Raw genomic sequence first — 55,679 nt, 5'->3', positions numbered from 1 at the left:
TGCCGGGCAGGTCGGTGGCCGTGCCGAGCGGGGAGTCGGCGAGCAGGTCGTTGAGGGGGTCCGCGGCGTCGGCGGGGCCGACGAGGGTGCGGGCGGAGAGCAGGCCTAGCCGGGGGTGCGCCTCGAAGTGCCGGGCGGCGGCGCTCAGGGAGCCCGGCGCCCACCAGGAGTCGTCGTCGCTGAACGCCACGTAGGGAGTGTCCAGGGCGCGGACCCCGTGGGTGCGGGCGAGGGCGCCCCGGTTGACCGGCAGGGCGAGGACGCGGACCTGGGGGAAGTCGCGGGCCAGCATGGCGCGGGTGCCGTCGGTGGAGGCGTTGTCGACGACGAGGACATCGGGCCGCTCGGGCAGGGCGAGCAGGTTGCGCAGGGTGACGGCGAGGCTCGCGGCGCGGTCGCGGGTGGCGATGACGATGCCGACGGGGGCGGGTTTCGTGGGCTCGGGGCGGGCCCGTTCGCGGGTGGCCGTGGGGCCGTGGTGCGCGGGGTGACTCATGGTCCCTCTTCCGGGGCGTCCGGGGTGTCCGGGTCGTCGAGTGCGTCGAGTGCGTCGAGTGCGCGCAGTACGGCGTCGGGGGTGATCCGCAGCAGCGCGGGGTCGGTGCGGCGGCCGTGCGGGTCGCCGTCCGGACCCGGGTGCCACAGGGCGCGGTGGCGGGGGTGGGGCGGCGGGCCCCAACGGCTGGGCGGGACCGGGCCGAAGAGGGTCACGGAGGGCGTGGCGTGGGCGACGGCGAGGTGGGCGATGCCGGTGTCGCCGCTGACGACGGCGCGGGCGTCGGCGACCAGGGCGGAGAGCCGGTCGTGGGGCAGGCCGCCGCCGAACACGTCCGTGTCGGGCAGGTCGGCGCGCTTGGCCAGCCGGGCCACCAGGTCCGCCTCGTCCGCTCCCCCGGTGACCACGACCCGGCGTCCCCGTGCGCGCAGCGCCTCGGCGACGGCCGCGTACCGCTCCACGGGCCAGCAGCGGGAGGGGGCACCGGCGCCGGGGTGCAGGACGACGGCGCCGGGGGCGGGGGACGGTGCGTCGGGGCGCGGCAGCCGCAGGTCGGTGGGGTCGGCGTCGATGCCGTAGGCACGCAGCAGCCGGCACCACCGCTCGCGTTCGTGTTCCTCGGCGTACCAGGGCGGGCCGTCCACCTCGGGGGTCTCGGGGTGCGCGAACGCCAGCAGCCTGCGCGGGCGCAGCCTGGTCAGCAGGCGGTGGCTGGGCGGCCCGTTGCCGTGCAGGTCGACGGCGACGTCGGGGGGCGGGCCGGTCCAGTCAAGGGTGCGGGGTACGGCACGGCCGGGTGCGGCGGCGGGCAGCACCCGGTCCACGGCGCCGGTCGCGGCGGCCACGGGGGCCAGTTCGGCGGGGGTCGCCAGCACCAGTTCGTGCCCGGGGTACGCCCGCCGCAGCGCCCGCAGGGCGGGCACCCCGGCCAGCAGGTCGCCGAGCCCGAGGGCCCGCAGCACGAGCACGCGGGGCCGCCCGCCCTCGTCCCCGTCCCGCGCCGGGTGCACCATCTCGGCGGTCGGCGGATGCACCGGGTCCCCGGTGACGGGCCCACCGGTCGACCCGGGCGACGGGAGACCGCCTTCCCCGGCGTTCCGCTCTCCCTGCCTCATCGCACCCCCTCGGCACGAACCGCTCGACCGAGCGGCACCAGACCGTGAAGCGTGCCCCGGGCTCCGGCGACCTGGCGGTCCGGCGCCACCCCCGGCGACAGGCGCGCACGCCCGGACGCGGTCGGCGAGTTCACCGGCGAGGCGCCCACGCAAGGGCAGGTGCGGGGCCGTTCGCGGGGCGTGGAGGCCATCGGGCCCCCTCGAAGCGAGCCGCTCCGCCGAGCGGCGACAGACCGGGAAGCACCCCGCAACCCGGCGACCTGGCGGTCCGGCGCCACCCCCGGCGACAGGCACTCACGCCCGGGCACGATCGGCGAGTTCACCGGCGAGGCGCCCACGCGAGGGCAGGTGCGGGGCCGTTCGCGGGGCGTGGAGGCCATCGGGCCCCCTCGAAGCGAGCCGCTCCGCCGAGCGGCGACAGACCGGGAAGCACCCCGCAACCCGGCGACCTGACGGGCCATCGCCGCCCCCGACGACAGGCGCGCACGCCCGGACGCGGTCGACGAGTTCACCGGCGAGGCGCCCACGCGAGGGCAGGTGCGGGACCGTGCGCGGGGCGCCGGGGTCATCGGGCCCCCTCGGCGGCGCGGGCCAGCAGGGCGGTGGAGGAGCGGCCGTCGAGGTAGGGCAGCAGGACCGCCTGGCCGCCCCACTCCTGGAGGAGCGCGGCCTCGGGGAGGTCGGCGCCCGCGTAGTCGCCGCCCTTGACCCAGACGTCGGGGCGCAGGTCGCCGAGGAGGCGTTCGGGGGTGTCCTCGTCGAAGACGGCGACGGCGTCGACGCAGGCGAGCGCCCGCAGGACCCGGACGCGGTCGGCAAGCGGGTTGACGGGGCGCCCGCCGCCCTTGCGGCGCCGGACGGAGGCGTCGGAGTTGACGCAGACGACCAGGCAGTCGCCGAGCCGCCGGGCGGCCTGGAGGAGGCCGACGTGTCCGGCGTGCAGGAGGTCGAAGCAGCCCCCGGCGGCGACGACCGTGCCGTGCTCGGCGCGGATCCGGGCGGTCAGGGCGCCGGGGTCGTCGGTGTCGGGCGGCGAGGCGGGGGCCGGTCCCGAGTCGGCCGGGGGCACGGCGGCCGCGCCGCCCGCGGCGACGAACGCGCTGGCGGCGCTCACCGCGCCCTCGACGGCCTCCCCCACCAGCGCCCCGTCGGCGAGCAGCCCGGCCGCGGTGGCCGCGAACCGGTCCCCCGCGCCGCAGGCGTCGCCGTGGTGGGCGGCGGGCGCGGGCACCAGGAGGGGGTGTTCGCCGTAGGACAGGAGGGCGCCGCGCGGGCCGAGGGTCACCGCCACCGCGGCCGCCCGCCAGTCCCGTACGAGTGCGGCGGCGTCGAGCGCGGCGGCGCGCAGGCCGCCGCCCGGGTGGTCCCGGTCCGGCGCGAAGCCGTGGGCCTCCTTCTCGGCGGGCGTCACCAGGCGGGTGCCGGGGACCGGCGCTCCCCCGCGCGGGTGCGGGTCCCAGACCAGCGGCGGGCGGGCGGCGAGCACGTCGCGCAGGGCGTCCGCCGCGCCCCGGCCGTAGTCGGAGACCAGGACGGCGCGGGCGGACCGCAGCGCGTCGCGGGCCTCGTCCGTGGCCGCGCGGACCCGGCCGCCGCCCCGGTCGAGGCGGACGACGGGACGGTCCTGGGCGAGGACGCGGGTCTTCTCCGGGACCGTGCCGGTCAGCGGCAGCGGGATCAGGGTCAGCCAGGGAGCGAGCAGTTCCCGCAGGGCGAGACCGGCCGGGTCGTCGCCCATGCCCGCGATCAGGGTGACCTCGCGGCCGTCGCGGGCGGCGAGGTACGCGGCGAGGGCGGCGCCGCCCGGGCGGACGCGTTCGGCGCACTCCGAGACGACCGGGACCGGCGCGTCCGGCGCGAGCCGGTCGGCGGAGCCGGTGAGGTCGCGGTCGAGCAGCGCGTCGCCGACCACGACCAGCGGTGTCCTGTCAGCCATCGCGGCCATGTGTCTCCTCACCTCCGCTTCCGCTGCGCCGCGCGCCCGGCGCGTCCCGTGCTCCGTACGCCCCGCGCGCCGCGCTCCAGGGCCGCGTCGAAGGCCGCGCAGATCATGTGGACGGCGACCAGGTGGATCTCCTGGACGGTGGCCGTCGAGGGCGCCTCGACGCACAGGGACTCGTCGCTGCCCGCCATGAGCGGGTTGGGGGCGCAGCCGGTGAGCGCCCACACCCGTACCCCGGCCGCGCGGGCGGCGTCGGCCGCGGAGAGCAGGTTGGCGCTGGCGCCGGACGTGGACAGCAGCATCAGCACGTCGCCGTCGCGGCCGTGGGCGCGGACCTGGCGGGCGAACACCTCGTCGACGCCGTAGTCGTTGGCGATGGCGGTGGTGGAGGAGGTGTCGGCGTGCAGGGCGATCGCGGAGAACGGCGGGCGGTCGTCGCGGTAGCGGCCGACGAGTTCGGCGGTCAGGTGCTGGGCCTGGGCGGCGCTGCCGCCGTTGCCCGCGGCGAGCAGCCGGCCGCCGCCGCCGAGCACGGCCGCCAGCCGTTCGCCCCAGCGCTGGGTGATGTGCGCGGAGGCGCGGAACGCCCCGAGCGCCACCTCGAGTTCGTCGCAGTGCCCGACGACGGGCGGGTGCACGGTCATGACGCCACCCCCGTCGACACCGCGTGCTCGGAGCGGGTCAGGCGGTACACCTGTTCCGCACCGTCGGCGACGCGCGCCCAGGTGTAGTGCCGCAGGACGCGTTCGCGGCCGTTGCGGCCGTACTGGCGGCACAGCCGTTCGTCGGCGAGGAGTTCACGGGCGGCGTCCGCGACGGCCGCGGGGTCCTGCGGGGCGACCAGGCGGCCGGTGACGCCGTCGGCGACGGAGTCGCGGTGGCCGCCGACGTCGGTGGCGAGGACGGGGACGCCGCACGCCATGGCCTCCAGCGGCACGATGCCGAACGGCTCGTACACCGGGGTGCACAGCACCAGGTCGGAGCTGCGCAGCAGGGCGGGCATGTCGTCCGGGTCGACCGCGCCGAGCAGCCGGACCCGGTCGGCGACGCCGGCGCGGCGGGCGATGCCGGTCAGGCGCCGGGCCTCGGGTTCGGCCTCCACGGCACCGGCCGGCGGGCCCCCGGCGATGAGGAGTTCGGTGTCGGGGATGTCGGCCAGGGCGCGGATGGCCAGGTCGTAGCCCTTGCGGGGGACGAGTCGCCCGCAGGCCAGGAGCCGGTGCCGCAGCCGTCGCTCGGGGGTGCGGCCGGTGTCGGCGGCGGGGTGGAAGTGCTCGGCGTCCACACCGCAGGGGACGACGGAGACCTGCCGGGGCGGGACACCCATGTCGCCGAGTTCCACGACCTCGTCGGTGCAGGTGGCCAGGACCCGTTCGCAGCTCCGGCCGAGCTGCCGTTCGATGCCGATGCGCTCGTAGGGGCTGGTGTCCCGCATGCCCTGGTGGCGCCGCTTGACGGTGCCGAGGGCGTGGAAGGTCTGGACGAGCGGGATGCCGTGCGGGCCCGCGCCGATCTGCGCGGCCATGCCGGACATCCAGAAGTGGGCGTGCACCACGTCGGGCCGTTCCCGGGCCCAGGCGCGGGCCAGGTGGGCGCCGAAGGCGGGCATGTGCGGGAACAGTTCGTCCTTGGGGACGGACACGGGTGGTCCGGCCGGTACGTGTTCGACGACCGCGCCGCCGGGCAGGGGCACCCGGTCGGGCAGGCCGGTGGCGTCCCGGCGGGTGTAGACCGTGACGTCGTGGCTGCGACCCGCCAACTCCTCGGCCAGACGGGCCACGTAGACGTTCTGTCCACCGGCGTCGACGCCACCGAGCGCGGCGAGGGGGCTCGCGTGCTCGGACACCATGGCGATCCTCATCGGGTCACCTCCTTGAGCAGCCGCTCCCAGTCGTCCAGGAAGCGGGGCAGCCCGTAGTGGGCCAGGGCCGCCGCACGGGCCGCCTCGCCGACCGCCCGCGCGTGCGGCGGGTCGGCGAGGAAGTCGCGTACGGCGTCGGTCAGTACGTCGATGCGGTTGGAGACCACTCCGGCGCCGGGCGACACGGCCTCGGTGACCTCGGTGGTGGCGAGGGCGACCACGGGCATGCCCAGGTGCATGGCCTCCAGCAGGGACAGGCCCAGCGAGGTCCAGCGGACGGGGTGGACGTAGACGCGGCGGCGGGCCAGCTCGGTGTGCAGCTCGCTCTGGGGGACGTCCTGGGTGCGGCAGCGGCCGGGCTCGATGCCGAGGTGCTCGGCGAGGTTCGCGGTGCGCATGCCGAACACGTCGAGCGGGGCCGCGCGGGAGAACTCGGGGAGCAGGTCGGTTCCGGTCGTACGCCCGCGCCGGATCGGCTCGTTGACGACGACGGCGGCGCGTTCCAGCTCGCCGGTCCAGCGGTGGCCGGGGTCGACGATGCCGTGCTCGACGACGGTGGTGGGCGTCGGGCCCGCGTCCCACATCAGCCGGTTGAAGTGGGTGACGTGGACGAGGGTGACGCCGGGGATGTCCGCGGCCGGGTGGCGGGTGCGGGGCACGTCGCCGTCGGGGGCGTTGTGCTCCAGGTAGACCAGCGGCGGGCGGCGGCCCAGCCAGCGGTCGACCAGGTCGAGTTCGTGCGGGCGCTGGAGGATCACGAGGTCGATGTCCTCGTCCCGCAGCCGCTCCGGCGCCACTTCCACGACGGAGTCGGGCCAGTCCCAGGTGCGGGCGCGGCCGAGGCCGTCGGCTCCGCGGTCGGGGGTGACGGGGACGAGGTAGGTGTGCGGGCCCTGCACGAAGGCCGTGGTCCACGACCCGTGCACGTGCCAGATGAGGATCCTCATGTCTCCCCCAGCAGTTTCTCGACGGCGGCGGCCACGTCGGTGGCGGTGACGGTATTCAGGCAGGGGTGGCCGGGGACGGGGCAGTCCCGGGCCCTGCTGTCGGCGCAGGGCGCGTCCTGGTCGCCCAGCAGGACGTAGGGGACGCCGTACGGGCGCCAGCGCTCGGCGGGTACGACGGGGGCGAACAGGGAGACGACGGGGGTGCCGACGGCGGCGGCGAGGTGGGCGGGCGCGGTGTTGCCGGTGACGACGACGGCGGCGCCCGCGAGGACACCGGCCAGTTCGGGGGCGTCGGTGCGGCCGCCGAGGTCGGTGCCGTGCCGGCCTGCGACGTGTGCGGTGAGGTCGCGTTCGCCGGGGCCGCCGGTGACCAGCACGCGGTGTCCGGCGGCCGCGAGTTCGCGGACGGCCTCGGCGGCGCGCTCGGGGCTCCAGGCGCGGGCGGGGACGCTGGCGCCGGGGTGCAGGACGACGTACGGGCCGGGGCCGGTGAGGGCGTCGGCGGGTGGCGGTGTGCGCACGCGCAGCCGTCCGTCGTCGGGGCGCGGGAATCCGGCCGCCTCGGCGAGGTCGAGCGCGGCCTCGGCCTCGTGGGCGTGCGGGGCGCGGTGGTGGCGCAGGTCGAGGAGCGATCCGGGGTAGTCCACGCTGTCGGCGGCGATGTACCCGACCCCGGCCATGCGCAGCACCAGGGCGGTGGGCAGCGGGGACTGGTGGAAGGAGGTGAGGACCAGCGCGGTGTCGGCGTCGATCCGCGCCACGAGCGCGTCGATGTCGTCCCGTCTCACCGCGGGCGGCTCGAACCCGCCCCACGGCGCCTCCCACACCAGCACCTCGTCGACGCCGGGCAGCAGCCGGGCGGCGGGCGCGCCGCGCGACCCGCACAGCAGGGTGACGTGGTCGGCCCGCGCGGCGACGGCCCGCACGGCGGGCCCGGCGAGCAGCACGTCGCCGAAACTGTCGAGCCGGGTGACGAGCGCCTTCACGACGACCTCCCCCGGCCGTCGCCGACACCCCGCGCACGCGCCGCCCCGGCATCGGACGCGGTACGCGCCCGGGCCACCGCGGCGGCGTCCTCGCCTCGGCGGGGGCCACCGACCGTGCCCGGGGCCGCTGCCCGTCCCCCTGCGGGAGCGACGCCCGTCCCCCCACCGCTCGCGTCCGCCCCGGTCCCGCTGCCGCCGTCGTCGGCGGCACGGTCACCGCCTGCGGTGTCCGGGGAAGCCGGGGACCGCTGCTCGGGGTCCCGGCCGGAGGCGGGGAGGGCGAAGACGCCTCGCCCGGGAGCCGTGGCGACCGGGGTCCCGGCAGGACCGGACCGGTCGTCGTCGGCGGTGGAGGTAAAGGCGGAGGAGGCGGCGGTGGTGCGCGGGCCGGGCTCCGGGCCCGGGCCGTACGCCGCCTCGATGGGCCGCTCGTTGGCGAGGACCCGCCCCGTGGGCGGACCGTCGAGGATCGCCCGTACGGCGGTGAGGAGGTCGGGGGCGACGTGGGCCGCGGCGGCCGTCTCCGCCGGGCGGGTGCGGTCGTTGGGGACGAGGATGCCGTGGGCTCCGGCGCGTTCGGCGGCTTCCATGTCGGCGCCGATGTCGCCGACGACGACGCAGTCGGCGGGGCCGGTGCACACGCGTCCGGCGGCCCACAGGATCATGCCGGGCTGCGGCTTGCGGCAGTGGCAGCCGTCGTCGGGGCCGTGCGGGCAGACCGCCCAGACGTCGAAGGGGCCGATCAGGTCGTCGATGCGGCGGTTCACGCGCCGGACGTCGCCGTCGCTGATCAGGCCGCGGGCCACGCCGGACTGGTTGGTGACGACGCCGACGCGGATGCCGTGTTCGCGCAGCAGCGCCACCGCCTCGCGGGCGCCGTCGACGGGGCGGACCCGGTCGGGATCGCCGTTGTAGGGGACGTCGTGGACGAGGGTGCCGTCGCGGTCGAAGAGGACGGCCTTCACGGCGTTGCCGGGGGTGCTCATGCGGCCACCTCCCGCCAGGCGGGTGCGGCGCGGTGGCGCCACAGTCCGCTGAGCCGGTGCCAGGTCGCGGCGGGCGGGATGAGCACGCTGGTGACCAGCATGGTCGTGACCTCGTGCCGGGTGCGCGGTCCGGGCGCGATGCGGGCCCAGGCGAACTCGGCGGTGCCCGCGGCCCAGCCGGCCCCGGCGACGGCGGCGGCCCGGGGACGTCCGGCCGCCGCGAGGGCGAGGGCGGCGGCACCGGCCGCGGTGATCGCCGCGTGGCGCCGGATCCGGCCCCGGGGCGCGACGGCCTTGGCCCACCAGTCGGGCCCGTGCAGCCGCCGCATCAGGGCGTCGTCGGCGTTGCCGCGCTGCTGCTTCAGGGAGACCCAGCGCGCGGCGTCCCGTACGGGGTGGCGGGTGGTGCGGCGGCCCCGCCGGATGCGCCAGCCCGCGTCCAGGACGCGCAGTGCGAGGTCGGCGTCCTCGCGGAAGGCGCGGGTGAAGCGTTCGTCGAAGCCGCCGACCTGTTTGAGCACGTCGGTGCGGTAGGCCATGTCGGCGGTGATCCAGCGGGCCTGGGCGAGTCCGGCGGTGCCGCGTTCCCAGTCGGTGGGGCGGCGCTCCCCCGGCAGCGGCACGGCGATCACGCCCTGGACGGCGCCGGTGTCGGGGGCCGCCTCGGCGAGGTCCTGGATCAGCTGGTCGCACCAGTGCGGGCCGACCTGGACGTCGTCGTCGAGGAAGGCCGTCCAGGGGGAAGTGACCGCGCGGGCGCCGGTGTTGCGGGCGGCGGCGGGTCCGCGGCCCCCGCTGCGCAGCACCACCGTGCGTTCGCGCAGGTCGCCGAGGACGGTCAGGGCGTGTTCCAGCGCGCCGGGGTCGGTGTCGGGGTCGGGCCGGTCGTCGACCAGGACGATCTCGTCGGGGTCGGGACCGTGCGCGGCGACCAGCGCGGCCAGGCAGTCGGCCAGCGTGTCGCGCACCAGGGTGGGGACGACGACGGCGTAGCCGGTGCGCGGGGCGCCGGTTCCGGGGGCGGCGCTCATGCGAACGCCCGTCCCCGGCGCACCGCGAAGGGGCCGATGGCCAGCAGGTCGACGGGTGCCGAGCCGAAGCACTCCAGCGCGTCGCGCGGGTCGTCGACCATGGGCCGCCCGGCGGTGTTGAGGCTGGTGTTGACGACGACCGGCAGCCCGGTGCGCCGTTCGAAGGCGGCCAGCATCCGCGCGACGAGCGGCTCGCGGCGTTCCTCGACGGTCTGGATGCGGGCGGTGCCGTCGACGTGGACGACGGCCGGGATGCGGTCCCGCCACGCGGGGTCGACGTCGTGCACGAAGAGCATGTACGGGCTGGGGACCGGCCCGGTGAAGATGTCGGCGGCCCGGTCGGCGAGCACCATGGGCGCGACGGGGCGGAACTCCTCGCGGCCCTTGACGTGGTTGAGGCGTTCGAGGTTCTCCGCGCGGCCGGGGTGGGCCATCAGGGAGCGGTGTCCGAGGGCGCGCGGCCCGAACTCGCTGCGGCCCTGGACCCAGGCGACGACGCCGTCCCGGGCGAGTTCCCCGGCGACGGTCTCGGCGATGTCGTCGGGCTCCTCGTAGGGGATCGCGGCGGTCTCCAGCCAGGCACGGATCTCGTCGTCGCTCCAGCCGCGGCCGAGGTCGGCGCCGGGCATCGGTTCGGGTGCGGCGCCCTCCTGGGCGGCGGCCACGTGCAGGGCGCCGCCGAGGGCGGTGCCCGCGTCACCGGCGGCGGGCTGCACCCACACGTGCCGGTACGGGCCGCGCGCGGCGATCTTCGAGTTGGCGACGCAGTTCAGCGCGACGCCGCCCGCCATGGTGAGGGCCTCGCCCCCCGCCTCGCCGTGCAGCCAGTGGACGAGTTCGAGGAGCAGTTCCTCCAGTACGGCCTGGGTGCTCGCGGCCAGGTCCGCGTGGTCCTTCGTCCAGTCCTCGCCCTTGGCGCGCGGCGGGGCCAGGGCCGCCCAGTCGACGCCGTGGGCGCAGAAGCCGCCGTCGCCGGTGGCGTGGATGCGCTCGCGGAGCCGGTCGAGGTGGCGGGGGGTGCCGTAGGAGGCGAGGGCCATCACCTTGTACTCGTCGCTGCTGCGCAGGAAGCCGAGGTGCTCGGTGAGTTCCTCGTAGACGAGGCCGAGCGAGTGCGGCAGTGCCTGGGTGGCGAGGACGTCGAGCTTGCCGTCGCGGTAGCGGCCGGCCAGGTGGGAGGCGGACTCGCCGCGGCCGTCGAGGACGAGGACGTCGTTGTCGGGGTGCGGCGAGGCCGGTCCCGCGGAGGCGGCGTGCGCCACGTGGTGCGGGACGAAGACGACCCGGTCCGGGTCGAGCCCGGGCAGCGCGTCGGCGAGGAACTCGGGGGCCCGGCGGGCGTATTCGAGCCGCAGCGGGTCCCAGGGGTCGTCCAGGCCCAGGTCGCGGGCGGGCCGGGCGAGCTTGGGGTCGAAGGAGTAGGCGACGGCGTCCAGGTCGCCGGGCCGTATCCCGGCGTGCTCCAGGCACCACCGCGCGGACAGTTCCGGGACCTCCCACGCGGAGAACGGCACCGGGCGCTTGCCGTGCTTGCGTCGGCTGAACCGCTCTTCCTCGGCGGCCGCAACGGTCCGGCCGTCGACGACGAGCGCGGCGGCCGGGTCGTGGAACAGGGCGTTGATACCAAGGATGCGCATGGGGCGGACTCCTCTCTCGGCGACGCGGGTGCCGCGGGGCGGTTGCCTCAAACACTTGGAGACAGGTCACTTGCGGAGATGAGCCGAAATATCACCGTAAGTGGCCGTCTTGGGCCCGCGTCAGGCGGCGACGGCGTGCGCGAACCAGCCGATGGTCCGTTCCAGGCCCTCGTTCCAGCTCACGTCCGGCCGCCAGCCCAGCCGCTCCCGGGCCAGGGTGGTGTCCGGCTTGCGTCGGCCGGGGTCGTCGACGGGGCGTTCGACGAAGCGGATGCGGGAGCCGGAGCCGGTGAGGTCGACGATGCGGCGGGCCAGTTCCAGCATGGTGATCTCGTCGTCGCCGCCGATGTTCATCGGCCCGGTCTCCCCGGACGCGGCGAGGGCCAGGACGCCCGCCACGGTGTCGTCGACGTAGCACAGGGAGCGGGTCTGGCCGCCGTCTCCGGCGACGGTGAGCGGCATGCCGTCCAGCGCCTGCGCGATGAAGGTGGGGACGGCCCGGCCGTCGCCGGTGCGCATGCGGGGGCCGTAGGTGTTGAAGATCCGGACGATGGCGGTGTCGGTGCCGTGCACCTGGCGGTGGGCGGTGACCAGGGCCTCGGCGAAGCGCTTGGACTCGTCGTAGACGCTGCGCGGGCCGATCGGGTTGACGTTGCCCCAGTACGTCTCGCGCTGCGGGTGCTCCAGCGGGTCGCCGTAGACCTCGGAGGTGGAGGCGAGCAGGAAGCGGGCGCCGTCGGCGTGCGCCCGCTCCAGGGCGTTGCGGGTGCCGGTGCTGCCGACGTCGAGGGTCTGCAGGGGCAGCCGGAGGTAGTCGGCGGGCGAGGCCGGGCAGGCGAAGTGCAGGACCAGGTCGAAGCGGCCGGGCAGGTCGCGCAGGGCCGCCGGGTCGGTGGCGTCGCCGCGGACGAACCGGAACCCGCGCCGTCGTTCCAGGTCGGCCACGTTGGCGCGGGAGCCGGTGGCCAGGTTGTCGAGGCAGACGACGTCGGTACCGGCGTCGAGCAGGCGGCCGCACAGGTGGGATCCCACGAATCCGGCTCCGCCGGTCACCAGGGCCCGGCGCCAGGCGCGTCCGCTTCGGGGGCCGGTGGCCCCGGGGCTCTCGCTCACGGGCTTCTCCTCACTCTCACCGTCACGTGTGTGTGTCGGTGTGAGTAGCCCGGCCACCCCTCACCTATCTCGAACGGCCATTCGAGGGGGCACTATGAACCGCGTATATACTCGCAGCGTATAGTCCTCGCATGCCTTCGCTGACCAGGAAGATGACAAAAACGGGGACCAGGTTGCGCGTGCTCGCGACCTTCGCGGCCGCGGCCTCGCTCACCCTCGCGCTGAGCGGCTGCACGAAGCTGGAGACGCACTCCCCCAGCTCCGTCCGCAACGCCGCCGACGCGCAGGCGGCCGACGACAGGACGGCCGACGGCAAGGCCGACGCGTCCGGCGCCCAGGCCCGCGCGGGCGGGCTCGGCACCGTGGACTGCGCGCACGCCAAGTGCATCGCGCTGACCTTCGACGCCGGACCGAGCGAGAACTCCGCCCGGCTGCTCGACATCCTCAAGGAGAAGCAGGTCCCGGCGACCTTCTTCCTGCTCGGCAAGCGGCACATCGACACGTATCCCGAGCTTGTCAGGCGCATGGCCGCCGAGGGCCACGAGGTGGCCAGCCACACCTGGACCCACAAGATCCTCACGGACGCCGAACCGGACGAGATACGCGACGAGCTGGAGCGCCCGAACAAGGAGATAGAGCGCCTCATCGGCAAGCGCCCCACCCTGATGCGGCCACCGCAGGGCCGCACGGACGACACGGTCCACGACATCAGCCGCGAGCTGGGTCTCGCGGAGGTGCTGTGGACCGTGACCGCCAAGGACTACAAGACGAACGACTCCGACCTGATCACCGAGCGGGTCCTGGACCAGTCGTCCCGGGACGGCATCATCCTGCTGCACGACATCTACGACGGCACCGTGCCCGCCGTGCCCGGGATCATCGACGCGCTCAAGAAGCGGGGCTACGTCTTCGTGACGGTCCCCCAGCTCATGGCCCCGGGGAAGGCCGAACCGGGCAAGGTCTACCGCTAGTACCGGCCATACCGATGGGCGCGTTGCCTGCGATCGTCCGGCGGACGCGTTGCCTACGATCGTCCGGTGGCCGTCTTCTCGCTCGAACGCACCGTTCCGCTCGCCCCGGCCGAGGCCTGGCGGCGGCTCACCCGGTGGGAGCGGCACGGCGACACCGTGCCGCTGACCCGGGTCACCGCCGGACCGCCCGGCCCCACCCGTCCGGGCACGCTGGTCGTGGCCCGCACGGGGGCCGGACCGCTCGCCTTCGACGACCCGATGGAGGTGACGCTCTGGCAGCCTCCGCGCGAGGACTCCCCCGGCCGGTGCCGGCTGGTCAAGCGCGGCCGATTGGTCCGGGGCTGGGCGGAGATCGAGGTCGCGGCGGGGCCCGGCGGCCGGGCACGCGTCGGGTGGCGCGAGGAACTGGACGTCCGGCTCGTGCCGCCCCTCCTCGACGGCCTCCTCGGCCGCGCGGGGCGCCACGTCTTCGGCCGCACGGTCGACCACCTGCTCCGGCAGCCGTGAACCGGGGGTTGCGGGCGGGGGACGGGTCGCGGACGAGATCGCGCCGCGGGCCTCGCGGACGCCGTTTCCCGCGTACCGTGCCGGCATGTCTCTCAGAGCGCGCACCTTCACCCAACTGTCCCTCGCGGGTGCTTTGTTGACCCTGGCCGTGGCGGCACCGCCCGCCTCCGCCGCCGACCGGGGCCACGCGGTCCCGTTGCGCATCGCCACCTACAACATCCACGCCGGGACGGGCTCGGACGGCGTCTTCGACCTCGACCGGCAGGCCGCCGCGCTGCGCGCCCTCGACGCGGACGTGATCGGCCTCCAGGAGGTCGACGTGCACTGGGGAGCCCGCAGCCAGGGGCTCGACGTGGCCGGGGAGCTGGCCCGGCGGCTCGGCATGCGGGTGTCCTTCGCGCCGATCTACAGCCTCGATCCCGTGACCGCGGGGGAACCCCGGCGCGAGTACGGCGTGGCGGTGCTCTCCCGCTTCCCGGTCCGTTCCGCGACGAACCACGAGATCACGCGCCTGTCCACGCAGGACGAGAACCCGGTACCCGCCCCCGCGCCCGGCTTCGGCGAGGTGACGCTCAAGGTGCGCGGGGTGCCGGTGCAGGTCTTCGTGACCCACCTCGACTACCGGGCGGACCCTGCCGTGCGCCGGGCCCAGGTCGCCGACACCCGCCGGATCATGGCCCGGGAGCGGGCCAAGCTGCCGGGCGCCCGCCAGTTCCTGCTGGGCGACTTCAACGCCGAGCCCTCGGCACCCGAGCTGGCCCCGCTGTGGAAGGACCTGCGCGACGCGGGCGCGGGCACCCCCGGCACGTATCCGGCCGAGGCCCCGGTGAAGCGTATCGACTACGTGGCCGTGGACAAGGCCGTACGCGTACGGACCGCCACGGTCCCGACCGAGCCCACGGCCTCCGACCACCGCCCGGTGGTCGCGGAGGTGTCCCTGCCCAGGAGGACTCCGGACCGGGGGTGAGGCCGACTCTTCGCAGTCAGATGACCTCTCTCTCCTCGGTGACCATCACGGCCACTGAGCCCATGTCGATGAAGCGCGCTTCGTCGGGGTTGACCAGCGTCCGGTAGTTGTCGGAGGCGAAGAAGGCGTCGTGGTCCGCCCAGTCCTCGAACCAGATCTCCGTCAGGCCGTCATAGGCCCGGGGCGGGTAGTTCTCGGCGGGGACCGGGTGCGACACGGCGTATCTGCGCACGTAGCGCTCCGCCTCCGGGATGGAGGTGAACAGGGGCGCGTGCCGATTGCGATGGTGGTCGACGAAACGCTCGTACGACATGCCCTCGACGCGATTGATCATGAAGATGAGCTTCAACATGGCGTTAACCTAAACGCTCACATCGATGTCAGGGGCAAGTGAAGCAGGAGCATGGGAGGGGTTCGGGATGCGGATCGGTGAACTGTCCGCCCGGACGGGAGCCAGCCGCCGGTCGCTGCGCTACTACGAGGAGCAGGGCCTGCTCGTCAGCTCCCGCTCGCCCAGCGGGCAGCGTCACTACGAGGACGAGCACGTCGAGCGGGTGCGCCTGGTGCAGGCGTTCCTGGCGGCAGGGGTGTCCAGCGGCACCCTCGTCGAGATGGTGCCCTGCATGGCCGAGCCGAGTCAGGACAGGGCGCGGCAGGCACTGGAGATCATGCACCGCGAGCGAGCCCGGCTGTCCGAGGACATCGACGGCCTCGTCGCCGCCAGAGACGCGCTGGACCACCTCATCAAGGACAACCACGCGTACCTGACCCGGTCGGCGGACGGCGAGGGGTGAACCGGGCGGCGTGCGGACCGGAGGAAGACGCCTGCGACTGTCCTCGGCGAGTATCCGCGGCGTCGGCTCGTGGTGCCCGAGACGCGGGGCACGCCTTCCCCGGCGCCCGGCCCTCCGGGTCGCTACGCCACCGAACCGATGTGCCTCGCCGGGGCCTTCGGGTCGTCGTGGTGGATGGGGGTGTGGGCGCCGGTCAGGGAGGTGCCCGTGCCGCCGTGGCGGGTCGCGACGATCTCGGCGGCGATGGACAGGGCCGTCTCCTCGGGGGTGCGGGCGCCGAGGTCGAGGCCGATCGGTGACCTGAGGCGGGCCAGCTCCGGGTCGCTCAGCCCGACCTCGCGCAGGCGGGCCTCGCGGTCCAGGTGGGTGCGGCGGGAGCCCATCGCGCCGACGTACGCCACCGGGAGGCGCAACGCCAGCCGAAGCAGCGGCACGTCGAACTTGGCGTCGTGGGTCAGGACGCACAGCACCGTACGGGCGTCCACGGCGGTGCGTGCCAGGTACTCGTGGGGCCACTCGGTGACGATCTCGTCCGCGTCCGGGAAGCGGGCCGGGGTGGCGAAGACGGGGCGGGCGTCGCACACGGTCACGTGGTAACCGAGGAACTTGCCGACCCGCACCAGCGCCGAGGCGAAGTCGATCGCACCGAAGACGATCATGCGGGGGGCCGGGACGGAGCACTCGATCAGCAGCGTCACCGGTGCTCCGCAGCGCGAGCCCTGCTCGCCGATCTCCAGTGTGCCGGTGCGCCCGGCGTCCAGGAAGGCGCCCGCCTCGGCGGCCGCCGTGCGGTCCAGCGCGGGGTGGCCGCCGAAGCCGCCGGTGCGGGAACCGTCCGGGCCGACGACGAGCGCGCGGCCCCTCAGTTCCGCCGGGCCGCCGACGATCCGGGCCAGGGCCGCCGTCCGCCCGTGCGCGGCGGCGGCGAGGGCGGCGGCCAGGGCAGGACGGACGGGGTCGCCCGTCCGTACCGGGGTGACGAGGACGTCGATGACTCCGCCGCAGGTCAGCCCCACGGCGAAGGCGTCCTCGTCGCTGTACCCGAAGCGCTCCACGACGGTCTCGCCGTCCTGGAGCGCCTGCCGGCACAGTTCGTAAACGGCGCCCTCCACGCAGCCGCCGGAGACCGAGCCGACCACCGTGCCGTCGGCGTCCACCGCGAGGGCGGCGCCGGGCGGCCGGGGCGCGCTGCCGCCGACGGCCACCACGGTGGCCACGGCGAAGTCGCGGCCCTGCTCGGCCCACCGGTGCAGCTCTTCGGCGATGTCCAGCATCTTCCGGTCCTCCTCGGCCGACGGGTACGTGAAGGGTTCCCGTCGTGGCGCCTAGTGCACGCCCATCCAGCTCTCGATCGGGTTGAGGGCGAAGTAGACGACGAAGATCACCGTCAGGGCCCACATGAACGCGCCGATCTCCCGCGCCCTGCCCTGCGCGACCTTGATGGCGACGTAGGAGATGACACCGGCGGCGACACCGGCCGTGATGGAGTACGTGAACGGCATCAGGACGACGGTCAGGAAGACCGGGATCGCGGTGGCCCGGTCGGCCCAGTCCACGTGCCGGGCGTTCATCATCATCATCGCGCCGATGACCACCAGGGCCGCCGAGGCGACCTCCTGCGGCACGATCGCGGTGATCGGGGTGAAGAAGAGGCAGGCCGCGAAGAACAGGCCGGTGACGACCGAGGCCAGCCCGGTACGGGCCCCCTCGCCGACGCCGGTCGCGGACTCGACGAAGACGGTCTGGCCGGAGCCGCCCGCCACCCCGCCGATCGCGCCGCCGGCGCCGTCGACGAAGAGCGCCTTGGACAGGCCCGGCATGCGGCCCTTGTCGTCGGCGAGCTTGGCCTCGGTGCCGACGCCGATGATGGTGGCCATCGCGTCGAAGAACCCGGCGAGCACGAGCGTGAAGACGATCATGCCGACCGTCATCGCGCCGACCTCGCCCCAGCCGCCGAACTCCAGGTCGCCGAAGAGCGAGAAGTCCGGCATGGAGACCGCGCTGCCGTGCAGCTCGGGTGCGCCGTTGGCCCACTGCTTGGGGTCGATGACCCCGGTGGCGTTGAGGACCGCCGCGACGATCGTGCCGGTGACGATGCCGATCAGGATGGCCCCGGGCATGTTGCGGGCCTGGAGCATGAAGATCAGCAGCAGGGTGCCCGCGAAGAGCAGGACCGGCCAGCCGGCGAGTTCACCGGCGGGGCCGAGGGAGAGCGGGGTCGCCTTGCCCGGGTGGACGAAGCCGCCCTTGACCAGGCCGATGATGGCGATGAACAGGCCGATGCCCATGGTGATGCCGTGCTTGAGGGCGAGCGGGATCGCGTTCATGATCATTTCGCGGAGCCCGGTGACCACCAGCAGCATGATCACCACGCCGTACATCACACACATGCCCATGGCCTGCGGCCAGGTCATCTGCGGGACGACCTGCCCGGCGATCACGCCGGACACCGAGAGCCCGGCGGCCAGGGCGAGCGGCACCTTGCCGACGAAGCCCATCAGGAGCGTGGTGACCGCCGCGGCCAGCGCTGTCGCGGTGATCAGGGCCTTCTGGCCCAGGGTGTCCCCGGCGGCGTCCTTGCCGGAGAGGATCACGGGGTTGAGCAGGACGATGTACGCCATCGCCATGAAGGTGGTGGTACCGCCGCGCACCTCACGCGCGACCGTGGATCCCCGGTGGGATATGTGAAAGTACCGGTCGAGCCAAGACCGTCCGCCGGGGACGCGGGAACCCGCGCCCGCGTCTTCGGCGGTGGTCTTGGGCTCCACTGACTGCTGGGTCATGGGGCCGTCTCCCAAGGTTCATAGGTGCACCCGGCCGGCCGCTGGGGCGGCCGCGGGATTTGGGATATGCACGACCCGGGGGACGGCCCGAGACGAACGCATGTGTGGTACTTCGAGCGGTGGTGCTTCAAGTCCCGCGAGCGGAGCGGGGCTTGGTCGGTGCTCCGGGCGGCGCGGAGGGTGTGACGTTCCGTGCACCGCCCGGAGGGTCCTGGTCCGCCGCCGTGCCGGTGAGGTGTTCCGGCCGTACCGGCGTGCGGTCGAGCGCCAGCCCGGTCGCGTCCCGTACGGCCGCGAGGACCGCCGGGGTCGACGACAGGGTGGGTGCCTCGCCGACGCCGCGCAGCCCGTAGGGCGCGTGGTCGTCGGCGAGTTCGAGCACGTCGACCGGTAGGGCCGGCGTGTCGAGAATCGTGGGGAGCAGATAGTCCGTGAAGGACGGGTTGCGGACCTTGGCGGTCACGGGATCGACGACGATCTCCTCCATCACCGCGATGCCCAGGCCCTGGACGGTGCCGCCCTGGATCTGGCCGATCACGGAGAGGGGGTTCAGCGCCTTGCCGACGTCCTGGGCGCAGGCCAGCTCGATCACCTTGACCAGGCCCAGTTCGGTGTCGACCTCGACGACGGCGCGGTGCGCGGCGAAGGAGTACTGGACGTGGCCGTTGCCCTGGCCGGTGCGCGGGTCGAAGGGTTCGGTCGGCCGGTGCCGCCACTCCTCCTCGACCTCGACCACCTGGTCCTCCAGGACGTCCACGAGGTCGGCGAGGACCTCGCCGCCGTCGGTGACGACCTTGCCGCCCTCCAGGAGGAGTTCGGCGGTGGCCCAGGCGGGGTGGGACGCGCCGAGCCCGCGGCGGCCGATGTCCAGGACCTTCTCCCGCACCAGCTCGCAGGCGTGCTTGACGGCGCCGCCCGTGACGTACGTCTGCCGGGAGGCCGAGGTGGACCCGGCCGAGCCCACCCGGGTGTCGGCGGGCCGGATGGTGACCTGGGTGACGCCCAGCTCGGTGCGGGCGATCTGCGCGTGGACGGTGACGCCGCCCTGGCCGACCTCCGCCATCGCCGTGTGCACGGTGACGACGGGCCGGCCGCCGGCGACCTCCAAGCGGACCCGGGCGGTGGAGTAGTCGTCGAAGCCCTCGGAGAAGCCGACGTTCTTGATGCCGACCGCGTAGCCGACGCCCCGTACGACGCCCTCGCCGTGCGTGGTGTTGGACAGGCCGCCCGGCAGTTGCCGTACGTCGGCGCCCTCGCTGGACTCCCACTGGCGCTCGGGAGGCATCGGCATCGTCTTGACTCGGCGCAGGAGTTCGGCGACCGGCGCCGGGGAGTCGACGGGCTGGCCGGTGGGCATGACCGTGCCCTGCTCCATGGCGTTGATCCGGCGGAACTCCACCGGGTCCAGGCCGAGTTCCCGGGCCACCTTGTCCATCTGCGCCTCGTAGGCGAAGCACGCCTGGACCGCGCCGAAGCCGCGCATGGCGCCGCACGGCGGGTTGTTGGAGTAGAGGGCGAGGGCCTCGATGTCCACGTCGTCGCACACGTACGGCCCGACCGACAGCGAGGCGGCGTTGCCGACGACCGCCGGGGAGGCGGAGGCGTAGGCACCTCCGTCCAGGACGATGCGGCACTTCACGTGGGTGAGCCGGCCGTCGCGGGTGGCGCCGTGTTCGTAGTGGAGCCTGGCCGGGTGGCGGTGGACGTGACCGAAGAAGGACTCGAAGCGGTTGTAGACGATCTTGACGGGTTTGCCGGTGCGCAGCGCGAGGAGGCAGGCGTGGATCTGCATCGACAGGTCCTCGCGTCCGCCGAAGGCGCCGCCGACGCCGGACAGCGTCATCCGCACCTTGTCCTCGGGCAGGCCGAGCACGGGGGCGATCTGGCGCAGGTCGGAGTGGAGCCACTGGGTGGCGATGTAGAGGTCGACGCCGCCGTCCTCGCCGGGCACCGCGAGTCCCGACTCGGGGCCGAGGAAGGCCTGGTCCTGCATGCCGAAGTGGTAGTCGCCCGTGACGATCACGTCGGCGCGCCCGGCGGCCCGTTCGGCGTCGCCGCGCACGATCGGCTGGCGGTGCACGATGTTGGGGTGCGGGACGTGGCGGCTGTGGGGGTCGCTTCGGTTCTCGTGGACGAGGACGGCGCCGGGGGCGGTCGCGGAGGCCTCGTCGGTGACGAGGGGCAGCTCCTTGTACTCCACCTTGATCTTGGCGGCGGCGCGGCGCGCGGTCTCCGGGTGGTCGGCGGCGACGATCGCGACCGGCTCGCCGTGGTGGCGGACCTTGCCGTGGGCGAGGACCGGGGTGTCGCGGATCTCCAGTCCGTAGTGGCGCACGTCGGTGGGCAGGTCGTCGTACGTCATGACGGCGTACACGCCCGCCGTGGCCAGCGCCTCGCTCGTGTCGACGGAGACGATCTCGGCGTGCGCGACGGTGGAGCGCAGGATCTGGCCCCAGAGCATGTCCTCGTGCCACATGTCGGACGCGTACGCGAACTCGCCGGTGACCTTGAGGACGCCGTCCGGGCGGAGCGTCGACTCGCCGATGCCGCCCTTGGTCCGGGAGCCCTGGGTGAGGCCGGTGGGTGCGCCGACGGCCGTCATGTCCCGGCCTCCTCGGACCGGCGGGCCGCGGCCAGGCGGACCGCGTCCATGATCTTCTCGTAGCCGGTGCAGCGGCACAGGTTGCCCGACAGCGCCTCGCGGATGTCCTCGTCGGTCGGGTTCGGCCGGCGTTCCAGCATCTCGTCGGCGGCGACCAGCAGTCCGGGTGTGCAGAAGCCGCACTGGACGGCGCCCGCGTCGAGGAACGCCTGCTGGACCGGGGCCAGTTCGATGTTCTCGCCGGTCTGCGAGTCCGTACCCCCGGCCTGCCACCGCCGGGCCGCGTCCAGCGAGGCGCTCTCACCGGTGCGGGCATCGGTGGCGGCGGGGATGGCGCCCTCGGCGCGGCGCCGGGCGAACTCCGCCAGGCCCTCGACCGTGACGACCTCGCGGCCCTCGGCCTGACCGGCCGCGACCAGGCAGGCGCACACCGGCACGCCGTCCAGGCGGACCGTGCAGGAGCCGCACTCACCCTGCTCGCAGGCGTTCTTGGAGCCCGGCAGGCCCATCCGCTCGCGCAACACGTACAGCAGGGACTCGCCCTCCCACACGTCGTCGGCCTCCTGCGGACGTCCGTTGACGGTGAAGTTGACGCGCATCACACGGCTCCTTCCGCGGTGCGGCGCTCGCCGCGGTACGACTCCCAGGTCCAGGTGAGCGTCCGGCGGGCCATGACGCCGACCGCGTGGCGGCGGTAGCTCGCCGTGCCCCGGACGTCGTCGATGGGGTCGCAGGCGGCGGAGCACAGGTCCGCGAACCGCTTGACGGCCGACGGGGCGACGATCTTCCCGTTCTCCCAGAAGCCGCCGTCCTCCAGCGCCGCGTTCAGGAACTCCTCGGCGGCCGTCGCCCGGACCGGGGTGGGCGCGGCCGAGCCGATGCCGGTGCGGACGGTACGGGTGGCGGGGTGCAGGGCGAGGCCGAAGGCGCACACGGCGATGACCATGGCGTTGCGGGTGCCGACCTTGGAGAACTGCTGCGGTCCGTCGGCCTTGTCGACGTGCACGGCGCGGATCAGTTCGTCGGGCTCCAGCGCGTTGCGCTTCACGCCGGTGTAGAAGGCGTCGATCGGGATGCGGCGCGCGCCGCGCAGCGACTCGACCTCGACCTCGGCGCCGGCGGCGAGCAGCGCCGGGTGGGCGTCCCCGGCCGGGGAGGCGGTGCCGAGGTTCCCGCCCACGCCGCCGCGGTTACGGATCTGCGGGGAGGCGACCGTGTGCGAGGCGAGGGCGAGACCCGGCAGCTCGGTGCTCAGGTTCTCCATGATCCGGGTGTAGGACACGGAGGCACCGAGCCGTACGGAATCCTCTCCGACCTCCCACTCGCTCAGGTCGGCGACGCGGTTCAGGTCCATGAGGTACTCGGGCCTGCGGTGATCGAAGTTGATCTCGACCATCACGTCGGTACCGCCCGCGATGGGCACAGCGCTGGGGTGCTCGGCCTTCGCGGCGAGCGCCTCCTCCCAGCTGGCGGGGCGAAGGAAGTCCATGACCGGCTCTCTTCCTCGTCTGCGTGCGGTGGTCTGTGCGTGCGGTGGTCTCAGCGGCGGTGGTCTCTGCGAGCGGGATCTGCGCGCGGTCGTAGGGATCGCGCCAATTCCGTGGGCCGGGGCCCGGCTCGTTCATGTGTTGTTCACGTGGAATGGCCTCAGTACACCGTCGTGTGCTCCACCAGGGTCAGTCGCAGAAACCATGAAGGAGTTGGCTGGCCAGGGCAGGCATCTTGTAGATTCGTATGAACGGAGGTGCTCGATTGCCTCCCTGTTCTCCTCTGGAATCGGGCGACACAGCCGCGTGACCTGGAACACTTCGAGACAAAGAACGGCGGCGACGAGAATGCGGCTGCGCGCACTGCTGGACACCGACGCGCTGGGCCTCAAGCTGCTCGGCGGCGAGGACGAGCTGGACCGATCGGTCCGCGGCGTGATGACCACCGACCTGCGGGACCCCAGCCGCTATCTCTCGGGCGGCGAGCTGGTGCTCACCGGCCTGGCCTGGCGCCGGGACGCCGCCGACTCCGAACCTTTCGTCCGCCTCCTCGTGCAGGCCCAGGTGGCCGCGCTGGCCGCCGGTGAGGCGGAGCTGGGGAGCGTGCCGGAGGACCTGGTGGTGGCGTGCGCGCGGCACCGGCTGCCGCTGTTCGCGGTGCACGAGTCGGTGGCCTTCGCGACGATCACCGAGCACGTCGTGCGCCAGGTGTCCGGCGAGCGGGCGGGGGACCTCGCGGCCGTGGTGGACCGGCACCGCCGGATGATGACCTCGGGCCCGGCGGGCGGCGGCCCCGACGTCGTCCTCGACCTGCTCGGTTCCGACCTCGACCTGCGGGCCTGGGTGCTCTCCCCCACCGGTCGGCAGGTCGCCGGGCCCAAGGACGCGGAGCCCGCGCTCCTGGCCGAGGTCTGCGCCAAGCTGGCGGCCGAGCACCTCGCGGCCACCCGCACGGGGCGCCGCGCACCGCACCGGGTGGCCGTGGGCTCCACGACGTACAGCCTCTTCCCGGTGCGCGGCCGGGGACAGCCCCCGGTGACGCCACCCGGGGCGCGTGCTGCGCAGGGCGCGGGCGCGGGGCGGGACGTGCGCGAGACGGTGCTGTCCGACTGGCTCCTCGTGGTGGAGGCGGACGCCGGGGAGTGGGCGGAGGAGCGGCTCGACCTGCTGTACGGCGTCACCCAGCTGATCGCCGTCGAGCGGGACCGGCGGGACGCGGCGCGCACGGTACGGCGGCGGCTGGCCCAGGAGGTCCTGGAACTGGTGCAGACGGGCGCCGCCCCGGCCGAGATCGCGGCCCGGCTCCGGGTGGCGGCGCCGGTGCTGCTGCCGGGCCTCGGCGCGGCACCGCACTGGCAGGTCGTGGTGGCCCGGGTGGAGTGGGAGGACGGCGACGAGCAGACCGGCCGGGTCGCGCAGACCCTGCTGGAGGAGATCCTCGTAGACCCGCACGCCACCGGGCCCGAGCAGTCGGACCGCATCGCCGTGGCACACACCGGCGGGGAGGCGGTCGCCCTCGTACCGCTGCCGGCGGTCGCCACCGAGCACGACGGTTCCGAGGCCGGGGTGCTCGCCGAAGCGCTGCTGGAGTCCGTACGGGAGCCTTTGTCGGCGGGGCTGGACGGCGACGGGCGGGTCACGCTCGGCGTCAGCGCGGCCGTGCACTCGGCGGAGGGGCTGCGCGGGGCGCTGGAGGAGGCCCGGCACGCGCGCCGGGTCGCCGCGGCGCGCCCCGGGCGGGTCTGCGCGGCCGGTCACCAGGAGCTGGCCTCGCACGTACTGCTGCTCCCCTTCGTCCCCGACGACGTGCGGCGCGCCTTCACCGCGCGGCTGCTCGATCCGCTGCGGGACTACGACCGCCGCCACCGCGCCGAGCTGATCCCGACGCTGGAGGCGTTCCTCGACAGCGATGGCTCCTGGACGCGCTGCGCCAACCGGCTGCACCTGCACGTCAACACGCTGCGCTACCGCGTCGGGCGGATCGAGCAGTTGACGGGGCGTGATCTGTCGCGCCTGGAGGACAAGCTGGACTTCTTCCTGGCCCTGCGGATGAGCTGAGGCCGGCCCTGCGAATGATCCGGGGCCCCCGGGGCGCGCGGAAGCCCCGGGGGCCCCGGGGCTTTCCCAAACCTCGACGGCACGAAGTCCACGACTTTGTGAAATCTTTCACCCATCCCCTTGGCCGGGCCGCCGGATCCGTGCTGAGATGCGGCCACCACTCGAGAGCTCGATGGCGTGCTAAGGGGAGGGCGACGTGGCGCATTCCGCCATGGCTGGTTCTGGCTGGGGAACGACCGAAGGTGACGATCCGCTCCAGACCGCGGTATGGCGGTTGCGCTCGCGCGGCTGCTGGGCCGACGCGGCCGCCCTGCTGGAGCCGGTCACCGCGGACACCGCCTTGCAGCGGACCGCGCTGCTGGTGGAGCGGTGCCTGTACACGGAGCAGGGCTGGGCCGAGGCCGAGGACGCGCTGCGCACCGCGGAGGCCCTGGCGCACACCGACGACGAACGCGGGGCCGCCGCCTGTGAACGGGGCCAGCTCGCGTACGCCGCCACGGTGCACGGGGTGCGCGACCGGGCCGACGAGGCGCGGGCCGCGCTGGGCCGGGCGGCGGCGCTGATCGCGCCGGGGGCCGGGGGGCGGGCGCTGCTGGACTTCCGGCGCGGGCTGCTCGCGGAGAACCTGACCCGCTCTCCGCAGGCCGCCCGCGCGGCGTACCGGCGGGCCCACGCCGGCGCCACCGCGCACGCCGACCCGCTGCTCCAGTCCTTCACCTGGCGGCATCTGGCCGGACTCGCCCTGCGGGAGGGGGAGCTGGCCGAGGCGCGGCACGGTTTCGCCGAGTCGCTGCGCATCCGCGAGGAGCTGGGGTACCTCGTCGGTACCGCCCCGGCGCTGGCCTCGCTCGCGGACGCCGAGTCGGAGCCGGAGGCGTCCCGGCTGCGGGAGGAGGCGCGGCGGCTGTTCCGGCTGCTGGGCGGCGTACCGACGTGGCTGGCACGCCAGTTGGCGCCGCCGGCGGCGGGCGCGGCGACGGCGTGAGGGACCCGCGCTCGGACGGGCGACGTCACGGGTGTCTGCTCCAGCGCGGGGCCGTGTTGGCCCAGGCCGCGTCCCACTGGGCGAGGTTGCGCCGGTGCAGCACGAGACCGGCGGCGGTGTGTGCCGCGAGGCCGGTGAGGACGACGCCCAGGAAGGCGAGGATCGCCCAGCCCATCGTGCGGCTGCGGATCTGCTCCACGGTCAGCGGCGGCTCGGTGATCCGGCCCTCCGCGTCGACCCAGACCAGGACGGTACTGTCCGCCGGCAGTCCCGGTTCGACCTCGGTGGTCCCGGTCCTGCTCGTCCCGTCGGGGCCGGTGTAGCTGACCGGTACCGGATAGCGGGCCTTCTTCGCCTCGTCCGAGCCCGGTTCGGGATGGCGCGGGGCGTCGTGGGTCAGGACGGCGGGACGGTGGTCCCAGGTCCGTGCCTCGTGCTCGGCGGTGCTCCGGTAGTGCCGGTAGGCGCTGTCGCCGACCCCGAACATCGCCGCCGGGGCCGCCACCAGCACGGCGAGCACGAGCCCGAGCGAGATCCACGCTCCCAGCCGGTCGCTCGGCCGCCGCAAGGGGTTGCGCCGCCACCGCCACAGCAGGAGATACGGGTGCCGTACGGGGTCGGGATCGGGAACGGCGGGTGGTGGCTGGGCCTGGGGGATCTCTCCGGCCACGGGAGCCTCCTTCCGGCGGGTGGGGTGGGGACGGGGATCTGTGGGGGCGCGGGGGTACGGCCGACGCCGGGGCGGGCGCCGACCGTACGAGCGGGGGTGGGGGACGGGGGGCGGCGAGAGGCGGGGGCCGGTCCGGCGCCGGGGTTGAGGACCGGTCCGGCGCCGGGCGAGCGCCGGACAGCGGAGCCTCAACGCCACGCCCACCGGGTCGGGTCGCCTTGCGCCGGTGCCGCCCCGGCGACGGCCACGGCCACCGTCCGTCCGTCCGCGGGGACGCCCGGTGGCCGCCCGCCCCGGTGGGACCGACGCCGAAGCACCGGTTACCGGCCCCGTGCGGGCCGTCGGGGCGAGCGGTGCCCGACCGCCCCGCAGGGGTGCCTTCGGGGCACCGGGCCGCCCGGGTGCGCCGGGCTGAGCAGGACCGACGCGGTGTCGCTCGCCGCGGCCGGTACGGCAGGCCCCCCGGGGTCGACGCTGTCCGGCCGTCCGGAGCAGCGGCTCCCGTCCGGTACGGCGGGACCCGAGCGCCGGGGCCGGGCCCCGCCGTACCGGACGACCGGACCGGGCGCCCCGCGTCCGTACCGGCCCCGTGCGGGCGTCGGGACGGGCGGGGTCCGTCCGACCGGGCGGGGTGCCGGGCCCTGGTTCCGGCAGGGGGCGGCGTGGGCACCGGATCAGTGCGGGTGGCCCTCGGGTGGGTCCGTGCCCGTGGTCGACGGGTGGGTGTGCGCGGCCTCCAGGAGCTTCGCGGCACCGCGTACGGCCGCCGTGTGCGGTGCCGGTACCGCGCGCAGCGGCACGTGCAGCCGGTCGGCGAGCCGGCAGGTGATCTCGGGGCGCAGCGCGCCCCCGCCCGCCAGCAGCGGCCCCCGGGCGAGCGCGTCGACCGTGAGGGAGGTGCCGTCCTGCCGCAGCATCGAGGTCGTCATGTCGGCCAGCGCCTCGCCGATCCGCGCGGACGGGGTCGAGTCGTCGATGTCCCCGGTGCCCAGCGTGGTGCGGCGGGCGTCGAAGACGGCGCCGTCCACCAGCAGCACCACCTCCGTGAGGTGCGCGCCGATGTCCATCACGAGCAGCGGCCGGGACAGGTCGGCGCCCGCCGCGAGGGCCACCGCCCGCGCGCTGGGCACGGTCAGCACACTGCGCGGGCGCAGCACCTCCACGGCCGTACGGGCCTGGGTCCGGTAGGCCGGACCGCCCAGCACCGGCGCGGTCACCACGACCACCGGGCGGGCGAAGCGGGGCAGCCGGTGGCCCAGCAGCCGGTCGAGCATCCGGGCCGTGCCCTGGGGATCGACGATGGTGCCGCGCTGGATGGGATACACCGCGCCCGTGCCGGGGAAGGTCACCGTCGGCACGTCGAGGATCATCCCGCGCCCGGCGACCCAGGCGCGGGTACGGGCGCTGCCCATGTCGAGGGCGACACCGCCGCACTGCCGGCACAGCGGCCAGGGCCGGTGCCGGGACAGGGCGGCGCGGGGCCGCCGGAGCAGGGTCATCGTCCCGCCTCCCGCACCTGCTGGCAGCGGGCGCAGTAGCGGGCCTGCGGCACGATCATCAGCCGGTCGCGGTCGATGGCGCGGCGGCACAGCTGACAACGGCCGTAGCGGCCCTCGGCGATGCGGTCGAGCGCCGCTTCCACATCGGCGAGGGCCATGCGCGCGGAGGCCGCCAGCTTGACCCGGACCTCGGTCTGCGCGGCGGACCGCCGCCGGACCGGCTCGTCGGTGCGGGCCGGGACCGCGGCGATCTGCCGCAACTGGTCCTCGCGGAACAGCCGCTGCTCCCGGAGGTTGTCCCGGAGTGCGGCGAGGTCGTCGGGCGACAGGGGCGACGGACGCGTGTCGCGGTCGCGGTCGCGGTCGCCGATGATCTGGTTGTTCACCACTTCACCCCTTGGGCAGGGCGGGAGGGACGGTTCTGGACGGGGACCGGGAAAACGCCGGTCAGGCGGCGGCGCGGCGCTGGCAGGCGACGCAGTACCGCGTGTAGGGGAGGATCTCCAGACGCTCCCCCGGGACGGGCTTGCCGCAGCCCAGGCAGGCGCCGTAGGTGCCGGCCTCGACCCGGGCGAAGGCCTCGTCGATCTCCTTGAGCACCCGCTCGATCGCGGCCTTCTGCGCGGACATCAGCTGGTCGTCCGCCTGGCCGCTCTCGTCGAGGGCCTGCAGCTGGGTGACGCGGGTGTTGCGGGCGTGTTCGAGGCGCTGGCGCGCCTCGTGAGCGGTCAGCCGCTCGGGGCGGGGTTCGGTGCGGGAGGCGTCGAGCGACACGGTGAGTGGTCCTTTTCTCGGAAGGTTCTGCGGGTATGCCGAGCGCCGGGCCGATCGGGCCCGGTCGTCCTCAACCCTGGCCGGGCCGCCCGGGGAAACCCATCGGGCGCAGAGCCCATTTGCCCGGGGGCGCGGGATCCACTCGGCGCTGCGCCGGAGCGGCGGCCGTATGGGTGTGCCGTACGCCGGAAATGGGGGTCGGGCCCCATCGACCGGACGGGTGCCGAAGGAGGACGCTGGTCGCTTGCTCGGTCGCTACCTGGGCCGCAGCTCCCACCGAGGGTGCGCGATGACCGACAGTAGAGGCGTACCAAGTCGACACGTCGCCGAAGGAGGCGTACCCCCGGTGTCCCTGTTCTGGCGGATCTTCGGGCTCAACGCGGTGGTGCTGGGCTTCGCCACGGCGCTGCTGCTGTGGGCTCCGGTGACCGTCTCCGTGCCGATCCTGCTGACCGAGGCCGTCGTCCTCGTGGTCGGCATGGGCGTCATGCTGGTGGCCAACGGCGCCCTGCTGCGCTGGGGCCTGGCGCCGCTGGAGCGGCTCACCCGGCTGATGACCACCGTCGACCTGCTGCGCCCCGGCCAGCGGCTGCCGGTGGCCGGCGGCGGCGAGGTCCCGGAGCTGATCCGCACGTTCAACGCGATGCTGGACCGCCTGGAGAACGAGCGGGCCACGAGCAGCGCCCGCGTCCTGCTCGCCCAGGAGGCGGAGCGGCGGCGCATCGCGCAGGAGCTGCACGACGAGGTCGGGCAGAGCATGACGGCGATCCTGCTGGTCCTGGGGCGTGCCGCGGACGACGCCGACGAGCCGCTGCGCGAGGAGCTGCACCAGGCGCAGGAGATCACCCGGGAGAGCCTGGACGAGGTCCGCCGCCTGGTGCGCCGGCTGCGGCCCGGCGTCCTGGACGACCTCGGTCTGATCAGCGCGCTGTCCTCGCTGACGCACGACTTCGCCACCCACACCGGCCTGCGGGTGGTGCGCCGTTTCGACGCCGACCTGCCGGTCCTGGACCACGAGACCGAGCTGGTCCTCTACCGGGTGGCGCAGGAGAGCCTGACCAACGCCGCCCGCCACGCGGACGCCGAACGCCTCGAAGTGGGCCTGGCCCGCGCCGAGGGCGCGGTGACGCTCACCGTCGCCGACGACGGCCGCGGCATCGAGGCGGCGCACGAGGGCGCCGGCATCCGCGGCATGCGGGAGCGGGCCCTGCTCGTCGGGGCCGCCCTCGACATCTCGTCGGCGCCCGGCGCCGGCACCCGCATCCGGCTCACCGCCCCCCTTCCCAGGAAGCAGCCCTGACCATGTCCGACCCGTCCCTGCCCGAGCCGTCCCGGTCCGAGCCGTCCGCCCCGGCGAAGATCCGCATCCTGCTCGCCGACGACCACGCGCTGGTGCGCCGCGGTGTGCGCCTCATCCTCGACCGGGAACCGGACCTGGAGGTGGTGGCCGAGGCCGGGGACGGCGCGGAGGCCATCGACATGGCGCGGGCCCACGAGGCCGACCTCGCGGTCCTGGACATCGCGATGCCCCGCCTCACCGGTCTCCAGGCGGCCCGCGAGCTGGCCGCGCTGAAACCGGGGCTGCGCATCCTGATGCTGACCATGCACGACAACGAGCAGTACCTGTTCCAGGCGCTGAAGTCGGGTGCCTGCGGATACGTGCTCAAGTCGGTCGCCGACCGGGACCTCGTCGCCGCCTGCCGGGCCGCAATGCGCGACGAGCCCTTCCTGTACCCGGGTGCGGTGACGGCGCTCATCCGCAACTACCTCGACCGGGTGCGGCACGGCGAGGAGACCTCCGACCACATCCTCACCCCGCGCGAGGAGGAGGTCCTCAAGCTCGTCGCCGAGGGCCACTCCTCGAAGGAGATCGCCGAGATCCTCTTCATCAGCATCAAGACCGTCCAGCGGCACCGGGCGAACCTGCTGCAGAAGCTCGGCCTGCGCGACCGCCTGGAGCTGACCCGGTACGCCATCCGCGCCGGGCTCATCGAGCCCTGACGGTCCTCCCCTCCCCGCGACCGCCCGTGGCCCTGGCCGTCCACTCCCCGGCCGGGGCCACGGGCTCCCCCGGCCCGCTCACCCACCACGGAAGGGAACGGCGCATGCGCCACCGCCTCGCGACGGTGCTCACGGTGCTGCTGACCGTTCTGCTGCCCCTGGTTCCGGCCTGGCCCGCGGCCGGCGCCCGGGTGGGCCCCGGTGGTCCCCTCGCGGCGGCCGCCGCCACGACCGTTCCCCACCCGGCCCTCGACCTCCACGCGGACGACGGCTGTACGCCGGTCTGCGCCGCCCAGCCCCGGGCCCGCCACGACCAGGTGGGCGAGCGCCCGGCGGCACCCGACCAGCACGCGGCCACCGCGGCGCGCAACGTGGCCGGCGCCGCCGGTGCCCGCGCACGGACCTCGGCGACGCCCGGTCCGGGGCCGGTCTCCCCCGGCCGCGCGCGGCACGACAGCGGCCGGGCGCCGCCCGTCTCCTCCGGCACCTGAGACGTACGCCCCGACCACCCGTCATCTTCTTCCGCCGCGGCCGCGCTCGGCCGCCGCCGCGGCATGCCCGCCGGAGGCCCGTGTTGAAACGCTCCCGTCCCCCTTCCCGCGCCCGTTCGCGGTCCCGTTCCCGCTCGCTGAACGTGCGTGCGCTCGCCGCGCTCGCCGTGCTGGCCGCGGCCGTGACCATCGCCCTGACCATGCCGGTCCGCCTCGGGCTCGACCTGCGCGGCGGCACCCAGATCGTCCTGGAGACCAAGTCCACCGACACCACCAAGGCCGACCGGGAGGCCACCGACCGCACCGTGGAGGTGCTGCGCGGCCGCATCGACGCCCTCGGTGTCGCCGAGCCGACCATCGTCCGCTCCGGCGAGAACCGCGTCGTCGTCGAGCTGCCGGGCGTACAGGACCCGAAGAAGGCCGCCGACGTGCTGGGCCGCACCGCGCAGCTCACCGTCCACTCGGTGCTCGGCCCGGCGGAGAACGCCGGTGACGGGGCCGGGGGCAAGGACGAGAAGGCCTCCGGCGCGGACGGTGAGCGGGTGCTGCCCGACGAGTCCGGGCAGCACCTGCGGCTGAAGGCCGCCTCGCTCACCGGGCAGGACGTCAAGGGCGCCGACGCCCGCTTCGACCAGCAGGGCGGCGCGGGCTGGCACGTCACCGTCGACTTCAAGGACGCCGGGAGCGACCGCTGGGCCCGGGTGACGGGCGAGGCGGCCTGCAACCCGGCCGGTGACCCCAAGCGCCGGGTCGCCATCGTGCTCGACAACAAGATCATTTCTTCGCCGCAGGTCGACCCCTCGGTGTCCTGCGGGGCGGGCATCACCGGCGGCTCGACGCAGATCACCGGCTCCTTCGACGACGCCGAGGCCCGCGAACTGGCCCTGCTCGTCAAGGGCGGCGCCCTGCCCGTGCCGGTCGAGACCATCGAGCAGCGCACCATCGGCGCCACCCTGGGCGACGAGGCCATCTCGGCCGGTGCCTGGGCCGCCGTCATCGGCACGGCGCTGACCGCGCTGTTCATCATCGTCGTCTACCGGCTGATGGGCGCCCTGGCGACCGTGGCCCTGCTCTGCTACGGCCTGATCTCCTACGCCGCCCTGGCCGCCGTCGGCGCGACCCTGACCCTGCCGGGCCTCGCGGGCTTCGTGCTGGCGATCGGCATGGCGGTGGACGCCAACGTCCTCGTCTTCGAGCGGGCCCGCGAGGAACAGGCGGCCCGTACGCGGCCGAGTACGCGGTCGGCGCTGACCGCCGGTTTCCGCAGCGCCTTCAGCGCGATCGCCGACTCCAACATCACCACGCTGATCGCGGCCGCCCTGCTGTTCTTCCTGGCCTCGGGGCCGGTGAAGGGCTTCGGCGTCACCCTCGGCATCGGTGTGCTGGCGTCGATGGTCAGCGCCCTGGTGATCACGCGGGTGCTCGCCGAGTTCGCCGCGAGCCGTCCGGCGGTGTTCCGCCGCCCCCGCATCACCGGCATCTCGTCCACCGGCCCGGTCCGTGACGCGCTGCTGCGCCGCGACCCGTTCCTGATGCGCCGGCCGCGCCGCTGGCTGGCGGCCTCCCTGGTCGTCCTCGTGGTGGCGGGCTCCGGCATCCTGGTGCGCGGTCTGAACTTCGGCATCGAGTTCACCGGCGGGCGGCTGATCGAGTACTCCACCGCCACCCAGGTCGATCCCGACCGGGCCCGGGACGCGCTCGCCGACGCGGGCTTCCCGCGCGCCGTCGTCCAGTCCTCCGGCGACGGCGACCTCACGGTGCGCACGGAGGAGCTGACCGACGCCGAGGCGGCGACCGTCACGCAGGCGGTCGCCGCACTGGGCGGCGAGACGGAGAAGGTCCGCGACGAGCTGATCGGCCCGAGCCTCGGCGAGGAACTGCGCCGGGACGCCCTGATCGCCCTCGGCCTCGCCCTGGCCGCGCAGCTGGCGTATCTGGCGGCCCGCTTCCGCCTGTTGTTCGGCACGGCCGCGGTCGGCGCGCTCGCCCACGACGTGGTGATCCTGGTGGGTGTGTTCGCCTGGCTGGGCAAGCCGATCGACGGGGTGTTCCTGGCGGCGCTGCTGACCGTGATCGGCTACTCGGTCAACGACTCGGTGGTCCTCTTCGACCGCGTGCGGGAACTGCTGGGCAAGGAACGGAAGACGCCGTTCGACCGGCTCACCAACGACGCGATCCTGCAGACCCTGCCGCGCACGGTCAACACCGGCATGGGCGCGGTGCTCATCCTCGCCTCGCTGGCGATCCTGGCCGACGACTCACTCACCGACTTCGCGCTCGCCCTGCTGATCGGCGTGGGAGTCGGTACGTACTCCTCGGTCTTCACCGCCTCCCCCCTGGCCATCGAACTGCACGGCCGCGGCACCGGGCCCCGCAAGGGCGGCAGGAGCCGCGCCCCGGGGAAGACCGGACAACCCGGGAAGCAGACCCCCACACGCCGCACGGAACGACAGGAGGTCCCGTAACAGCGGGCGCCCCGCCGGGCAGGCGGCCCCCTGACGACAAGTGATCCCACCGGGGCGGCGCCGCCCGCCCCGGCGGGGCGACACCCCAACGGCAAAGGCCCTTCCGGGTGGGCGCCCGTGACGGCAGGCGATCCCACCGGGGCAGGCCTCCCAGCCAGTCAGGCGATCCCGCCGGGGCGGGCGCCTCCGTCACGGCAAGTCATCCCGCCAGGACTGCCACCCCAGCCCGGGCTGCAACCTCGCAACGGCAGGCCAACCACCCAGCACGCAAACCCACAACGGCAGGCGAACCCACCGCGGCAGGCGCTCCCCGTGACGGCAAGTGATCCCGCCCGGGCGGCACCCCACCCCGAGCTGGCAACCTCGTGACAGTTGGCCAACCACCGAGCAGGCGAACCCGCAACGGCAAGCAATCCCGCCGCGGCAGGCCACCCAACCAGGCAGACGAACCCGCCCGGGCAGGCCGTCCAGCCGGGCAGGCGATCCCGCCGGGGCAGGTCGCCCAGCCGGGCAGGCGATCCCGCCGGGGCGGGCGCCTCCGTCACGGCAAGTGATCCCGCCAGGACTGCCATCCCAGCCCGGGCTGGCACCCTCGTGACAGCTGGCCAACCACCGAGCAGGCGAACCCACAACGGCAAGCAATCCCGCCGCGGCAGGCCACCCAACCAGGCAGACGAACCCGCCCGGGCAGGTCGCCCAGCCGGGCAGGCGCCTCCCCAGGGGGCCGGAGGCGGTGACGGCGGACGGTCCGTCGGGCAGGCAGCCCCGCGGCAACGGGCGGTCCCGTGCGTCGGGCGCCCCCGCGCGTGGGGCGCCCCCGGGCAGGAACCCCTCGCGCACGGAGCCCTCCGCCCAGGGGACGTCCCCGCCCAGGGGGAGAACCAGCCCGGGGAGAACCAGCCCGGGGAGCCCCCGCCCCGGCACGTCCCCGCTCAGGCGGTGCCCGTGAAGTGTTCGCCGACCAGGGTCCGCACCAGGTCCGGGTCGCCGGCGATCAGGGCGTCCAGCAGTGCGGTGTGCTGGTGGGCGTCGGCGACCAGGTCGGCGCGGCCGCGTACGGAGGGGGAGCCGGCCGGCGGCCACTGGGCGCGGCGGTGCACGTCACCGGCGATCCGGACGAGCTGTTCGTTGCCGGACAGCGCGAGCACCGCGCGGTGGAAGGCGCGGTCGGCCTCGGCGTAGGTGGCCGGGCAGCCGGACGACGCGGCCCGGACGGTGGCCTCGGCGAGGGGGCGCAGCTCCGCCCAGCGCTCGGCGGGCACCGTACGGCCCAGCCGGAGCCACACCGGGGCCTCGATCAGGGCCCGGACCTCGGCCAGCTCGGCCAGCTCCCGGTCGCCGCGCTCGACGACGCGGAAGCCGCGGTTGGGGACGACCTCGACGGCGCCCTCCAGGGCGAGCTGCTGCATGGCCTCCCGCACCGGAGTGGCCGAGACGCCGAACCGCTCGCCGAGCACCGGCGCCGAGTGGACCTCGCCGGGCCGCAGCTCACCGGTGGCCAGCGCGGAGCGCAGGGCGTCGAGGATCTGCCCGCGCACGGAGGAACGCCGTACGAGGCCGCGCGGACGCGGCGCGGACGGCTCGCCGTGGGTGTGCTCGCCGCGCGCCGCGCCGTCCGGCTCCCCGGCATCGCGCGCCCGGCCCCGGTCGTCCCGGCCCCGGGCCGCGTCCGCCGCCCCCGGCTGCACCGGGATCCGCACCGCTGCGGCCGCCGCGCCCGAACCCGTTCCTGCGGCGCCCTGCGCGCTGTGCTTCACGGGTCCTCCTGCGGGACGTGTCGGTACTTGGGGTCATTACGGCGGGTTGTCACCTGTCCGTCAAGCACCATAAGCGCAGGGGCCGTCAGTTCAAATCCCAAACATCTTGGGTAAGGTAAGGCTTACCTTTAAGTAGCCCGTTGTCCCGACGCGGATCGGTGGTCCCGCATGCCTGTCGCCCGTACGGCCTTCACGGACGCATACACGCGCCTGTCCGAGGTCCTGCCCGGGCTGGGCGTCACCGAGCTGACCGCGGCCGACGAGGTGCCCAGCGGCGACGGCTGGGTCACGGCCGCCTCGCTCGCCGCGGGCGGCACCGAGCTGGCGGCGTTCCTCGCCTGGGACGAGGCCCAGGTGCTGCGGGACTACGGACAGCGGGCCCGGCCGGACGTGATCGCGAGCTTCGGTCTGCACCGGTACGCCTGGCCGGCCTGTCTGCTGATCACCGTGCCGTGGTTCCTGCACCGCCGGGTGCCCCGCCACCCCGCGGCCCACGTGGCCTACGACCGGGCGGCCGCCGGGCTCCCCCTCGGCCGGATGGCCGTACGCGCCACCTCCTTCGCCTGCCTCCCCGGCGACCCCGCCGCCGCTCTGACCGGCGCCCGGGTGGTCGCCGACGAGGAGGCGCTGCGCGCCGAGGTGCGGGCCGCGGTCGCCGAGCACCTGGAGCCGGTCCTGGCCGGATTCGGCCCCCGGATGCGGCGGCGCGGACGCGCCCTGTGGGGCATGGCGACCGACGAGGTCGTCGAGGGCCTGTGGTACGTCGCCCATCTGCTCGGCGAACAGGAGCGGGCGCGGCACGAACTGGAGCTGCTGCTGCCGGGCGCGACCAAGCCGTACGTCGGGGACGCGGCGTTCCGCGAGCTGAAGGGGCCGGACGGCGAACCGCTGCACACCCGGGACCGGGCGAGCTGCTGCATGTTCTACACTCTGCGCCCCGAGGACACCTGCGCCACCTGCCCGCGGACCTGCGACGCGGACCGCGTCGACAAGCTGCTCGCCGCGGCCGGCTGACGCACCGTCGGCTAAGATCGTCCGGGTTGTTTCACAACTCCCCCACCCGTCGCGGGAACTTTCCGTGGAACCACTCGTACGGGTAGTCTTATTCGAACTCAACTCCCGCCCCTCATGCGGCAGTTCGAGCAGAACGCCGCCCTGGGCACCCCCTTCGCACTCCCTTGGCGGCCTCTTGCCCCGAAACCCCCTGAGGGCCGCTGGGTTTGGGCCACCATGGCGGGCGTTACGCCCTATCCCACTGCAAGGGACCCCTGATGAGATTGACCGACATATCGCTGAACTGGCTGCTTCCGGGCGCCGTGCTGCTCCTGGGCATGCTGGCGGCGGTGGCGGTGCTCGCGCGCGGCAAGCGTTCCTCGGGGAAGGACGCGGGCGCGGACGACTCGTGGGAGCGCATGGAGGAGCGCCGCCGGCGCAAGGAGGCCCTCTACGGCACCTTCTCCTACGTCCTGCTCTTCTGCTGTGCGGCGGTCGCCGCGGCGCTCTCCTTCCACGGCCTGGTCGGCTTCGGCGAGCAGAACCTCGGCCTCAGCGGCGGCTGGCAGTACCTGGTCCCGTTCGGGCTCGACGGCGCGGCGATGTTCTGCTCCGTCCTCGCGGTGCGCGAGGCCAGCCACGGTGACGCGGCGCTCGGCTCGCGCATACTCGTGTGGGCCTTCGCGTTCGCCGCGGCCTGGTTCAACTGGGTGCACGCGCCCCGCGGCCTGGGTCACGCCGGTGCCCCGCACTTCTTCGCGGGCATGTCGCTGTCGGCGGCGGTGCTGTTCGACCGGGCCCTGAAGCAGACCCGCCGGGCCGCGCTGCGCGAGCAGGGCCTGGTGCCGCGTCCGCTGCCGCAGATCCGCATGGTCCGCTGGCTGCGCGCGCCCCGGGAGACCTACCGCGCCTGGTCGCTGATGCTCCTGGAGGGCGTGCGCAGCCTGGACGAGGCGGTCGAGGAGGTGCGCGACGACCGGCGCCAGAAGGAGGAGAAGAAGCTGCGGCGGCGCGAGCAGGAGCGGCTGGAGCGCGCGCAGCTCAAGGCGATCAGCCGGGGCCACGGCCACCGCGGCTTCCCGGGGCGCGGCGGCCGTCAGGTCGAGGTCGAGGTGCAGCAGGTCGAGCGGGGCTCGGAACGCGCCACCGCGGAGCCTGCCATATCGACCCCGGAGCCCCTGCCCGCGGCAAGCCGGCGGCCCTCCCTGCAGCCCGTGCGGAGCGGGTCTGACCAGATGGGCGTGGAGACCGTCGACCTCACCGCCGAGGACGACACGCAGGCCCTGCCCCGCCTGGACTCCCTGGAGCGCAAGCTCAAGGATCTGGAGCAGCAGTTCGGCTAGGACCGCGCACCGTTGCACGGACGGCCTGAGGCACCGGCATCCCCGGCGTCTCAGGCCGCTTCCGCGTCCGCGCCAAGTTCGAACCAGACCGACTTGCCCACCTCGCAGGGCCGGACGCCCCAGTCGTCGGCGAGCGACTCGACCAGGACCAGCCCTCTGCCGTTGGTGCTCTCCTCCCGTGGCGCGCGGGGCCGGGGCTGCCGCCCGTGGCCCACGAAGTCCCGTACCTCGACCCGCAGGGCGCGCGGCCCGACGGTCGCGGTCAGGACGGCGCCCTCCTCGGTGTGCACGAGCGCGTTGGTGACCAGCTCGCTGGTGAGCAGCTCCGCGACCTCCGACTGTCCGGGCCCGCCCCAGTGCCGCAGCAGCTCACGCAGCGCCCGCCGGGCCTCGGGCACCGCCCGCAGGTCCGCCCGGCCGAGCCGCCGCCTGAGCTGTGGCACCGTCTGCTCCTTCATGTCCCCCGTCGGCGCGCTGATGTCGTCTCCCCCTGTCTGTGCCGCTCCGGTCCGTCCCGCTCGGGTCCGTCCCGCTCTGGTCGAACATCTTCACGGGGAAAGCCTTGCCCGTTCGGACCCTCGCCAGTCATCCGGTTTCGGATCGGCTGTCCGTACGGTCACGGCCGGGGGACGTTGCGCAGGTTCGAGCGGGCCATCTGGACCATGCGTCCGACACCGCCGTCCAGGACGATCTTCGAGGCGGACAGGGCGAAGCCGGTGACCATGTCGGCGCTGATCTTCGGCGGGATGGACAGGGCGTTGGGATCGGTGACGACGTCGACGAGGGCGGGGCCCTTGTGCTTGAACGCCGCCTTCAGCGCCCCCGCCAGGTCCTTGGGCTTCTCCACCCGTACGCCGAAGGCGCCGCAGGCCTCGGCGACGGCGGCGAAGTCGGGGTTCTTGTTGGCCACGCCGTGCGAGGGCAGGCCCGCGACAAGCATCTCCAACTCCACCATGCCGAGCGAGGAGTTGTTGAAGAGCACCACCTTCACCGGCAGGTCGTGCTGGACGAGGGTGAGGAAGTCCCCCATCAGCATGGTGAACCCGCCGTCGCCGGACATCGACACGACCTGTCGGCGCCGGTCGGTGAACTGGGCGCCGATCGCCATCGGCAGGGCGTTGGCCATCGAGCCGTGGGAGAAGGAGCCGATGATGCGGCGGCGGCCGTTGGGCGAGATGTAGCGGGCGGCCCAGACGTTGCACATCCCGGTGTCGACGGTGAACACCGCGTCGTCGTCGGCCATCTCGTCCAGCAGGGCGGCCACGTACTCGGGGTGGATCGGGACGTGCTTGTCGACCTTGCGGGTGTACGCCTTGACCACGCCCTCCAGGGCGTCCGCGTGCTTCTTCAGCATCCGGTCGAGGAAGCGGCGGCTCTTCTTCTCCTTGATCCGGGGGATCAGGCAGCGCAGCGTCTCCCGCGCGTCGCCCCACACCGCGAGGTCCAGCTTGGAACGCCGTCCCAGGTGCTCGGGCCGGACGTCGATCTGGGCGATCTTCACGTCGTCCGGGAGGAAGGCGTTGTACGGGAAGTCGGTGCCGATCAGGAGCAGCAGGTCGCACTCGTGGGTGGCCTCGTAGGCGGCGCCGTAGCCGAGCAGCCCGCTCATGCCGACGTCGTACGGGTTGTCGTACTGGATGAACTCCTTGCCCCGCAGGGCGTGCCCGACCGGTGCCTTGAGCTTTCCGGCGAACTCCATGACCTCGGCGTGCGCGCCGGCGGTGCCGCTGCCGCAGAACAGGGTGACCTTGTCGGCGTCGTCGATCATCCGCACCAGCCGGTCGATCTCCTCGTCGCCGGGGCGGACGGTCGGCCGGGAGGTGACGAGGGCCGTCTCGGCGGCCTTCTCCGGGGCGGGCTCGTCCGCGATGTCGCCGGGCAGCGAGACGACGCTGACGCCGCCCTGGCCGACGGCGTGCTGGATGGCGGTCTGGAGCAGCCGGGGCATCTGCTTGGGGCTGGAGATCAGCTCGCTGTAGTGGCTGCACTCGCGGAACAGCTGGTCGGGGTGGGTCTCCTGGAAGAAGCCGAGGCCGATCTCGCTGGACGGGATCTGGGAGGCGAGGGCGAGGACGGGGGCCATGGAGCGGTGGGCGTCGTAGAGCCCGTTGATGAGGTGGAGGTTGCCGGGGCCGCAGGAGCCGGCGCACGCCGTCAGCTTCCCGGTGATCTGCGCCTCCGCCCCGGCGGCGAAGGCGGCGGTCTCCTCGTGCCGGACGTGCACCCATTCGATGCCGGAGTGGCGGCGCACGGCGTCCACGACCGGGTTGAGGCTGTCCCCGACGACTCCGTAGAGGCGCTCGACCCCGGCACGGGTGAGGATGTCGACGAACTGTTCCGCGACGTTCTGTTTGGCCATGGGTCCAGCTATGCCACAGCGAGCGGTCTCACGCCTCCCAAACGGCGGCCGCCGTACGGTCGTCCGCGTATCCCTTGACCCGGACGCCGCTGTCGGCGAGGAACTCCCCCAGCCCGGGTGCCGGGCGGCCCGCCCATCGCCGCGCGAGGAGTTCACCCAGTGCGGGCTCGTTCAGCAGCGGCTCGGCGAGGCCCGCGGTGCACATCAGGAGCACATCACCCGGGCGGGCTACGGAGGCCCGGAAGCGGAAGGGCTCGCGGGGCGGGTCGGCGGGCGGGCCGTCGTACGGGGCCGGGGCCGTGGTGATGCCGAGGTCCATGGTGAGCCGGTCGCCCTCGGGCGTCTCGCTCGGCGCGTCGTCGGGGGTGCCGCCGGACGCGCCCCCGGACGTGCCCCTGGGCGCGGAGCCGAAGCCGAGGACGGGCGCACCGGTGATGTCACCGGCGTCCGGCTCCATGTCCTGCCAGGCGCCGTCGCGCAGCCGGAGCAGTCCGCCCGCGCCGACGCCGAAGAAGACCCGGGTGCGGCACTCGGGGTCGGCGGGCAGCAGCAGGCAGCGCAGGGTGGCCGCGTACTCGTCCGGGGCGAGGCCCTGTTCGGCGGCGCCGGCCCGGAGCCGGCCGAGGCTGCGGTCGGTGAGGCGGTGCAGTCCGGACTTCAGGTCGCCGCGCCGGGCGGCCCGCAGGTCCTCGGCGAGCCGGGCGTGGCTGCGGCCCACGGCCCCTCCGATCCACCGGCACACCTCGGCCGCCGCCCGGTGCGCCCCGGCGGTGGCGCGGGCACCGGTCGCCATGGCCACCAGGACCAGCGCCTGCTCACCGGCGCCGAACCGGGCCACGAGCAGCGCGTCGCGCCGTGGCTCGCCCCGGTACCGCGCGGAGTCCCCGCGCACCGAGACGGCCCGCAGCGTGCAGGGCCCGTACCGGGCGCCCTCCAGCACGGTGTCCGGGACCAGCCCGTCGAGCCCGTCGGGGTCGGCGGGCGGCAGCGCGGTGGGCTCGGCGTCGTAGGTGGGCGGCCCGCTGCCGACGTAGTCGTCGCGGTCCGGATCGTCCGAGGAAGGGAGGAACGGCGGCGGGAGCGGGGGCAGGTCGGACACGGTGCGGGGCGGCGGGGCCGCCTCGGGCGGCTCGCTGAGGTCGGCGGCCCCGATCCCCGAGGTGGTGAGCCCACGCGGTCCACCGCCCTCCCGACGCCCACCGCCCCACGGAGCCGACGCGCCCCCACCGTCACTGGTCTGGTCGTCCCCCGACTTCCCCTGCGGAAAGCTCACCGGCCCGGTCGGTATCGCGGCCGGCGGCTCCCACGGAACTCCGGGACGCGGCGGGTCGACAGGACGCGGCGGGGCCTCCTCCCTACCCCCACCGGACCGCCCGTCCCCCGACCTCCCCTGCGGAAAACTCACCGGCCCGGTCGGCACCCCGGGCGGCGGCTCCCACGGAGCCCCGGGACGCGGCGGGGCGTCGGCGTCGGGTGGGGCGGTGCGGGGGCCGGGGACGGTAGGTGGGCTCGGCCGGGACCACCAGGGCTGCCCGGGTGCGGGCGGGGCCGGGTCCGCCAGGGGTGCGTTCGCCGTGTCGCCGGGGCCAGGGTCCGGTCCGCGGGCCACCGTGCCGGACGCCGAGGCGAAGCGGTCGTCCAGGGAATCGGGTGCGGCCGTGGGGCCGGTGTCGTCGGTGGAGTCGTCGTACAGCTGCCCCCACCAGTCGTCCTCAGGATCAGTGGGACCGGTGGGCCTTCCCCCCTGCTGACTCATGCTCCTGATTGTCCACCGACGGAGCCGGATGAAAACGGGGCATCGGAAAATTCGGGCGGACCGGCGTGCGCCGGGCGGCGTGTCGGGGGACGCATCGAACAGTCCTCCGAGGTGGGTGGCCGAGCGGCCCCACCCCCCACGGGAGGACCGCTCGGCGACGCCACCTTGGCAGAGTGACCGGCGGTACGGCGATGATGTCCCGGGGCGGGTTTGCGCCGTGGCCGTTTTCCGCCACAGAGGATCCCCGCGGCAGGTGATGATCATGGTTCTCGGGGAGGGGCGACGCCTGATGCTGGGAGTGCTGGGGCTGGAGAACACGCACGAGGCGGCGTACCGGGCGCTGGTGGCGGTGGGCGCGGCCGACGTGCCCGATCTGGCGCGGCGGCTGGCGCTCGGCGAGCGGGAGACCGAGCGCGCGCTGCGCCGCCTGGAGCAGAACGGGCTGGCCGCCCAGTCCTCGGCTCGCCCGGGACGCTGGGTCGCGGCCCCGCCCGGCGTCGCGCTGGGCGCCCTGCTCACCCAGCAGCGGCACGAGCTGGAGCGGGCCGAGCTGGCGGCGGCGCTGCTGGCGGAGGAGTACCGGGCGGCGGCGGCCGAGCCCGCGGTGCACGACCTGGTGGAGGTGGTGACCGGCGCCGCGGCCGTCTCCCAGCGCTTCCTCCAGCTCCAGCTCGGCGCGAGCGAGGAGGTGTGCGCGCTGGTCACCGACAAGCCGGTGGCCGTGACCGGCATGGAGAACGACGCGGAGGAGCAGGCCGCCGGACGCGGGGTCCGCTACCGGGTGGTGGTCGAGCGATCGGTCCTCGACCTGCCGTCCGGCATCACCGAGCTGACCGCCGCGCTGAGCCGCGACGAACAGGTCAGGGTCGTGGACCGGGTGCCGACCAAACTGGTCGTCGCCGACCGCTCCCTCGCCCTGGTGCCGCTCACCGCGCACTCCTCGGAGCCCGCCGCGCTGGTCGTGCACGCCAGCGGCCTGCTCGAACTGCTGTCGGGCCTGTTCGAGGCCGTGTGGCGGGACGCCCTCCCGCTGCGCCTGGGCGCCTCCGGCGTGACCGAGCACGGCCCGGACGCCCCCGACGGCACCGACCTGGAGATCCTCTCCCTGCTGCTCGCCGGACTGACCGACGCGAGCGTCGCCAAGCAGCTGGACCTGGGCCTGCGGACCGTGCAGCGGCGGGTGAAGCGCCTGATGGAGCTGACCGGTGTCACCACCCGGCTCCAGTTGGGCTGGCATGCCTATGAAAGGGACTGGGTGGCCAGGAAGCACTGAGGAGCCCCGGGCCGGGCTTCTGCGGACCGGCCCGGAGTCCGGCACCCTGGACACATGGGAGCGGGAGACCTCCTGCTGGCCGGCCTGGTCATCGTGCTCGGGCTGTGCGGCGTCCTGCTGCCCGGCGTGCCCGGGTCGTGGCTGGTGTGGGCCGGGGTCCTGTGGTGGGCGCTGAAGGACCCGCAGCCGCTCGCGTGGGCGGTCCTGGTCGGCGCCACCGGCGTGCTGCTGCTCTCCCGGGCGGTGCGCTGGGCGCTGCCGACCCGCAGGAGACGCCGGGACCGGGCGATGCGCCGGCTGACGGCCTACGCGGGCGCGGGCGCCGTCCTCGGCTTCGTCCTGATCCCCGTGCTCGGCGCGGTCCCCGGCTTCATGGGCGGCATCTACCTCGCCGAGCGGCTGCGGCTCGGGCGGCACGGCGAGGCGATGGCGTCGCTGCGGACGGCGATGCGCCAGGGCGGCGCCGACCTGCTGACCGAGCTGTTCGCGTGCCTGCTGATCACCGGGGCGTGGCTGGGAGCGGTACTGGCCGGGTGAGCCTGGCGCCCTCCAGCGACAGCAGCCGCGTCTTGCGTTCGAGTCCGCCCGCGTACCCGGTCAGGGAGCCGTCGGCGCCGATCACCCGGTGGCAGGGACGCAGGATCAGCAGCGGGTTGGCGCCGATCGCGCCGCCGACCGCGCGTACCGCGGGCCGCGAGGCCCCGACGCGGGCGGCGATCTCGCCGTACGTCGCGGTCACCCCGTAGGGCACCTCGTCCAGGGCGGCCCACACCCGCTCCCGGAAGGCGGTGCCCTCGGCGCGCAGCGGCAGCCGGAACTCCGTCAGCTCCCCGGCGAAGTAGGCGCCGAGCTGCTCCTCGGCCGCCCGGAAGGGTCCGGCGTCGTGCCGCCAGCCGTCCTGGACGCTCCGGCCGCCCTTCTGCCCGGGCACGGAGAGGGAGGTGAGCGCGCCGTCGGGGGCGGCGGTGAGGAGCAGCCGCCCGACGGCGCTGTCCACCTCGTACCAGTACGTCGTGGTCGTCGTGGTCGTCATCGGTCGTTCTCCCACTCTCCTGCTGCGCGCAGGTGGTTCAGTGCGTACGAGCGCCAGGGGCGCCAGGTGTCGGGGACGGCGGCGCCGGGCGGGGCGACGTCCGGGTCGCCGAGGGCGCGGGTGCGCACGACGGCGACGGTACGGGCGTCCAGTCCGGGCACGGCGAGCAGGGCGCGCTCGGCGTCGTCCCGGTCCGCGCCCGGGTCCAGCCGTACGGCGCCGTCGGCGAGGGCGGCGGCGAGCGCGCCCGGGGTGCCGTCCGGCACGGCCTCGGCGAGGACGGCCGGTTCGGGGAAGAGGTGGGTGAGGGTGCCGCAGGGCGCGTCGAGCACCTTGCCGTACCGCTGGACGAGCCGCTCGGCCTCCGCGCGCCCCACCAGGGCCCGCACCGCCAGTTCGTCGGGGTCTGCGGTGCCCGGTGAGCGCAGTCCGGGGCGGGCGGCGACCAGGGGGGCGAGCCGGGGGTCGGCGCCGAGCCGCTCGTCGACGGCGTACGGATCGGCGTCGAGGTCGAACAGCCGCCGCAGCCGCTGCACGGAGGTGGTCAGGTCGCGCAGGTCGGTGAGGTGGAGGCGGGCCTCCAGCCAGCCTCCGCTGCCGGTGCCGGTGCCGGGCGGTCCCGGCCGTTCCTGCACGGCGACGATCCCGGTGCCGTACGGCAGGCGCAGGGTGCGCCGGTAGACGCGGCGGCCCCTCTCGCCGCTCACCTCCTCGACGCCGGCGACGGCCTCGCGCTGGAGCAGGTCGAAGACGGGGCCGGGCTGGTAGGGGCCCCGGTGGGCGAGGCGCAGCGGGACTCCGGCGGAGGGGGTGGCCGTGCGCCGGGCGGCCCGGTCGCGGGCCGGGGCGGCGGCGCGCAGCTCGCTCGGTGTGGCCGCGTACACGGCCCGGATGGTGTCGTTGAACTGCCGCACGCTGGCGAACCCCGAGGCAAAGGCGATCTCGGTGACCGGCAGGCCGGTGGTCTGCAGCAGGACGCGCGCGGTGTGCGCCCGCTGGGCGCGGGCGAGGGCCACGGGTCCGGCGCCCACCTCGGCGGTGAGCTGCCGCTGCACCTGGCGGGCGCTGTAGCCGAGCCGGACGGCGAGTCCGGCGACGCCCTCGCGGTCGACGACGCCGTCGCCGATCAGCCGCATGGCCCGGCCGACGACGTCGGCGCGGACGTTCCAGTCCGCGGAGCCCGGCACGGCGTCGGGGCGGCACCGCCGGCAGGCCCGGAAGCCCGAGCCCTGCGCGGCGGCGGCCGTCGCGAAGAACCGCACGTTGCGCCGCTTCGGTGTGACCGCGGGGCAGCTGGGCCGGCAGTAGATGCCGGTCGTCTCGACGGCGAAGAAGAACGCGCCGTCGAACCGGGCGTCCCGGCTCCGCACGGCCTCGTACCGGACGTCCTCGTGCGTCTTCTCGTGCTCCGCGGTCTGTGTCACGCTGTCCAGTCTCCGCCAGACCGGAGGACCGGGCTGGCGGAAATCGGACATCGCGTTGGGGGCCGGCGGGCTACCGCAGGCCGCCCCTCTTGGCCTCCATGGCCGCCTTGCCGATGGCGCCCCGGCGCTTGAACTCCTTGCGGAGCTCGGCCCGCATCCGGGCGTCGGTCTTGGCGACGATGCGCTGGTTCTCCCGCATCAGCTTGCGGTAGCTCTCCAGCCGCCGTTCGGGCAGCTCACCGCTGTCGATGGCGGCGAGGACGGCGCAGCCCGGCTCGCTCTCGTGGGCGCAGTCGTGGAACCGGCACTGCTCGGCCAGCTCCGCGATCTCGGCGAACACCTGGTCCACCCCGCTGCCCGCGTCGAAGAGCCCGACGCCCCGCAGCCCGGGGGTGTCGATCAGCACGCCCCCGCCGGGCAGGGCGAGGAGGTTGCGGGTGGTGGTGGTGTGCCGGCCCTTGCCGTCGACGTCGCGGATGGCCTGGACGTCCATGGCGTCCTCGCCGAGCAGCGCGTTGGCGAGGGTGGACTTGCCGGCGCCGGACTGCCCGAGCAGCACGGCGGTGCCGCCGGAGACGACGGCGGAGAGCACGTCGAGCCCCTCGCCCTGCTCGGCGCTGACGGCCAGCACCGGCACGCCGGGCGCGGTGGTCTCCACGTCCTGGACGAGGTACCCCAGGGTCACCGGGTCGGGCACGAGGTCGGCCTTGGTGAGGACGACCACGGGCTGCGCCCCGGATTCCCAGGCGAGGGCGAGGAACCGTTCGATCCGGGCGAGGTCCAGTTCGACCGCGAGCGACACGGCGACGATGGCGTGGTCGACGTTGGCCGCGAGGATCTGCCCCTCGGACCGCTTGGACGAGGTGGAGCGCACGAAGGCGGTACGGCGTGGCAGGTAGGTGCGTACGTAGCGCGGGTTGCCGTCCGGTTCGACGGCGACCCAGTCGCCGGTGCAGACGACGCGCAGCGGGTCGTGCGGCGTGACGAACGCGGTGTCGGCGCGCAGCACGCCGTCCGCGGTGACGACGTCGCACTGCCCGCGGTCGACCCGGACGACCCGGCCGGGCAGCAGCCCTTCGGCGACGTACGGCGCGAACGCGTCGGCCCAGGCGTCGTCCCAGCCGTACGCGGACAGGGCGGAGTGGGCGGAGATGGATGACGTGGAAGTCAAGGGGTGACCCTTCAGGGTGCGGCCCCGGCGCGAGACTCAGGGAGCGGCTGAGATCAGCCGGTGGCCACGGAGGTGGACTCGATGGACTCCTGGATGCGGGCAGCGCCCGTCACAGTGACAGCCATTGGTCGACACCTCCTCAGCAAGACCCCTGTCGGCGGCCGCTGGGGCCGCCGCTCGAACATCGGTCACCCTAGTCGCGCACCCGAGGGCCGCGCCACCGAATAACCCCGGTACCGTCCGCTCAGACCTCCACGGGCGCGTCCGCCGGGAGGCTGTCCATGAAGGAGCTGACCGAGAAGACCGCGTTGCCGGCGCCGGGCGGGCCGTAGCCGGGGGGCGAGGAGAGGCCGAAGTCCTCCATGGTCTGGCGGTAGGCCTGGAGCAGGCGGATGTGGTACTCCAGCGGGGCGCCGTCGGGGTTGGTCTTGCCGAGCGGGGTGGTGGGCTCGGGGCACCAGGTGGTGAAGCGGGGCGTGATGCCGTGCGACATGAAGAAGCGCAGGCCCTCGGTGGTGGAGTCGATGGCCTCGTCGACGGTCTTGAAGCCGAAGGGCTCGGCCATCTCCACGCCCGCGACGAAGTTGGGGATGACGTTGCGCGCGCCGAAGACCTCGGTGGAGTCCAGGATGCGCCGGTGCCACTCGTCGCGGCCGACGTAGCGCTCCTTGCCGGGGCAGTACATCTTGAACAGGTACTCGTCCCACACCTCGAAGTTGGGGTGGTAGATCTGCACGCCGTAGTCCTTGAAGCGCTGGACGTCCGACTTGGGCAGGGCCTGGGCGACGACCTTGCCGATCCAGCGGCCGGGGAAGTGCTCCTCGATGGCCTTGGCGTACCGGCCGTAGAAGTCGGCCTCGTCCAGGCCCTGGACCTTCGAGGTGATCGCGCCGCCGGTGAGCGTGTACGCGGTGGAGATCTTGGCGGTGTCGTACTTGTCGATGATCTCCAGCGCCTCGAGGACCTCGTCGACGTCCTTGACGCCCGTGTACGGCCGCCCGGCCGCCTTGTGCTGGCGCCAGTTGTGGTTGATGTCGCAGTACTGGCACTCCTCCTTGGCGCCGAAGTACTGGCAGACGCGGAACGCGGTCAGGTAGATCAGGTAGCCCCACTGGATGGTCGGGGCCACCTCCATGACCGACTTCCCGTTGGAGAGCTTGTGCCGGTAGTACTCGGGCATGGGCGGCACACCGACGTCGGCGATCCGCCTGCCGTCCAGGTAGAGGCCGAGGACACCGTCGTCGTCCGCGGCGACCCGGTAGGGCGAGGCGGGGTTCACGCGGACCGAGACGACGGTGCGGCGCAGGTCGTAGGGGCCGCCGGTGAGGATGATCTCCTCGGGCGGGCGGCGCAGCGCGGCCTCGCCCAGTTCGGGCAGGGTGCCGTGGTCGAAGGAGAAGATGAAGTACGACTTCGGCTTGACCTCGCCCGACTCGTTGTCGCTGAGCGCCGAGGGGTCGAAGGCGACACCGCCGCGCAGCAGGTCCTCCTTGAAGACGGCCTCGCGCGGTACGTGCGGGAACCGCTCCATCAGATCCTCGACCAGCGCGGTACGGCTGTCCATCCCGTGTCTCCTCCCGGGTCCGGCGTTCGACTTCTCACGGTATGCCCCCGCGGAAGCGGCTTCCCGCGCGGGGCCCCTCCAGACGCGCCGGGTAGGTTTCCGCGCTATGAGCGACATCACGGTCACCAACTGGGCCGGCAACATCACGTACACCGCCAAGGAGCTGCTGCGGCCGCGCTCCGTGGACGCCCTGCGGGCCCTGGTGGCGGACAGCGCCAGGGTGCGGGTGCTGGGCAGCGGGCACTCCTTCAACGAGATCGCCGAGCCGGGCGACGGGGGCGTCCTGCTGTCGCTCGCGGATCTGCCGTCCGAGGTGGACGTGGACACGGCGGCCCGTACGGTGCGGGTCGGCGGCGGCGTGCGGTACGCGGAGCTGGCCCGGCTGGTGCACGCGCGGGGCCTGGCGCTGGCGAACATGGCCTCGCTGCCGCACATCTCGGTCGCCGGGTCGGTGGCGACCGGCACGCACGGTTCCGGGGTGGGCAACGGTTCGCTGGCGTCGGTGGTGCGCGAGGTGGAGCTGGTCACGGCGGACGGCTCCACCGTGGTGATCGCGCGGGGCGACGAGCGGTTCGGCGGGGCGGTGACCTCGCTGGGCGCACTGGGCGTGGTGACCTCGCTCACGCTCGACCTGGAACCGGCCTACGAGGTGGAGCAGCACGTCTTCACCGAGCTGCCGCTGGCCGGTCTTGACACGGCGGCGTTCGAGGCGGTGATGGCGGCGGCGTACAGCGTGAGCCTGTTCACCGACTGGCGGGCGCCCGGTTTCCGGCAGGTGTGGCTCAAGCGCCGCACCGACCGGCCGCTGGACGGCTTCCCGTACGCGGCGCCGGCCACCGAGAAGATGCACCCGGTGCCGGGGATGCCCGCGGTCAACTGCACGGAGCAGTTCGGGGTGGCGGGGCCCTGGCACGAGCGGCTGCCGCACTTCCGCGCCGAGTTCACGCCCAGCAGCGGCGCCGAGCTGCAGTCGGAGTACCTGATGCCCCGGGAGCACGCCCTGGCCGCCCTGCACGCGATGGACGCGATACGGGAGACGCTCGCGCCGGTGCTGCAGACCTGCGAGATCCGCACGGTCGCCGCCGACGAGCAGTGGCTGAGCCCTTCCCACGGCCGGGACACCGTGGCGGCGCACTTCACCTGGGTCGAGGAGACGGCGGCGGTGCTGCCGGTGGTGCGGCGGCTGGAGGAGGCGCTCGCCCCGTTCGCGGCCCGCCCGCACTGGGGGAAGGTGTTCACCGTCCCGGCGGGCGAGCTGCGTGCGCTGTATCCGCGGCTGGCCGACTTCCGGGCGCTGACCGGGGCGCTGGACCCGGCGGGGAAGTTCACCAACGCGTTCGTGCGCGGGGTGCTCGCGCTCTGAGCACCCCGCGCACCTCGTCCCGGGGCGGCCGGGTCAGTGGTCGGCGCAGCAGGGGGTGGGGTCGGGGTCCTCGAAGGGCACCAGGGTGCCGCCGACCGCGGGCATGGCGGCCAGGACGAGGCGGCCGTCCTGCCAGTGCGGGCGGACGTGGTCCCGGGTGACCAGCCGGGTGTCCGGGGCGGGCTCGTCCGGGGTGCCGAGGACGGTCACCCGGTCGATCGCGGAGCGGGCGAGCAGCTCGGCGAGCGTCAGGGTGCCGGTGAGGCCGGCCGCGCCGGGGAAGAGGACGGCACGGCCGTGCTCGTCCCAGGCGCCGTCGCGGACCTCGTACCCCCGGGCGGTGAGCCGGTCCCGGGCGGTGCGCAGGACCGGCTCCGCCCCGGCGGCGAGGGACAGGGCGACGCGCGGGCGGCCGTCCCGCACCAGGTGCGTGCAGCCGAAGACGCCCTCGGGGAGGGCGAGTTCGGCCGCCAGCGCCTGAAGCAGGTGGTCCGCCTCGCGCAGGGTCGTCGCGTCGGTGTCGACGCCGAGGACGTACGGCGCGGCGGGCGGTGTCACGAGGGCAGGACCCAGACCGGGTTGGAGTAGAACCACAGGTCGCGCCACGGGTCGGCGTCGCCGACGACGTCGATGGCGGGGCCGGCCGGGTCGACCCTGGCGCCCAGCGCGCCGACGGCGGAGCGGTTGCCGTCGGTGCCGCGGGTGCGGAGGTAGACGGGGCGGTCGACGCGGCCGAGGTCGTAGGTGAGGCGGACGGTGCCGCTGTCCGTGTTCGCCTCGGTCACCTCGTACGACTTGACGACCCGGGCGCTCGGCGCGGTGAAGGTGTCCTTGTCGGCGGCCGGGCCGGTCACGTCGCCCTGGATGACGTCGACGCGGGCCAGCTTGGGGACGAAGCCCGCCCAGTTGGGGCCGCCGGCCAGGGCGACGTCGATGGACAGGGTGACCCGGGTGCCCTTGCGGACGTGCAGGGCGCCGCCGAGCGTGGCCCAGCGGCCGCCGCCCGAGACGCGGACGTCGAGGCCGCTGACGAGCTGCCCGTGGTCGACCCAGACGCGTCCGGCGCGGATGCCGTCCATGACGGCGGCGTAGGAGAAGCCGTCGGAGCCGACGTGGGTGCGGCTGTACTGGCCGGGCCAGAAGTCGTTCTGGGTGATGTCGATCTGCCCGGCGTAGACCGGGTCGTCGTAGCGGCCGTTGGCGTTGAAGTCGCCGCCGCCGCGGGCGCCGGTGTCGGCGTAGACCTGGTGGGAGTCGGAGTTGGCGGTGATCCACCAGGGGCGGCCCTCGGCGATGAGGCTGTCCCACAGGCCGCCGACGGTGGCGGTCATCCAGTCGAAGCCGCCCCAGGTGCGGTAGCTCTCCAGGGGGTATCCGGCGAAGGAGTTGGCGCTCGGGCTGCCGTCGTAGATGCCGCGGGCGCCGCCCGGACCGAGGGGCTTCGGCAGGCCGCCCGCCTGGTGGCCCGGGGCGCCCTCGAAGCCGACGGCGATCTGGTGGCCGCGGGAGGTGGCGTCGCGCCAGGCGCGGATCTCGTGCGGTGAGTCGATGCCCTTGCGCGCCGGGTGGTTGGCGAGCATCAGGGCGTCCTTGACCTTGCGCCGCTTGACCTGGTCGGCGAGGAAGGAGAGTCCGGCGATGGCGAGGGCCTCGTTGGCGGGGGTGGAGTCGCCCGCGCCCTTGACGCTGCCGTCGTAGTCGGTTTCGAACTGCTTGAGGACGGAGACCTCGTGCTTGCCGGGGTGGACGAAGACGGTGCCGTGCTCGGCGGCCGGGATGTTCCACTCCAGGCCCTGGAAGACGAGGGTGTCCTCGTGGGCGTCGCGGGCCTCGCGGATGTCCGGGTTGACCTTCTCCACACCGATCCTGGCGTGGGTGCTGCTGCCGTGGTCGGTGATGACCAGCCAGTCCATGCCGTGCCGGGCGCCCTGGCGGACCTGGTCGACGACGCGGTACTTGCCGTCGCTGCTGTACTGGGTGTGGATGTGGTGGTCACCGGCCAGCCAGAGGAAGCCCTTGCCGCGGCGGCCGTTGCTCGCGGCCCGCGCGGGGGCGGCGGTGGCGGTCTGGGCGAGGACGGTACCGGCGGCCAGTCCGGCGCCGAGCAGACCGGCGCGGCGCAGCAGGCCGCGGCGCGACTGCTGTTCGGGGCTCAGGGCCTCGTCGGGGACGCTGGTGTCGAAGGCGGCGGGCAGGTCCGGCGCGGTGGCGTGCTCGTGGTCGTGCGGGTGCCCGTGGTGGTGACCGTGGGTGTGTCCGTGTCCGTGCCCCATGCGTGTTCCTCCCGAAGACCGCCGCCGTGCGCGGCTCCGAGGAGAATCGGCGCGGAAGGTGAACGTTGAACGACTTGCGGGTGTTCCGCGACTGCCGTCCGCCCTGACCTAGCATGAAACCTAGGATTCCTAGGTTGCAGGAAGGTGGCCCATGCCCCGAGTGGGTCTTACCACGGACCGCGTCGTCGCCGCGGCCGCCGACCTCGCCGACGCGTCCGGCTTCGATGCGGTCACCGTCTCCGCCCTCGCGCGGCACTTCGGAGTGAAGGACGCCAGCCTGTACACGCACGTGCGCGGTCTCCAGGACCTGCGCGTGCGGGTCGCGCTGCTGGCCGGCGGCGAGCTGATCGAGGAGATCGCCGACGCGGTGGCGGGCCGGGCCGGGAAGGAGGCGCTGGCCGCCTTCGCGGGCGCCTACCGGGCGTACGCCCTGCGCCACCCCGGCCGCTACGCCGCCACCCAGATCCGCGTCGACCAGTCCCTCGTCACCGACTCCCCCGCCCTGCGCCGCACCGCCGAGATCACCCACGGCATGCTGCGCGCCTACGGCCTGACCGAGCCCGACCTCACCGACGCGGTACGCCTGCTGCGCTCCACCTTCCACGGCTACTGCGCCCTGGAGGCCTCCGGCGGCTTCGGCGCACCGCGCGACGTACAGGCGTCCTGGGACAAGGCGGTCGACGCCCTGCACGTGGCTCTGGAGAACTGGCCGCGCGCCTGAGCCGTGTCCGGCTTCTGCCGCCGCCCCGGCGCGGGGAACCGGCGCCGACTTACGCCGAGGCATTGACAAGTTATTCACTCACCGAGATTCTGCATGACAATATGCAGGAAGTTGGGAGCCCATGGCAGCGGTAGTCGAGAAGCACTCCATCGACGTCGTCCCGGACAGTGAACGGCACGGCACCGCCTTCAACCAGTTCACGCTCTGGCTCGGCGCGAACCTCCACATCACGGCCGTCGTCACCGGTGCCCTCGCCGTCGTCTTCGGTGGCGACGTGGTCTGGTCGCTGCTCGGGCTCGTGCTCGGCAACCTGCTCGGCGGCGCCGTCATGGCGCTGCACTCGGCGCAGGGCCCGAAGCTCGGGCTGCCGCAGATGATCCAGTCCAGGGCCCAGTTCGGGGTGAAGGGCGCGGTCGTCCCGCTGCTCCTCGTGATCCTGATGTACGTGGGGTTCTTCGCCAGCGGCACCGTCCTCGCAGGTCAGGCCACGGCGCGGCTCACGCACACCGGAGACACGACGGGCATCATCGTCTTCGCGCTCGTCACGGGGGTCGTGGCGACGGTCGGCTACCGGGTCATCCACGTTCTCGGGCGGGTGGCCAGCGTGGTGTGCGCGCTCGCCTTCGTCTACCTGGGCATCCGGCTGTTCGACCAGGTCGACGTCGGGGCGCTGTTCTCGGACGCGCACTTCTCGCTGCCGATGTTCCTGCTCGCGGTGTCGCTGTCGGCCTCCTGGCAGCTCGCCTTCGGGCCGTATGTCGCCGACTACTCGCGCTATCTGCCGCGGACGACCAGCGGCAGGGCCACCTTCTGGTGGACGCTCGCGGGCTCCGCGCTCGGCTCGCAGTGGTCCATGGCGTTCGGTGTACTGGTCGCGGCGCGCGCCGGCGAGAAGTTCGTCGACAACCAGGTCGGCTACGTCGTCTCGCTCGGCGGAGCGGGACTCACGGCCTCGTTCCTCTACTTCGTGATCGCCCTCGGCAAGCTCACCGTCAACGTCCTCAACACGTACGGCGGCTTCATGTCGATGGTGACGGGGATCAGCGGGTTCCGCGGGCAGCGGGCGCTGTCGCGACGCGGCCGGGCCGTCTACATCGGCACCATCATGGTCGCGGGCACGGTCGTCGCACTCGCGGGCAAGGACAGCTTCCTGACCTCGTTCAAGGACTTCCTGCTGTTCCTGCTGACGTTCTTCACGCCGTGGTCCGCGATCAACCTGGTCGACTACTACCTGATCTCCCGCGAACGCTACGACCTCCCCGCCCTCTTCGACCCGGACGGCGTCTACGGCGCCTGGCGCTGGGACGCGCTCGCGGTGTACGCGGTCGGGCTTCTCGCCCAACTGCCCTTCCTGGCCACCGCCTTCTACACCGGTCCGCTCGTCGGACCGCTCGGCGGCGCGGACATCTCATGGATCGTGGGGCTCGTGGTGCCCGCCGCCCTGTACTGGCTGCTCGCCCGGGGGCGGGCAAGTGACCGGCCGCCCGGCGAGAAGACGGAGGACAGCCCTGCTTCGTTGGGCGCCCCGGCTCCTTGAGGCCGGACCAGCGCGCGCACCTCGTCGTAGGTGGGGGTCGGGCCGTCCGGTGTCCGGCCCGCGCGGACGGCGGTGGCCGCGTCCAGGGCGGCGCCCAGCGCGCGGCGGTAGAGCAGTGAGCCGAGGCTGACGCGGCGGACGCCGAGGTCGGCGAGGTGGGTGAGGGTGGGGCCCGTGGGCGAGTACAGGACGTTGAGGGGCACGTCGAAGTGGGCGGCGAGGGCGGCGATGCGGGCCGGGTCGGTGAGGCCGGGGACGAAGACGCCGTGGGCGCCGGCCTCGCGGTAGGCCGTCAGGCGCCGCATCGTCTCCGCGGGGTCGCCGCCGCCGGACCAGTACGTGTCGGTACGGGCGTTGACGAACAGGCCGGGGGCGGCCGAGCGGACGGCGGCGATCTTCGCGGCGTGCCGGTCGGCGGGGCCGAGGGCGTCCTCCAGGTTGATCCCGACGGCGCCGACCGCGGCCAGCTCCCGGGCGAACTCCCCCACCTCGTCCGGGTCGTCGCTGAAGCCGTCCTCCGCGTCGACGGAGAGCAGGAAGGGTGCCGAGCCGAGGGTGAGCGCCAGCCGCAGGGTCTCGTCGCGGGTCGCCGACGCCCCGTCGGGCAGTCCGGCCGCCGCCGCGACGCCGAGGCTGGTCGTGCCGACGGCGTCGAAGCCCTGCCCGGCGAGGACGGACGCGGAGGCGTGGTCCCAGGCGCACGGCAGCAGCAGGGGTTCACCGGCGCGGTGCAGGGCGGCGAAGGCGGTCCCGGGCACCGTCACGAGAGGTCACCCACCGCGTCGGCGTAGTACGCGGACTCCGCGAGGTGTGCGGCGAGTTCGCGGAAGCTCCAGCCCTCGCCGGGCGAGTGGTCGAGCTGCTCGTCGGTGAGCGCGTCGAGGCGGTTGGCCCAGATCCGGGCGAGCCGGGTGAGGCGGCTGCGGGCCTCGTCGAGGTCCTCGGCGGTGAAGCGGGCGTGGTCCGCCTCCGTGGTGACCAGGGAGGCGTGCCAGTGGTCGGGCTGCGTCTCCTCGCCCGCCAGCCGGGCTTCCAGCTCCGCGAGGTGGTCGACCATGTGGTCGGCGACCCGCCGGACCGCCTTGTGCGGGGTGTAGACGCGGCCGTCGACGTGTGCGGGCCTCCCGTCCCAGCGGGTCCAGGTGGCGGCCAGGGCCAGGACGTGGTCGACCATGCCGGTGACGGCGTCGACGGGTGCGGGTGCGGGTGCCGTGACGGTGTTCGTGTCGTTCATGTCCCGCACGCTATGGGCCCGTTGTTTCGGTCGCGGCCGAAGTGTTCCGGAGGTTCGGGGGTATCCGGTCCGCACCGGAACTTCCCCGTCTTCCCCAGGAGAGGTGACATGGCGAGCGCAGGCAGAGGCGAGGACCGTCCGCGGCCGCGGTGGCAGGACCGGCTCTGGGCCATCGGTGCGATCGCGCTGGTCGTGGGCGTCGGGGTACGGCTGCTCATGAACGGCGCGTCGGCGTGGCCGTCGGCGGTGGTGGGCGCGGTGCCGGCCGCCGCCTGGATCGTGTGGTGGGTGCGCCGTCGGCGGGTGCGCGACGCGGGAGCGGTCGGTGCGGAACCGGCGGACGTGCCCGGCATGGAGCGGCAGATCCTCAAGGGCGGAGCGCCGCCCCGGGACCCCGAGCGGCGGCGGGCGATGGCGGCACTGGTCGACTCGCGCCAGGAGCGGCTGCGGCGCAACCGCTGGTGGGCGTTCCCGATGCTGGCCCTCATCTTCTTCGGCACGTCGGCCCTGTGGTTCGCCTCGGGTTCGGTCGCCGCCGGGAGTCTGATGCTCGCCCTGGCCGTCGTGTTCATGGGCTGGCTGACCTGGTACAACCTCCGTTTCGACCGGCGTCTGTCGCAGATGCGCAGCCGGTTGCAGGGCTGAGCGGGCAAAGGCCGGACCTCAGGTCACCAGCCCGTGGCGGTAGGCGAAGACGACCGCCTGGACGC

General features: G+C 74.3%; 50 protein-coding genes and 2 pseudogenes (2 of these 52 cut by a window edge). 18 read left to right on the top strand and 34 right to left on the bottom strand.

Annotation, left to right across the window (positions count from 1 at the left end; all coding sequences use genetic code 11):
- The 11 genes and pseudogenes from ACGH52_RS30520 to ACGH52_RS30470 all read right to left on the bottom strand — a co-directional run.
- Nucleotides 1–496, bottom strand: partial view of a glycosyltransferase family 2 protein gene (locus tag ACGH52_RS30520; RefSeq protein WP_399943921.1) — the 5' portion only. 440 nt of this gene lie to the left of the window's left edge; only the first 496 of its 936 coding nucleotides appear in the window; it begins with the start codon at nt 494–496; the stop codon falls past the left edge of the window.
- Complete coding sequence (locus ACGH52_RS30515; RefSeq protein WP_399946921.1) at nt 493–1,509, bottom strand: glycosyltransferase family 9 protein; 1,017 nt, start codon at nt 1,507–1,509, stop codon at nt 493–495. Before ACGH52_RS30515 ends, ACGH52_RS30520 begins: the two co-directional genes overlap by 4 nt.
- A gap of 667 nt (nt 1,510–2,176) precedes the next feature.
- Nucleotides 2,177–3,547, bottom strand: coding sequence for a D-glycero-beta-D-manno-heptose 1-phosphate adenylyltransferase (rfaE2, locus tag ACGH52_RS30510; RefSeq protein ID WP_193777417.1), 1,371 nt, complete (start codon nt 3,545–3,547; stop codon nt 2,177–2,179).
- 17 nt (nt 3,548–3,564) lie between these two features.
- Nucleotides 3,565–4,197 carry an SIS domain-containing protein gene (locus ACGH52_RS30505; protein ID WP_076976948.1) on the bottom strand — a complete coding sequence of 211 codons (633 nt, stop codon included), beginning with the start codon at nt 4,195–4,197 and terminating at the stop codon, nt 3,565–3,567.
- Nucleotides 4,194–5,414, bottom strand: a complete 1,221-nt coding sequence (locus ACGH52_RS30500; RefSeq protein WP_399943917.1) for a glycosyltransferase family 4 protein — start codon at nt 5,412–5,414, stop codon at nt 4,194–4,196. Before ACGH52_RS30500 ends, ACGH52_RS30505 begins: the two co-directional genes overlap by 4 nt.
- Nucleotides 5,411–6,361, bottom strand: a complete 951-nt coding sequence (locus ACGH52_RS30495) for a glycosyltransferase (RefSeq protein ID WP_399943914.1) — start codon at nt 6,359–6,361, stop codon at nt 5,411–5,413. The genes ACGH52_RS30500 and ACGH52_RS30495 overlap by 4 nt, the downstream gene beginning before the upstream one ends.
- Entirely contained in the window at nt 6,358–7,347 is a 990-nt protein-coding gene (locus tag ACGH52_RS30490; protein WP_121700834.1) for a glycosyltransferase family 9 protein, read from the bottom strand. The genes ACGH52_RS30495 and ACGH52_RS30490 overlap by 4 nt, the downstream gene beginning before the upstream one ends.
- A gap of 443 nt (nt 7,348–7,790) precedes the next feature.
- Nucleotides 7,791–8,333: pseudogene (locus ACGH52_RS30485) on the bottom strand (D-glycero-alpha-D-manno-heptose-1,7-bisphosphate 7-phosphatase); the annotation flags it as partial.
- Nucleotides 8,330–9,364, bottom strand: coding sequence for a glycosyltransferase (locus ACGH52_RS30480; RefSeq protein WP_399943910.1), 1,035 nt, complete (start codon nt 9,362–9,364; stop codon nt 8,330–8,332). The pseudogene ACGH52_RS30485 and the gene ACGH52_RS30480, both read right to left, overlap by 4 nt.
- Nucleotides 9,361–11,001 carry a carbamoyltransferase gene (locus tag ACGH52_RS30475; protein ID WP_399943907.1) on the bottom strand — a complete coding sequence of 547 codons (1,641 nt, stop codon included), beginning with the start codon at nt 10,999–11,001 and terminating at the stop codon, nt 9,361–9,363. Before ACGH52_RS30475 ends, ACGH52_RS30480 begins: the two co-directional genes overlap by 4 nt.
- Before the next feature lie 120 nt (nt 11,002–11,121).
- Nucleotides 11,122–12,114, bottom strand: a complete 993-nt coding sequence (locus ACGH52_RS30470; protein ID WP_076976941.1) for an NAD-dependent epimerase/dehydratase family protein — start codon at nt 12,112–12,114, stop codon at nt 11,122–11,124.
- A gap of 131 nt (nt 12,115–12,245) precedes the next feature.
- Here ACGH52_RS30470 and ACGH52_RS30465 point away from each other — a divergent pair, with 131 nt between their 5' ends.
- The 3 genes from ACGH52_RS30465 (at nt 12,246) to ACGH52_RS30455 (ending at nt 14,559) form a co-directional block, all read left to right on the top strand.
- Nucleotides 12,246–13,085: a polysaccharide deacetylase family protein gene (locus tag ACGH52_RS30465; RefSeq protein WP_399943904.1), complete on the top strand. Its 840-nt coding sequence runs from the start codon at nt 12,246–12,248 to the stop codon at nt 13,083–13,085.
- A gap of 66 nt (nt 13,086–13,151) precedes the next feature.
- Nucleotides 13,152–13,592 (top strand): SRPBCC family protein, encoded by a 441-nt coding sequence (locus ACGH52_RS30460; protein ID WP_059298484.1) that lies wholly within the window; start codon nt 13,152–13,154, stop codon nt 13,590–13,592.
- Between the two features lie 85 nt (nt 13,593–13,677).
- Nucleotides 13,678–14,559, top strand: a complete 882-nt coding sequence (locus ACGH52_RS30455) for an endonuclease/exonuclease/phosphatase family protein (RefSeq protein WP_399943901.1) — start codon at nt 13,678–13,680, stop codon at nt 14,557–14,559.
- A gap of 16 nt (nt 14,560–14,575) precedes the next feature.
- Here ACGH52_RS30455 and ACGH52_RS30450 read toward each other — a convergent pair whose 3' ends face one another.
- Nucleotides 14,576–14,911: an EthD domain-containing protein gene (locus tag ACGH52_RS30450; RefSeq protein ID WP_059298481.1), complete on the bottom strand. Its 336-nt coding sequence runs from the start codon at nt 14,909–14,911 to the stop codon at nt 14,576–14,578.
- A 67-nt stretch (nt 14,912–14,978) separates the two neighbouring features.
- Here ACGH52_RS30450 and ACGH52_RS30445 point away from each other — a divergent pair, with 67 nt between their 5' ends.
- Nucleotides 14,979–15,353, top strand: coding sequence for a MerR family transcriptional regulator (locus ACGH52_RS30445; RefSeq protein WP_076976915.1), 375 nt, complete (start codon nt 14,979–14,981; stop codon nt 15,351–15,353).
- Nucleotides 15,354–15,475: 122 nt separating this feature from the next.
- Here ACGH52_RS30445 and ACGH52_RS30440 read toward each other — a convergent pair whose 3' ends face one another.
- From ACGH52_RS30440 to ACGH52_RS30420, 5 genes are all read right to left on the bottom strand, one after another.
- Nucleotides 15,476–16,627 carry an XdhC family protein gene (locus ACGH52_RS30440; RefSeq protein WP_121702040.1) on the bottom strand — a complete coding sequence of 384 codons (1,152 nt, stop codon included), beginning with the start codon at nt 16,625–16,627 and terminating at the stop codon, nt 15,476–15,478.
- A gap of 51 nt (nt 16,628–16,678) precedes the next feature.
- Entirely contained in the window at nt 16,679–18,136 is a 1,458-nt protein-coding gene (locus ACGH52_RS30435) for an NCS2 family permease (RefSeq protein WP_121702039.1), read from the bottom strand.
- Nucleotides 18,137–18,263: 127 nt separating this feature from the next.
- The gene (locus tag ACGH52_RS30430; RefSeq protein WP_121702038.1) at nt 18,264–20,738 is read right to left on the bottom strand and encodes a xanthine dehydrogenase family protein molybdopterin-binding subunit; all 2,475 of its coding nucleotides are present in this window, start codon (nt 20,736–20,738) and stop codon (nt 18,264–18,266) included.
- Entirely contained in the window at nt 20,735–21,337 is a 603-nt protein-coding gene (locus tag ACGH52_RS30425; RefSeq protein ID WP_121702037.1) for a (2Fe-2S)-binding protein, read from the bottom strand. The genes ACGH52_RS30430 and ACGH52_RS30425 overlap by 4 nt, the downstream gene beginning before the upstream one ends.
- A complete protein-coding gene (locus tag ACGH52_RS30420; protein WP_399943895.1) occupies nt 21,337–22,227 on the bottom strand; it encodes an FAD binding domain-containing protein in 891 nt (296 codons plus the stop codon). Before ACGH52_RS30420 ends, ACGH52_RS30425 begins: the two co-directional genes overlap by 1 nt.
- 346 nt (nt 22,228–22,573) lie before the next feature.
- On the opposite strand from ACGH52_RS30420, the gene ACGH52_RS30415 reads away from it, so the two are divergent.
- Nucleotides 22,574–24,283, top strand: a complete 1,710-nt coding sequence (locus tag ACGH52_RS30415; protein ID WP_399943892.1) for a PucR family transcriptional regulator — start codon at nt 22,574–22,576, stop codon at nt 24,281–24,283.
- A gap of 196 nt (nt 24,284–24,479) precedes the next feature.
- Nucleotides 24,480–25,268 carry a hypothetical protein gene (locus tag ACGH52_RS30410; protein ID WP_003972756.1) on the top strand — a complete coding sequence of 263 codons (789 nt, stop codon included), beginning with the start codon at nt 24,480–24,482 and terminating at the stop codon, nt 25,266–25,268.
- A 25-nt stretch (nt 25,269–25,293) separates the two neighbouring features.
- Here ACGH52_RS30410 and ACGH52_RS30405 read toward each other — a convergent pair whose 3' ends face one another.
- The 4 genes from ACGH52_RS30405 to ACGH52_RS30390 form a co-directional block, all read right to left on the bottom strand.
- The gene (locus tag ACGH52_RS30405) at nt 25,294–25,938 is read right to left on the bottom strand and encodes a hypothetical protein (protein WP_399943889.1); all 645 of its coding nucleotides are present in this window, start codon (nt 25,936–25,938) and stop codon (nt 25,294–25,296) included.
- A 674-nt stretch (nt 25,939–26,612) separates the two neighbouring features.
- On the bottom strand, nt 26,613–27,437 hold the full coding sequence (locus ACGH52_RS30400) for a rod shape-determining protein (RefSeq protein ID WP_171987459.1): 825 nt from the start codon (nt 27,435–27,437) through the stop codon (nt 26,613–26,615).
- Complete coding sequence (locus ACGH52_RS30395) at nt 27,434–27,826, bottom strand: TraR/DksA family transcriptional regulator (protein WP_399943886.1); 393 nt, start codon at nt 27,824–27,826, stop codon at nt 27,434–27,436. Before ACGH52_RS30395 ends, ACGH52_RS30400 begins: the two co-directional genes overlap by 4 nt.
- Nucleotides 27,827–27,884: 58 nt before the next feature.
- Nucleotides 27,885–28,211: a TraR/DksA C4-type zinc finger protein gene (locus ACGH52_RS30390; protein WP_059298461.1), complete on the bottom strand. Its 327-nt coding sequence runs from the start codon at nt 28,209–28,211 to the stop codon at nt 27,885–27,887.
- A 346-nt stretch (nt 28,212–28,557) separates the two neighbouring features.
- Between ACGH52_RS30390 and ACGH52_RS30385 the strand changes: the two genes are divergently transcribed.
- The 4 genes from ACGH52_RS30385 (at nt 28,558) to secD (ending at nt 33,168) form a co-directional block, all read left to right on the top strand.
- A complete protein-coding gene (locus tag ACGH52_RS30385) occupies nt 28,558–29,511 on the top strand; it encodes a HAMP domain-containing sensor histidine kinase (RefSeq protein ID WP_059298459.1) in 954 nt (317 codons plus the stop codon).
- A gap of 2 nt (nt 29,512–29,513) precedes the next feature.
- On the top strand, nt 29,514–30,212 hold the full coding sequence (locus ACGH52_RS30380; RefSeq protein WP_059298456.1) for a response regulator transcription factor: 699 nt from the start codon (nt 29,514–29,516) through the stop codon (nt 30,210–30,212).
- A gap of 104 nt (nt 30,213–30,316) precedes the next feature.
- On the top strand, nt 30,317–30,703 hold the full coding sequence (locus ACGH52_RS30375; RefSeq protein ID WP_399943881.1) for a hypothetical protein: 387 nt from the start codon (nt 30,317–30,319) through the stop codon (nt 30,701–30,703).
- A gap of 83 nt (nt 30,704–30,786) precedes the next feature.
- Nucleotides 30,787–33,168, top strand: coding sequence for a protein translocase subunit SecD (secD, locus tag ACGH52_RS30370; RefSeq protein WP_121701385.1), 2,382 nt, complete (start codon nt 30,787–30,789; stop codon nt 33,166–33,168).
- Between the two features lie 932 nt (nt 33,169–34,100).
- Here secD and ACGH52_RS30365 read toward each other — a convergent pair.
- Nucleotides 34,101–34,925: a GntR family transcriptional regulator gene (locus tag ACGH52_RS30365; protein ID WP_121701384.1), complete on the bottom strand. Its 825-nt coding sequence runs from the start codon at nt 34,923–34,925 to the stop codon at nt 34,101–34,103.
- A gap of 168 nt (nt 34,926–35,093) precedes the next feature.
- Between ACGH52_RS30365 and ACGH52_RS30360 the strand changes: the two genes are divergently transcribed.
- Entirely contained in the window at nt 35,094–35,939 is an 846-nt protein-coding gene (locus tag ACGH52_RS30360) for a (2Fe-2S)-binding protein (protein ID WP_210974622.1), read from the top strand.
- A 257-nt stretch (nt 35,940–36,196) separates the two neighbouring features.
- Entirely contained in the window at nt 36,197–37,261 is a 1,065-nt protein-coding gene (locus ACGH52_RS30355) for a DUF2637 domain-containing protein (RefSeq protein WP_059298447.1), read from the top strand.
- A 50-nt stretch (nt 37,262–37,311) separates the two neighbouring features.
- On the opposite strand, the gene ACGH52_RS30350 is transcribed toward ACGH52_RS30355, so the two are convergent.
- From ACGH52_RS30350 to ACGH52_RS30340, 3 genes are all read right to left on the bottom strand, one after another.
- Nucleotides 37,312–37,719, bottom strand: coding sequence for an ATP-binding protein (locus tag ACGH52_RS30350; RefSeq protein WP_059298446.1), 408 nt, complete (start codon nt 37,717–37,719; stop codon nt 37,312–37,314).
- A gap of 158 nt (nt 37,720–37,877) precedes the next feature.
- Nucleotides 37,878–39,620 (bottom strand): pyruvate dehydrogenase, encoded by a 1,743-nt coding sequence (locus ACGH52_RS30345; protein WP_121701382.1) that lies wholly within the window; start codon nt 39,618–39,620, stop codon nt 37,878–37,880.
- Between the two features lie 28 nt (nt 39,621–39,648).
- Nucleotides 39,649–40,893 carry a protein phosphatase 2C domain-containing protein gene (locus ACGH52_RS30340; protein ID WP_399943875.1) on the bottom strand — a complete coding sequence of 415 codons (1,245 nt, stop codon included), beginning with the start codon at nt 40,891–40,893 and terminating at the stop codon, nt 39,649–39,651.
- Nucleotides 40,894–41,665: 772 nt separating this feature from the next.
- Between ACGH52_RS30340 and ACGH52_RS30335 the strand changes: the two genes are divergently transcribed.
- Nucleotides 41,666–42,649 (top strand): winged helix-turn-helix transcriptional regulator, encoded by a 984-nt coding sequence (locus tag ACGH52_RS30335; protein ID WP_399946918.1) that lies wholly within the window; start codon nt 41,666–41,668, stop codon nt 42,647–42,649.
- A gap of 54 nt (nt 42,650–42,703) precedes the next feature.
- Nucleotides 42,704–43,186: a DUF456 domain-containing protein gene (locus ACGH52_RS30330; RefSeq protein WP_076976899.1), complete on the top strand. Its 483-nt coding sequence runs from the start codon at nt 42,704–42,706 to the stop codon at nt 43,184–43,186.
- Here the strand turns inward: ACGH52_RS30330 and ACGH52_RS30325 are convergent.
- From ACGH52_RS30325 to ACGH52_RS30310, 4 genes are all read right to left on the bottom strand, one after another.
- The gene (locus ACGH52_RS30325; RefSeq protein WP_399943872.1) at nt 43,149–43,682 is read right to left on the bottom strand and encodes a methylated-DNA--[protein]-cysteine S-methyltransferase; all 534 of its coding nucleotides are present in this window, start codon (nt 43,680–43,682) and stop codon (nt 43,149–43,151) included. The two genes, ACGH52_RS30330 and ACGH52_RS30325, sit on opposite strands and share 38 nt — an antisense overlap.
- Nucleotides 43,679–45,157, bottom strand: a complete 1,479-nt coding sequence (locus ACGH52_RS30320) for a DNA-3-methyladenine glycosylase 2 family protein (protein WP_238696697.1) — start codon at nt 45,155–45,157, stop codon at nt 43,679–43,681. Before ACGH52_RS30320 ends, ACGH52_RS30325 begins: the two co-directional genes overlap by 4 nt.
- Nucleotides 45,158–45,176: 19 nt before the next feature.
- Complete coding sequence (gene rsgA, locus ACGH52_RS30315; protein ID WP_121701648.1) at nt 45,177–46,277, bottom strand: ribosome small subunit-dependent GTPase A; 1,101 nt, start codon at nt 46,275–46,277, stop codon at nt 45,177–45,179.
- 244 nt (nt 46,278–46,521) lie between these two features.
- Complete coding sequence (locus tag ACGH52_RS30310) at nt 46,522–47,841, bottom strand: radical SAM protein (RefSeq protein ID WP_059298437.1); 1,320 nt, start codon at nt 47,839–47,841, stop codon at nt 46,522–46,524.
- Between the two features lie 106 nt (nt 47,842–47,947).
- Between ACGH52_RS30310 and aldO the strand changes: the two genes are divergently transcribed.
- The gene (aldO, locus tag ACGH52_RS30305) at nt 47,948–49,204 is read left to right on the top strand and encodes an alditol oxidase (protein ID WP_399943867.1); all 1,257 of its coding nucleotides are present in this window, start codon (nt 47,948–47,950) and stop codon (nt 49,202–49,204) included.
- A gap of 33 nt (nt 49,205–49,237) precedes the next feature.
- On the opposite strand, the gene ACGH52_RS30300 is transcribed toward aldO, so the two are convergent.
- Together ACGH52_RS30300 and ACGH52_RS30295 are read right to left on the bottom strand one after the other, a co-directional pair.
- Complete coding sequence (locus ACGH52_RS30300) at nt 49,238–49,762, bottom strand: hypothetical protein (RefSeq protein WP_076976895.1); 525 nt, start codon at nt 49,760–49,762, stop codon at nt 49,238–49,240.
- A complete protein-coding gene (locus tag ACGH52_RS30295; RefSeq protein WP_399943864.1) occupies nt 49,759–51,477 on the bottom strand; it encodes a PHP domain-containing protein in 1,719 nt (572 codons plus the stop codon). Before ACGH52_RS30295 ends, ACGH52_RS30300 begins: the two co-directional genes overlap by 4 nt.
- A 151-nt stretch (nt 51,478–51,628) precedes the next feature.
- Between ACGH52_RS30295 and ACGH52_RS30290 the strand changes: the two genes are divergently transcribed.
- Both ACGH52_RS30290 and ACGH52_RS30285 read left to right on the top strand, forming a co-directional pair.
- Nucleotides 51,629–52,198: a TetR/AcrR family transcriptional regulator gene (locus ACGH52_RS30290; RefSeq protein WP_059298430.1), complete on the top strand. Its 570-nt coding sequence runs from the start codon at nt 51,629–51,631 to the stop codon at nt 52,196–52,198.
- Between the two features lie 121 nt (nt 52,199–52,319).
- Nucleotides 52,320–53,667: pseudogene (locus ACGH52_RS30285) on the top strand (purine-cytosine permease family protein); the annotation flags it as partial.
- Here ACGH52_RS30285 and ACGH52_RS30280 read toward each other — a convergent pair.
- Together ACGH52_RS30280 and ACGH52_RS30275 are read right to left on the bottom strand one after the other, a co-directional pair.
- Nucleotides 53,564–54,493 (bottom strand): isocitrate lyase/phosphoenolpyruvate mutase family protein, encoded by a 930-nt coding sequence (locus tag ACGH52_RS30280; protein ID WP_308293461.1) that lies wholly within the window; start codon nt 54,491–54,493, stop codon nt 53,564–53,566. The pseudogene ACGH52_RS30285 and the gene ACGH52_RS30280 overlap by 104 nt on opposite strands.
- A gap of 2 nt (nt 54,494–54,495) precedes the next feature.
- Nucleotides 54,496–54,969, bottom strand: a complete 474-nt coding sequence (locus tag ACGH52_RS30275; RefSeq protein ID WP_399943861.1) for a hypothetical protein — start codon at nt 54,967–54,969, stop codon at nt 54,496–54,498.
- Nucleotides 54,970–55,077: 108 nt separating this feature from the next.
- Here ACGH52_RS30275 and ACGH52_RS30270 point away from each other — a divergent pair, with 108 nt between their 5' ends.
- On the top strand, nt 55,078–55,614 hold the full coding sequence (locus tag ACGH52_RS30270) for a hypothetical protein (RefSeq protein WP_399943858.1): 537 nt from the start codon (nt 55,078–55,080) through the stop codon (nt 55,612–55,614).
- 18 nt (nt 55,615–55,632) lie between these two features.
- On the opposite strand, the gene ACGH52_RS30265 is transcribed toward ACGH52_RS30270, so the two are convergent.
- Nucleotides 55,633–55,679 carry the final stretch of a response regulator transcription factor gene (locus tag ACGH52_RS30265; RefSeq protein WP_059298426.1) on the bottom strand. It continues 613 nt past the right edge of the window, so only the last 47 of its 660 coding nucleotides appear in the window; the start codon falls outside the window, past its right edge — the gene reads right to left on this strand; it ends in the stop codon at nt 55,633–55,635.

The sequence above is a fragment of the Streptomyces sp. BBFR25 genome, from assembly GCF_044590125.1.
GTDB classification, from domain to species: Bacteria; Actinomycetota; Actinomycetes; order Streptomycetales; family Streptomycetaceae; genus Streptomyces; species Streptomyces canus_D.
This window is presented reverse-complemented; position numbering and strand designations above follow the sequence as displayed.

Coding starts and splice junctions, on each gene's coding strand:
- ACGH52_RS30515 (WP_399946921.1), bottom strand. CDS start 1,509: ATGGTGCACCCGGCGCGGGACGGGGACGAGGGCGGGCGGCCCCGCGTG.
- rfaE2 (WP_193777417.1), bottom strand. CDS start 3,547: ATGGCTGACAGGACACCGCTGGTCGTGGTCGGCGACGCGCTGCTCGAC.
- ACGH52_RS30505 (WP_076976948.1), bottom strand. CDS start 4,197: ATGACCGTGCACCCGCCCGTCGTCGGGCACTGCGACGAACTCGAGGTG.
- ACGH52_RS30500 (WP_399943917.1), bottom strand. CDS start 5,414: ATGAGGATCGCCATGGTGTCCGAGCACGCGAGCCCCCTCGCCGCGCTC.
- ACGH52_RS30495 (WP_399943914.1), bottom strand. CDS start 6,361: ATGAGGATCCTCATCTGGCACGTGCACGGGTCGTGGACCACGGCCTTC.
- ACGH52_RS30480 (WP_399943910.1), bottom strand. CDS start 9,364: ATGAGCGCCGCCCCCGGAACCGGCGCCCCGCGCACCGGCTACGCCGTC.
- ACGH52_RS30475 (WP_399943907.1), bottom strand. CDS start 11,001: ATGCGCATCCTTGGTATCAACGCCCTGTTCCACGACCCGGCCGCCGCG.
- ACGH52_RS30465 (WP_399943904.1), top strand. CDS start 12,246: ATGCCTTCGCTGACCAGGAAGATGACAAAAACGGGGACCAGGTTGCGC.
- ACGH52_RS30455 (WP_399943901.1), top strand. CDS start 13,678: ATGTCTCTCAGAGCGCGCACCTTCACCCAACTGTCCCTCGCGGGTGCT.
- ACGH52_RS30450 (WP_059298481.1), bottom strand. CDS start 14,911: ATGTTGAAGCTCATCTTCATGATCAATCGCGTCGAGGGCATGTCGTAC.
- ACGH52_RS30445 (WP_076976915.1), top strand. CDS start 14,979: ATGCGGATCGGTGAACTGTCCGCCCGGACGGGAGCCAGCCGCCGGTCG.
- ACGH52_RS30440 (WP_121702040.1), bottom strand. CDS start 16,627: ATGCTGGACATCGCCGAAGAGCTGCACCGGTGGGCCGAGCAGGGCCGC.
- ACGH52_RS30435 (WP_121702039.1), bottom strand. CDS start 18,136: ATGACCCAGCAGTCAGTGGAGCCCAAGACCACCGCCGAAGACGCGGGC.
- ACGH52_RS30430 (WP_121702038.1), bottom strand. CDS start 20,738: ATGACGGCCGTCGGCGCACCCACCGGCCTCACCCAGGGCTCCCGGACC.
- ACGH52_RS30425 (WP_121702037.1), bottom strand. CDS start 21,337: ATGCGCGTCAACTTCACCGTCAACGGACGTCCGCAGGAGGCCGACGAC.
- ACGH52_RS30420 (WP_399943895.1), bottom strand. CDS start 22,227: ATGGACTTCCTTCGCCCCGCCAGCTGGGAGGAGGCGCTCGCCGCGAAG.
- ACGH52_RS30415 (WP_399943892.1), top strand. CDS start 22,574: ATGCGGCTGCGCGCACTGCTGGACACCGACGCGCTGGGCCTCAAGCTG.
- ACGH52_RS30400 (WP_171987459.1), bottom strand. CDS start 27,437: ATGACCCTGCTCCGGCGGCCCCGCGCCGCCCTGTCCCGGCACCGGCCC.
- ACGH52_RS30380 (WP_059298456.1), top strand. CDS start 29,514: ATGTCCGACCCGTCCCTGCCCGAGCCGTCCCGGTCCGAGCCGTCCGCC.
- ACGH52_RS30375 (WP_399943881.1), top strand. CDS start 30,317: ATGCGCCACCGCCTCGCGACGGTGCTCACGGTGCTGCTGACCGTTCTG.
- ACGH52_RS30360 (WP_210974622.1), top strand. CDS start 35,094: ATGCCTGTCGCCCGTACGGCCTTCACGGACGCATACACGCGCCTGTCC.
- ACGH52_RS30355 (WP_059298447.1), top strand. CDS start 36,197: ATGAGATTGACCGACATATCGCTGAACTGGCTGCTTCCGGGCGCCGTG.
- ACGH52_RS30350 (WP_059298446.1), bottom strand. CDS start 37,719: ATGAAGGAGCAGACGGTGCCACAGCTCAGGCGGCGGCTCGGCCGGGCG.
- ACGH52_RS30345 (WP_121701382.1), bottom strand. CDS start 39,620: ATGGCCAAACAGAACGTCGCGGAACAGTTCGTCGACATCCTCACCCGT.
- ACGH52_RS30335 (WP_399946918.1), top strand. CDS start 41,666: ATGCTGGGAGTGCTGGGGCTGGAGAACACGCACGAGGCGGCGTACCGG.
- ACGH52_RS30330 (WP_076976899.1), top strand. CDS start 42,704: ATGGGAGCGGGAGACCTCCTGCTGGCCGGCCTGGTCATCGTGCTCGGG.
- ACGH52_RS30325 (WP_399943872.1), bottom strand. CDS start 43,682: ATGACGACCACGACGACCACGACGTACTGGTACGAGGTGGACAGCGCC.
- ACGH52_RS30320 (WP_238696697.1), bottom strand. CDS start 45,157: ATGTCCGATTTCCGCCAGCCCGGTCCTCCGGTCTGGCGGAGACTGGAC.
- ACGH52_RS30310 (WP_059298437.1), bottom strand. CDS start 47,841: ATGGACAGCCGTACCGCGCTGGTCGAGGATCTGATGGAGCGGTTCCCG.
- aldO (WP_399943867.1), top strand. CDS start 47,948: ATGAGCGACATCACGGTCACCAACTGGGCCGGCAACATCACGTACACC.
- ACGH52_RS30295 (WP_399943864.1), bottom strand. CDS start 51,477: ATGGGGCACGGACACGGACACACCCACGGTCACCACCACGGGCACCCG.
- ACGH52_RS30290 (WP_059298430.1), top strand. CDS start 51,629: ATGCCCCGAGTGGGTCTTACCACGGACCGCGTCGTCGCCGCGGCCGCC.
- ACGH52_RS30275 (WP_399943861.1), bottom strand. CDS start 54,969: ATGAACGACACGAACACCGTCACGGCACCCGCACCCGCACCCGTCGAC.
- ACGH52_RS30270 (WP_399943858.1), top strand. CDS start 55,078: ATGGCGAGCGCAGGCAGAGGCGAGGACCGTCCGCGGCCGCGGTGGCAG.